Origin of the sequence: Meridianimaribacter sp. CL38 (genome assembly GCF_004328055.1) — a bacterium.
Lineage (GTDB): Bacteria > Bacteroidota > Bacteroidia > Flavobacteriales > Flavobacteriaceae > Gaetbulibacter_B > Gaetbulibacter_B jejuensis.
Map to the genome: position 1 here is coordinate 115,343 of NZ_QKWS01000006.1, position 57,671 is coordinate 173,013.

53 protein-coding genes and 2 riboswitches (2 of these 55 running past the window's edge) are annotated in these 57,671 nt (G+C 33.7%); of the genes, 45 read left to right on the forward strand and 8 right to left on the reverse strand.

What is annotated here, in order from left to right:
* Positions 1 to 1,220, reverse strand: partial view of a 3-isopropylmalate dehydratase large subunit gene (gene leuC / locus DMZ43_RS13750; RefSeq protein ID WP_131508917.1) — the 5' portion only. 181 nt of this gene lie to the left of the window's left edge; only the first 1,220 of its 1,401 coding nucleotides appear in the window; it begins with the start codon at positions 1,218 to 1,220; its stop codon lies off the left edge, out of view.
* A 34-nt stretch (positions 1,221 to 1,254) separates the two neighbouring features.
* Positions 1,255 to 2,430: a 2-isopropylmalate synthase gene (locus DMZ43_RS13755; protein WP_131508918.1), complete on the reverse strand. Its 1,176-nt coding sequence runs from the start codon at positions 2,428 to 2,430 to the stop codon at positions 1,255 to 1,257.
* Positions 2,431 to 2,575: 145 nt separating this feature from the next.
* Between DMZ43_RS13755 and DMZ43_RS13760 the strand changes: the two genes are divergently transcribed.
* The 16 genes from DMZ43_RS13760 (at position 2,576) to DMZ43_RS13835 (ending at position 23,502) form a co-directional block, all read left to right on the forward strand.
* Positions 2,576 to 4,120, forward strand: coding sequence for a hypothetical protein (locus DMZ43_RS13760; protein ID WP_131508919.1), 1,545 nt, complete (start codon positions 2,576 to 2,578; stop codon positions 4,118 to 4,120).
* Positions 4,121 to 4,218: 98 nt separating this feature from the next.
* Positions 4,219 to 4,370, forward strand: a riboswitch (SAM riboswitch).
* Positions 4,371 to 4,481: 111 nt separating this feature from the next.
* Entirely contained in the window at positions 4,482 to 7,877 is a 3,396-nt protein-coding gene (gene thrA / locus DMZ43_RS13765; protein WP_131508920.1) for a bifunctional aspartate kinase/homoserine dehydrogenase I, read from the forward strand.
* A 19-nt stretch (positions 7,878 to 7,896) separates the two neighbouring features.
* Positions 7,897 to 9,066, forward strand: a complete 1,170-nt coding sequence (locus tag DMZ43_RS13770; RefSeq protein ID WP_131508921.1) for a PLP-dependent aspartate aminotransferase family protein — start codon at positions 7,897 to 7,899, stop codon at positions 9,064 to 9,066.
* A 27-nt stretch (positions 9,067 to 9,093) separates the two neighbouring features.
* On the forward strand, positions 9,094 to 9,501 hold the full coding sequence (locus DMZ43_RS13775) for an Rrf2 family transcriptional regulator (RefSeq protein WP_131509000.1): 408 nt from the start codon (positions 9,094 to 9,096) through the stop codon (positions 9,499 to 9,501).
* Positions 9,502 to 9,651: 150 nt separating this feature from the next.
* Positions 9,652 to 10,278, forward strand: a complete 627-nt coding sequence (locus tag DMZ43_RS13780; protein WP_131508922.1) for a phosphoadenosine phosphosulfate reductase family protein — start codon at positions 9,652 to 9,654, stop codon at positions 10,276 to 10,278.
* A gap of 15 nt (positions 10,279 to 10,293) precedes the next feature.
* Positions 10,294 to 12,384, forward strand: a complete 2,091-nt coding sequence (locus tag DMZ43_RS13785; RefSeq protein WP_131508923.1) for a HEPN domain-containing protein — start codon at positions 10,294 to 10,296, stop codon at positions 12,382 to 12,384.
* A gap of 2 nt (positions 12,385 to 12,386) precedes the next feature.
* A complete protein-coding gene (cobA, locus tag DMZ43_RS13790) occupies positions 12,387 to 13,157 on the forward strand; it encodes a uroporphyrinogen-III C-methyltransferase (protein WP_131509001.1) in 771 nt (256 codons plus the stop codon).
* Positions 13,158 to 13,159: 2 nt separating this feature from the next.
* A complete protein-coding gene (locus DMZ43_RS13795) occupies positions 13,160 to 13,747 on the forward strand; it encodes a bifunctional precorrin-2 dehydrogenase/sirohydrochlorin ferrochelatase (protein WP_131508924.1) in 588 nt (195 codons plus the stop codon).
* Positions 13,748 to 13,749: 2 nt separating this feature from the next.
* Positions 13,750 to 14,799, forward strand: coding sequence for an NAD(P)/FAD-dependent oxidoreductase (locus tag DMZ43_RS13800; protein ID WP_131508925.1), 1,050 nt, complete (start codon positions 13,750 to 13,752; stop codon positions 14,797 to 14,799).
* 134 nt (positions 14,800 to 14,933) lie between these two features.
* Positions 14,934 to 15,665, forward strand: a complete 732-nt coding sequence (gene epsC / locus DMZ43_RS13805; RefSeq protein ID WP_131508926.1) for a serine O-acetyltransferase EpsC — start codon at positions 14,934 to 14,936, stop codon at positions 15,663 to 15,665.
* Complete coding sequence (gene cysM, locus DMZ43_RS13810; protein WP_187347868.1) at positions 15,662 to 16,552, forward strand: cysteine synthase CysM; 891 nt, start codon at positions 15,662 to 15,664, stop codon at positions 16,550 to 16,552. The genes epsC and cysM overlap by 4 nt, the downstream gene beginning before the upstream one ends.
* A gap of 59 nt (positions 16,553 to 16,611) precedes the next feature.
* Positions 16,612 to 16,729: riboswitch (SAM riboswitch) on the forward strand.
* A gap of 48 nt (positions 16,730 to 16,777) precedes the next feature.
* Positions 16,778 to 17,791 carry a homocysteine S-methyltransferase family protein gene (locus DMZ43_RS13815; protein ID WP_131508927.1) on the forward strand — a complete coding sequence of 338 codons (1,014 nt, stop codon included), beginning with the start codon at positions 16,778 to 16,780 and terminating at the stop codon, positions 17,789 to 17,791.
* A gap of 3 nt (positions 17,792 to 17,794) precedes the next feature.
* A complete protein-coding gene (gene metH / locus DMZ43_RS13820; protein WP_131508928.1) occupies positions 17,795 to 20,482 on the forward strand; it encodes a methionine synthase in 2,688 nt (895 codons plus the stop codon).
* Positions 20,483 to 20,677: 195 nt separating this feature from the next.
* Positions 20,678 to 21,631, forward strand: coding sequence for a methylenetetrahydrofolate reductase [NAD(P)H] (gene metF, locus DMZ43_RS13825; protein ID WP_129761081.1), 954 nt, complete (start codon positions 20,678 to 20,680; stop codon positions 21,629 to 21,631).
* A 34-nt stretch (positions 21,632 to 21,665) separates the two neighbouring features.
* Positions 21,666 to 22,757 carry an acyloxyacyl hydrolase gene (locus DMZ43_RS13830; RefSeq protein ID WP_131508929.1) on the forward strand — a complete coding sequence of 364 codons (1,092 nt, stop codon included), beginning with the start codon at positions 21,666 to 21,668 and terminating at the stop codon, positions 22,755 to 22,757.
* A gap of 1 nt (position 22,758) precedes the next feature.
* Positions 22,759 to 23,502, forward strand: a complete 744-nt coding sequence (locus DMZ43_RS13835) for a head GIN domain-containing protein (protein ID WP_131508930.1) — start codon at positions 22,759 to 22,761, stop codon at positions 23,500 to 23,502.
* Positions 23,503 to 23,547: 45 nt separating this feature from the next.
* Here the strand turns inward: DMZ43_RS13835 and gldA are convergent, their stop codons facing one another.
* Entirely contained in the window at positions 23,548 to 24,441 is an 894-nt protein-coding gene (gene gldA, locus DMZ43_RS13840; RefSeq protein ID WP_131508931.1) for a gliding motility-associated ABC transporter ATP-binding subunit GldA, read from the reverse strand.
* 282 nt (positions 24,442 to 24,723) lie between these two features.
* Here gldA and DMZ43_RS13845 point away from each other — a divergent pair, with 282 nt between their 5' ends.
* The 15 genes from DMZ43_RS13845 (at position 24,724) to rlmN (ending at position 41,069) form a co-directional block, all read left to right on the forward strand.
* Positions 24,724 to 25,551: a prephenate dehydratase gene (locus DMZ43_RS13845; protein ID WP_131508932.1), complete on the forward strand. Its 828-nt coding sequence runs from the start codon at positions 24,724 to 24,726 to the stop codon at positions 25,549 to 25,551.
* Positions 25,548 to 26,696 carry a pyridoxal phosphate-dependent aminotransferase gene (locus DMZ43_RS13850; protein WP_131508933.1) on the forward strand — a complete coding sequence of 383 codons (1,149 nt, stop codon included), beginning with the start codon at positions 25,548 to 25,550 and terminating at the stop codon, positions 26,694 to 26,696. The genes DMZ43_RS13845 and DMZ43_RS13850 overlap by 4 nt, the downstream gene beginning before the upstream one ends.
* On the forward strand, positions 26,693 to 27,544 hold the full coding sequence (locus DMZ43_RS13855; protein WP_131508934.1) for a prephenate dehydrogenase: 852 nt from the start codon (positions 26,693 to 26,695) through the stop codon (positions 27,542 to 27,544). The genes DMZ43_RS13850 and DMZ43_RS13855 overlap by 4 nt, the downstream gene beginning before the upstream one ends.
* A 13-nt stretch (positions 27,545 to 27,557) precedes the next feature.
* Entirely contained in the window at positions 27,558 to 28,640 is a 1,083-nt protein-coding gene (locus DMZ43_RS13860) for a bifunctional 3-deoxy-7-phosphoheptulonate synthase/chorismate mutase type II (protein ID WP_129761074.1), read from the forward strand.
* A gap of 129 nt (positions 28,641 to 28,769) precedes the next feature.
* Positions 28,770 to 29,402 carry a T9SS type A sorting domain-containing protein gene (locus tag DMZ43_RS13865; protein WP_131508935.1) on the forward strand — a complete coding sequence of 211 codons (633 nt, stop codon included), beginning with the start codon at positions 28,770 to 28,772 and terminating at the stop codon, positions 29,400 to 29,402.
* A gap of 144 nt (positions 29,403 to 29,546) precedes the next feature.
* Positions 29,547 to 31,208, forward strand: a complete 1,662-nt coding sequence (locus tag DMZ43_RS13870) for a hypothetical protein (RefSeq protein WP_131508936.1) — start codon at positions 29,547 to 29,549, stop codon at positions 31,206 to 31,208.
* Positions 31,209 to 31,288: 80 nt separating this feature from the next.
* Positions 31,289 to 32,239, forward strand: coding sequence for a ribosome small subunit-dependent GTPase A (rsgA, locus tag DMZ43_RS13875; protein ID WP_131508937.1), 951 nt, complete (start codon positions 31,289 to 31,291; stop codon positions 32,237 to 32,239).
* Positions 32,240 to 32,242: 3 nt separating this feature from the next.
* The gene (dtd, locus tag DMZ43_RS13880; protein WP_129761072.1) at positions 32,243 to 32,695 is read left to right on the forward strand and encodes a D-aminoacyl-tRNA deacylase; all 453 of its coding nucleotides are present in this window, start codon (positions 32,243 to 32,245) and stop codon (positions 32,693 to 32,695) included.
* Positions 32,695 to 33,219 (forward strand): metal-dependent hydrolase, encoded by a 525-nt coding sequence (locus tag DMZ43_RS13885; protein ID WP_131508938.1) that lies wholly within the window; start codon positions 32,695 to 32,697, stop codon positions 33,217 to 33,219. Before dtd ends, DMZ43_RS13885 begins: the two co-directional genes overlap by 1 nt.
* 50 nt (positions 33,220 to 33,269) lie before the next feature.
* Complete coding sequence (locus DMZ43_RS13890) at positions 33,270 to 35,189, forward strand: DUF3857 domain-containing protein (RefSeq protein WP_131508939.1); 1,920 nt, start codon at positions 33,270 to 33,272, stop codon at positions 35,187 to 35,189.
* 3 nt (positions 35,190 to 35,192) lie between these two features.
* A complete protein-coding gene (locus DMZ43_RS13895) occupies positions 35,193 to 37,214 on the forward strand; it encodes a DUF3857 domain-containing protein (RefSeq protein WP_131508940.1) in 2,022 nt (673 codons plus the stop codon).
* Between the two features lie 2 nt (positions 37,215 to 37,216).
* A complete protein-coding gene (locus tag DMZ43_RS13900) occupies positions 37,217 to 37,543 on the forward strand; it encodes a nucleotide pyrophosphohydrolase (protein WP_129761071.1) in 327 nt (108 codons plus the stop codon).
* Positions 37,544 to 37,594: 51 nt separating this feature from the next.
* Complete coding sequence (locus DMZ43_RS13905; protein ID WP_131508941.1) at positions 37,595 to 38,821, forward strand: 3-phosphoshikimate 1-carboxyvinyltransferase; 1,227 nt, start codon at positions 37,595 to 37,597, stop codon at positions 38,819 to 38,821.
* 73 nt (positions 38,822 to 38,894) lie between these two features.
* Positions 38,895 to 39,944, forward strand: coding sequence for a tRNA preQ1(34) S-adenosylmethionine ribosyltransferase-isomerase QueA (gene queA / locus DMZ43_RS13910; protein WP_129761069.1), 1,050 nt, complete (start codon positions 38,895 to 38,897; stop codon positions 39,942 to 39,944).
* Between the two features lie 84 nt (positions 39,945 to 40,028).
* Positions 40,029 to 41,069, forward strand: coding sequence for a 23S rRNA (adenine(2503)-C(2))-methyltransferase RlmN (gene rlmN / locus DMZ43_RS13915; RefSeq protein WP_131508942.1), 1,041 nt, complete (start codon positions 40,029 to 40,031; stop codon positions 41,067 to 41,069).
* A 54-nt stretch (positions 41,070 to 41,123) separates the two neighbouring features.
* On the opposite strand, the gene DMZ43_RS13920 is transcribed toward rlmN, so the two are convergent.
* On the reverse strand, positions 41,124 to 42,281 hold the full coding sequence (locus tag DMZ43_RS13920; RefSeq protein ID WP_131508943.1) for a T9SS type A sorting domain-containing protein: 1,158 nt from the start codon (positions 42,279 to 42,281) through the stop codon (positions 41,124 to 41,126).
* 157 nt (positions 42,282 to 42,438) lie between these two features.
* Here DMZ43_RS13920 and DMZ43_RS13925 point away from each other — a divergent pair, with 157 nt between their 5' ends.
* The 4 genes from DMZ43_RS13925 to DMZ43_RS13940 all read left to right on the forward strand — a co-directional run bounded on the left by DMZ43_RS13925 (position 42,439) and on the right by DMZ43_RS13940 (position 45,947).
* Positions 42,439 to 43,416, forward strand: coding sequence for a polyprenyl synthetase family protein (locus DMZ43_RS13925; RefSeq protein ID WP_129761066.1), 978 nt, complete (start codon positions 42,439 to 42,441; stop codon positions 43,414 to 43,416).
* Between the two features lie 63 nt (positions 43,417 to 43,479).
* Entirely contained in the window at positions 43,480 to 44,055 is a 576-nt protein-coding gene (locus DMZ43_RS13930) for an RNA polymerase sigma factor (protein ID WP_238155826.1), read from the forward strand.
* Positions 44,042 to 44,833 (forward strand): hypothetical protein, encoded by a 792-nt coding sequence (locus tag DMZ43_RS13935; RefSeq protein WP_131508944.1) that lies wholly within the window; start codon positions 44,042 to 44,044, stop codon positions 44,831 to 44,833. Before DMZ43_RS13930 ends, DMZ43_RS13935 begins: the two co-directional genes overlap by 14 nt.
* A 37-nt stretch (positions 44,834 to 44,870) precedes the next feature.
* Positions 44,871 to 45,947 (forward strand): hypothetical protein, encoded by a 1,077-nt coding sequence (locus tag DMZ43_RS13940; RefSeq protein ID WP_131508945.1) that lies wholly within the window; start codon positions 44,871 to 44,873, stop codon positions 45,945 to 45,947.
* Positions 45,948 to 46,138: 191 nt separating this feature from the next.
* On the opposite strand, the gene DMZ43_RS13945 is transcribed toward DMZ43_RS13940, so the two are convergent.
* Positions 46,139 to 46,894: a hypothetical protein gene (locus tag DMZ43_RS13945; RefSeq protein WP_131508946.1), complete on the reverse strand. Its 756-nt coding sequence runs from the start codon at positions 46,892 to 46,894 to the stop codon at positions 46,139 to 46,141.
* 276 nt (positions 46,895 to 47,170) lie between these two features.
* Between DMZ43_RS13945 and dnaG the strand changes: the two genes are divergently transcribed.
* Complete coding sequence (dnaG, locus tag DMZ43_RS13950) at positions 47,171 to 49,141, forward strand: DNA primase (protein ID WP_131508947.1); 1,971 nt, start codon at positions 47,171 to 47,173, stop codon at positions 49,139 to 49,141.
* On the opposite strand, the gene DMZ43_RS13955 is transcribed toward dnaG, so the two are convergent.
* Both DMZ43_RS13955 and nadE read right to left on the reverse strand, forming a co-directional pair.
* Complete coding sequence (locus DMZ43_RS13955; RefSeq protein WP_129761061.1) at positions 49,138 to 49,767, reverse strand: response regulator transcription factor; 630 nt, start codon at positions 49,765 to 49,767, stop codon at positions 49,138 to 49,140. The genes dnaG and DMZ43_RS13955 overlap by 4 nt on opposite strands.
* Positions 49,768 to 49,892: 125 nt before the next feature.
* A complete protein-coding gene (nadE, locus tag DMZ43_RS13960; RefSeq protein ID WP_131508948.1) occupies positions 49,893 to 50,681 on the reverse strand; it encodes an NAD(+) synthase in 789 nt (262 codons plus the stop codon).
* Positions 50,682 to 50,773: 92 nt separating this feature from the next.
* On the opposite strand from nadE, the gene gldB reads away from it, so the two are divergent.
* The 3 genes from gldB to DMZ43_RS13975 all read left to right on the forward strand — a co-directional run bounded on the left by gldB (position 50,774) and on the right by DMZ43_RS13975 (position 52,826).
* Entirely contained in the window at positions 50,774 to 51,733 is a 960-nt protein-coding gene (gldB, locus tag DMZ43_RS13965) for a gliding motility lipoprotein GldB (protein WP_131508949.1), read from the forward strand.
* On the forward strand, positions 51,733 to 52,068 hold the full coding sequence (gene gldC, locus DMZ43_RS13970) for a gliding motility protein GldC (protein ID WP_129761058.1): 336 nt from the start codon (positions 51,733 to 51,735) through the stop codon (positions 52,066 to 52,068). The genes gldB and gldC overlap by 1 nt, the downstream gene beginning before the upstream one ends.
* Before the next feature lie 143 nt (positions 52,069 to 52,211).
* Positions 52,212 to 52,826 (forward strand): DUF4230 domain-containing protein, encoded by a 615-nt coding sequence (locus DMZ43_RS13975; protein ID WP_131508950.1) that lies wholly within the window; start codon positions 52,212 to 52,214, stop codon positions 52,824 to 52,826.
* Here DMZ43_RS13975 and DMZ43_RS13980 read toward each other — a convergent pair.
* Entirely contained in the window at positions 52,821 to 53,126 is a 306-nt protein-coding gene (locus DMZ43_RS13980) for a rhodanese-like domain-containing protein (RefSeq protein ID WP_131508951.1), read from the reverse strand. The genes DMZ43_RS13975 and DMZ43_RS13980 overlap by 6 nt on opposite strands.
* A gap of 47 nt (positions 53,127 to 53,173) precedes the next feature.
* Between DMZ43_RS13980 and DMZ43_RS13985 the strand changes: the two genes are divergently transcribed.
* The 6 genes from DMZ43_RS13985 to paaD all read left to right on the forward strand — a co-directional run.
* On the forward strand, positions 53,174 to 53,752 hold the full coding sequence (locus DMZ43_RS13985; RefSeq protein WP_131508952.1) for a TetR/AcrR family transcriptional regulator: 579 nt from the start codon (positions 53,174 to 53,176) through the stop codon (positions 53,750 to 53,752).
* A 150-nt stretch (positions 53,753 to 53,902) separates the two neighbouring features.
* On the forward strand, positions 53,903 to 54,976 hold the full coding sequence (locus DMZ43_RS13990; protein ID WP_131508953.1) for a 2Fe-2S iron-sulfur cluster-binding protein: 1,074 nt from the start codon (positions 53,903 to 53,905) through the stop codon (positions 54,974 to 54,976).
* A gap of 71 nt (positions 54,977 to 55,047) precedes the next feature.
* A complete protein-coding gene (gene paaA / locus DMZ43_RS13995; protein ID WP_131508954.1) occupies positions 55,048 to 56,004 on the forward strand; it encodes a 1,2-phenylacetyl-CoA epoxidase subunit PaaA in 957 nt (318 codons plus the stop codon).
* A gap of 278 nt (positions 56,005 to 56,282) precedes the next feature.
* Positions 56,283 to 56,573 carry a 1,2-phenylacetyl-CoA epoxidase subunit PaaB gene (paaB, locus tag DMZ43_RS14000; protein ID WP_076620128.1) on the forward strand — a complete coding sequence of 97 codons (291 nt, stop codon included), beginning with the start codon at positions 56,283 to 56,285 and terminating at the stop codon, positions 56,571 to 56,573.
* A gap of 98 nt (positions 56,574 to 56,671) precedes the next feature.
* On the forward strand, positions 56,672 to 57,427 hold the full coding sequence (paaC, locus tag DMZ43_RS14005; protein WP_131508955.1) for a 1,2-phenylacetyl-CoA epoxidase subunit PaaC: 756 nt from the start codon (positions 56,672 to 56,674) through the stop codon (positions 57,425 to 57,427).
* A 74-nt stretch (positions 57,428 to 57,501) separates the two neighbouring features.
* Positions 57,502 to 57,671: the start of a 1,2-phenylacetyl-CoA epoxidase subunit PaaD gene (gene paaD / locus DMZ43_RS14010; protein WP_131509004.1), read on the forward strand. 331 nt of this gene lie beyond the right edge of the window; only the first 170 of its 501 coding nucleotides appear in the window; it begins with the start codon at positions 57,502 to 57,504; the stop codon falls past the right edge of the window.

Below are 57,671 nucleotides of genomic sequence, written 5' to 3' on the forward strand. Positions count from 1 at the left end.
TTCATGGCTAAACACGCACTGCAACCAGGTTGTCTTAATTCAAAACCAGCAGCTTCAAATACTGTTTTTAAGCCTTCTTCTTCTATTTGAGATTCTACTTGCTTACTTCCAGGAACTAACCAAGCAGTTACATTTGGTGCTTTTTGCTTGCCTTTTATATAGTTGGCAGCAACTCTAAAATCTTCAATTCGGGAGTTGGTGCAACTTCCTATAAATACGTAGTTAATAGGTTTGTTTAGCATAAGTTCTCCTTTTTTAAAGTCCATGTATTCTAGAGACTTTTCAAAAGAAGCATCGCTTAAATCTGGGATTTTGGCATTTATTTTTATACCCATTCCTGGGTTGGTACCATAAGTAACCATAGGTTCGATGTCTTTAGCATCAAACGTATATTCTTTATCAAAAGTAGCATCGGTATCAGTAGGAAGTGTTTTCCAGTAAGCAACAGCTTTCTCAAAGGCTTCTCCTTGAGGCGCAAATTCTTTCCCTTTTACATAGGCAAAAGTAGTTTCGTCTGGCGCAATCATGCCACCACGAGCTCCCATTTCAATACTCATATTGCATACAGTCATTCTGCCTTCCATACTCATGTTTTCAAAAACATCACCAGCATATTCACAGAAATAACCAGTACCTGCATTTGTACCAATTTTTGAAATGATGTATAAAATAACATCTTTTGGTAATACACCAGGTTTTAGGGTTCCGTTTACAGAAACACGTAAGCTTTTAGGTTTTGTTAAAAGCAAACATTGACTAGCAAAAACTTGTGCAACTTGACTTGTGCCAATACCAAATGCAATGGTTCCAAAAGCACCATGTGTTGAGGTGTGACTATCACCACAAACCATAGTCATTCCAGGTTGCGTAATACCAAGTTCCGGAGCCATAACGTGAACAATACCGTTGTATTTATGACCAAGACCGTAAAGTGTAATGTTGTTTTTATCGCAGTTTTCAGCCAATTGTTTTAATTGGTTTCTGGATAATTCGTCTCTTACTGGTAAATGTTGGTTTTGTGTTGGTGTATTGTGATCTGCAGTTGCTACAATTTGATTTGGTCTAAAAATAGGAATGTTACGTTCTTCAAGCTCATTAAATGCTTGAGGACTCGTAACTTCATGAATTAAATGTTTGTCTATATATAAAATTTGAGGGCCGTTTTCAATAGAATCGACCACATGTGCATCCCAAACTTTATCGAATAATGTTTTTCCCATAGTTGTTTTCCGCGAAAGCGGTACTCTTTTTTAATTAAGCCGAAATGATTTGTTGATACACGTTGCTTGTTTCAATAATTTGATGAATATCGCTATCATTGACTTCCTTTTTCTTATCTGCAAAAACCAAAAAGTTTTGATAAATATCATCAAGCTGTAATTTGGTTAGTTCGTAGCCAATATTTTTTGCGCGATACGCTAAAGCAGCTCGACCACTTCTAGCTGTAAGTACAATAGCAGACTCGGTAACACCAACATCTTTTGGGTCTATAATTTCGTAAGTTTCACGGTTTTTTATAACGCCATCTTGATGAATTCCAGAGCTGTGAGCAAAAGCGTTACTACCAACAATAGCTTTGTTAGGTTGAGAGTAAACTCCCATTTGTTCTTGTACTAATTGGCTAATGCCATAAAGTTCTTGTGTTACAATACTTGTGTCTAAATTTAAATAAGGGTGTTGTTTTAAAATCATGACGACTTCTTCAAGAGCTGTGTTTCCAGCACGTTCGCCAACACCATTAATAGTGCATTCTATTTGACGAGCACCATTAATAACACCTTCTATAGAATTTGCTGTGGCTAATCCTAAATCGTTATGGCAATGACAAGATAAAATAGCTTTGTCTATGCCTTTTACATGTTCTTTTAAATATTTTATTTTGGCACCATATTCACTAGGTAAGCAGTAGCCTGTAGTATCAGGAATGTTTAAAACCGTTGCTCCAGCACTAATGGCAACTTCACAAACTTTAGCAAGAAATTCGTTATCAGTTCGTCCAGCATCTTCGGCATAAAATTCTACATCTTCTACAAACGATTTAGCGTATTTTACAGCATTATAAGCACGTTCTAAAACTTTTTCGCGCGTAGAGTTGAATTTGAATTTTATATGTGAGTCTGATGTGCCTATTCCTGTATGTATTCTTGGTCTAACAGATGTTTTTAAAGCTTCGGCAGCGACCTTAATATCATTTTCAACAGCACGTGTTAGTCCACAAACGGTAGCGTTTTTTACAATTCTTCCTATGGCAGCAACAGCTTCAAAATCTCCAGGGCTAGACACAGGAAAACCTGCTTCAATAATATCAACACCCAACGTGTCTAATCGTTCGGCAATGACCAGTTTTTGACTTGTGTTTAATTTACAACCTGGTACTTGCTCACCATCGCGAAGTGTTGTATCGAAAATTTGTACTTTATCTTTAGACATTAAAAAATAAATTTTTGTATTGTCTTACGAATTTATACTTTGGATTTATGATAGCGTATAAACTCGCAACTTTGTTTACGATGTTCAAACGCATTATTTTAATTTACAACACTGTATTTCAATTAGTTAATATTTATTTTGTTTGATGACTAAAGACCAAAAAGATAATTTGTTTTCGTTGGTAAAATCCATGACCAAATCTGAAAAACGCCAATTTAAATTGTATGTTGGCAGATTGGGTGTGAATGATGATTCAAAATTTTTGAATTTGTTTAATGTTATGGATAAGTTGTCATCGTATGATGAGGTTGCTATTTTAAAAAATGCCAATATTAAAAAGCAGCAATTAGCTAATGTTAAAGCCCATTTGTACAAGCAAATTTTAATTAGTTTACGTTTGAGTCCGTCGCACCAAAACACACGTTCTCAAATAAGAGAACAGCTAGATTTTGCGTCTATTTTGTATCATAAAGGTTTGTATAAGCAGGCGTTGAAAATTTTAGATAAAGCTAAAGATGTTGCGATACAGCATGAAGAAAAAAATCTAGCTTATGAAATTGTAGAGCTAGAAAAGGTTATTGAATCGCAATACATTACACGTAGTATCAGTGGTCGTGCAGATGAACTTACAATACAAGCCAAAGAGTTGAGTCAAGCCAATGTGATTGCCAGTAAACTCTCAAATTTATCTTTGCAGTTATACGGACTTTTCCTAAAATTTGGTTACGCTAAAAATCAAGATGATGCTAAAGAAATACAAGACTATTTTAACGCCAGATTACCTAAATATGACATTTCACAGTTAGGTTTTAGAGAAAAACTATGGTTGTATAAAGCCTATTTGTGGTATAGTTTTTTAATGCAAGATTTTTTAAACTGCTATAAATTTGCTTTAAAATGGGTGTCCCTTTTTGAACAAAATCCAGAAATGATTCACCTAAATCCTGTGTTTTTTATAAAAGGAAATAACTATTTGTTGGAGTCGCTTTTTTACATAAAAAACAAAGAGAAATTTAAAGAATACCTTGATAAATTTGAAGATATTATAAATACGCCATCTTTCAATAAAGATGAAAATGTAGAAGCTTTATCATTCTTGTATTACAATGTAAATAGTGTGAATTACTATTTTGTAGATGGTAGTTTTCACGAAGGCTTGCAGTTAATTCCTAAAATTGAAAAAGCACTACCAAATTATCAAGATAGAATAGATGAACACCATACCATGATTTTCTATTACAAGTTTGCGAGTATGCATTTTGGGGCAGGAAATAATCGAGAATGTATTCATTATTTAAATAAGATAATTTCTAATAAATCGCTTTCTATGCGTGAGGATTTACAGTGTTTCTCACGTGTTTTAAACGTTGTGGCGCATTATGAAGAAGGTTTAGATTATCATTTGGAGCGTTTATTAAGAGATACTTATAAGTATCTGCTGAAAATCAATGACTTAAACGAGGTTCAAAAAGAAATGATTAGGTTTATTCGAGGGCTTCAAGACATTTTTCCGCATGATATTAAAAAAGCATTTGTTAAGTTTCATAAACAGCTTAAGCAATACGAAAATCATCCTTATGAGCGTCGTGCATTTTTGTATCTTGATATTATTTCTTGGTTAGAAAGTAAGATTGAAAACAAGCCTGTAGCACAGATTATTAAAGAGAAATATTTAGAACAATACGCCTGATTTTTTAAAGAGATTTTATAAAAAAAATCAAAATTATTTGGATATTAAAATTTTCTAACTGAATATTTGCACTCACAAAGTTCAAATTACTTATTGAAATGTTATCAAGAAAGGTGGAGGGAATAGACCCTATGAAACCTTGGCAACCCTTAAATTCCTGTGGAAACAGGAATCTTTATTTAAGAAGGTGCTAAATTCTACTTTTTGTTATTTCGAGTATAATCGAAAATTTCAATTAGATAGATAACACAAAACTAATTACAGTCCTGTAATTACGTAATTTCTTTTTAACATATTCTATTTAAGTCCTCACAAAAGAGGTGTTTTGACTTTTTGATTTTTTAAAATTTATAAATCAAACATGAGCAAACTTAAATATGTTTTATTAGACAATGTCTTGCTAGAAAGCAATGTGAGCATTACAATTAAATTGTCTTATCAAACCTTTGGAAAACCTTTAGGAGAAGCGCCCATTGTAATGGTAAATCACGCACTTACCGGAAATAGTAATGTTACTGGTAAAGATGGTTGGTGGACAGATTTAATAGGCGATAACAAAGTTATCGATACTCAAAAATATACCATTTTAGCATTCAATATTCCAGGAAATGGTTACGACGGATTTGCGGTTGAAAACTATAAAGATTTTGTAGCAAGAGATATCGCGAACATATTTCTTTTAGGCTTAAAAGCATTACAAATTGATAAACTTTTTGCGCTAATTGGTGGTTCGCTTGGTGGTGGAATTGCTTGGGAAATGGCGTTTCTGTCACCAAATCTAGCCGAATATTTAATTCCTGTGGCAACCGACTGGAAATCTACCGATTGGTTAATTGCCAACTGTCAAATTCAAGAGCAATTCTTGGTAAACTCTAACAATCCGGTTCACGATGCACGCATGCACGCTATGTTGTGTTACCGAACGCCACAATCGTTTAAAGAGCGTTTTCAACGTAGTAAAAATGATGATTTAGAAATCTTTAATGTGGAAAGTTGGTTGTTGCATCACGGAAAAAAACTGCAAGAGCGTTTTCAACTATCGGCTTACAAGCTCATGAATCAATTACTGAAAACCATTGATGTTACGCGTGGTAGAGGCGATAATGTAAATGTATTGGATATCATAAAATCTAACATTGCCATTGTTGGTGTAGATTCCGATTTGTTTTTTACCGCTGAAGAAAACCGCGAAACACAACGCCAATTGGCATTAACGCATCCTAATGTGACCTATAGTGAAATTCATTCCAGTCACGGACACGATGCATTTTTAATAGAATTTGAACAATTAGAACAGATTATAGAAGGCATTTTTAGACCTGAAACCAAAAATAAAAGAATGAAAGTATTAAAATTTGGAGGAAAATCGCTTGCTAATGGCGACGGATTAAACCGCGTGTTGTCAATTATAGAGCATAAAGTAAATGAAGGCGAGCATATTGCGGTTGTGGTTTCGGCTAGAGGAAAAGCAACTGATACTTTGGAAGCTATTTTGGAGAAAGCTGCCAAAAAACAAGACTATCAAACTGCTTTTGAAACGTTTAAAAGTTATCAAACAGAACCATTACCAAGTATTGATTTTACTGAAGAGTTTTCAGAATTGAACAACATTTTTGAAGGTGTTAAGCTTCTTGGTGATTATAGCGATAAAATTAAAGCGCAAGTACTATCCTATGGCGAATTATTATCTGTGAAATTGATTTCAGAATTATTAAAATCAAAAGGTGTTAACGCCAACCCAACAGATGCCAGAGTTTTGATAAAAACAGATGCTGATTATATAAATGCACAACCTCAAGATAAGCAATCTAAAGACAATGTTTTAGCGCATTTTAAAAGCTATAATGGTACAACTGTAAATGTTGTAACTGGGTTTATCGGCTCTAATAAAAATGGAGAAACGACCTTGTTGGGCAGAAATGGAAGCAATTATTCAGCGTCATTATTGGCAAACTATTTAGATGCCGAAGAATTACAAAACTACACGCATGTAAATGGTATTTACACAGCAAATCCAGATTTGGTAGAAGATGCGCAAAAAATCAGGGAATTATCCTTTAACGAAGCTAACGAATTAGCGAACTTCGGTACAAGCGTTTTACACGCTAAAACCATTATTCCGCTAGTTGAAAAGAATATCAACCTTCGTATTTTAAATACGTTCAATCCTGAAGATGAAGGAACGTTAATCACAGCAAAATCAAGCAACAAAGAGGTTACGTCTTTGTCAGTTCTAGAAGATGTTGCGCTTATAAATTTAGAAGGTCGTGGTTTGTTAGGTAAAGTCGGTGTTGATGCGAGGATTTTTAAAGCGTTGAGCAATTACGGAATTAGTGTGAGTATTGTGTCCCAAGGATCTTCTGAAAGAGGTATTGGTTTGGTGATAAATTCCGCGCAAGCTACACAAGCGGTTATTGCTCTAGAACGTGAGTTTGAAACCGATTTTTACTCAAAAGATGTTAATAAAATTGAAGTGGTTGATGATGTTGCGGTGATTTCTATTATTGGTATCGAGTTAAGTTCGTTTCACAAACCATTCAATGCGTTAATTAAAAATCAAATTACACCGTTGTTGTTCAATAATACCGTTACAGGACGTAATGTGAGTTTGGTGGTTAAAAAGACACAATTACATAAAGCTGTAAATGTAATTCATGGTGAAATTTTCGGAATTTCAAAAAAGATAAACATCGCCATTTTTGGTCACGGATTGGTTGGTGGCGCTTTGATTAATCAAATTTTAAAATCAAAAACAGAGATTGAAAAGCGTAAAGGCATTAACTTAAATGTGTTCGCCATTGCCAATTCTAAAAAACTATTGTTGGCAAAACATGGCGTTTCAGAAAACTGGAAAACCGAGATTACTTCAGCTGAAGAAAATTATAGTATTCAAGATGTTATTGAGTTTGCTAAAGCGCATCATTTTGAAAATCTTATTGCTGTTGATAACACAGCAAGCAAAGTATTTCATGAGAATTATAAACCGTTAGTAGAAGCAGGTTTCGATTTGGTGTCGTCTAACAAAATTGCCAATACCATTTCGCATGATTTCTATGCAGATTTACGTCAACATTTAAAAGAAAACAACAAGCAATACTTGTACGAAACTACGGTTGGCGCAGGTTTACCGTTAATAGATACTATCAAATTATTACATGAATCTGGTGAGAATATTACACGTATTCGTGGTGTGTTTTCAGGAACGTTAAGTTACTTGTTCAATAACTATTCAGTTCAGGATAAACCATTTAGCACCATTGTTCAAGAAACGATTGATAAAGGCTTTACCGAACCAGATCCACGTGAAGATTTTTCAGGAAATGATGTGGCAAGGAAACTACTAATTCTGGCTCGCGAATTGGATTTAATAAACGAGTTTGACGATGTTGCTGTTCAAAATTTAATACCTGAAGCATATCGTGATATTTCGGTTGCAGAATTTTTACAGCAATTAGATGTTCTTGATTCAGAATTTCAGAATGTAAAAGATAAACAACAACCAAATCATGTATTGCGATATGTTGGTGATTTATCTGGAGATTTACAACAAGACAAAGGAAATCTAGAAGTGAAATTGGTGTCAATTCCTGAAGATAGTGCTTTAGGGCAAGTAAAAGGAGCTGATGCTATTTTTGAAATTTTCACCGAATCGTATGGCGAACATCCTATTGTAATTCAAGGAGCTGGAGCAGGCGCAGAAGTTACTGCAAGAGGTGTTTTTGGAGATATTTTACGCCTTTCAAAACATATTAACTAAAAGAAAAAAACTAAAGATAATGAGCAAAGAAAACCATTTTGAAACCCAAGCGATACGCACACAAATGGAGCGTTCGCAGTATTTAGAGCATTCAACACCATTGCACTTAACCAGTAGTTTTGTGTTTGAAGATGCCGAAGATATGCGTGCTTCATTTGCCGAAGAAAAAGAGCGTAATATTTACAGCCGATTTACAAACCCAAACACGTCAGAGTTTGTAGATAAAATTTGCAAGTTAGAAGGAGCTGAAGCTGGTTACGCATACGCAACAGGAATGTCGGCTGTGTTTTCAACATTTGCAGCTTTGTTAAATGCAGGTGATCATGTGGTGTCTTGCCGAAGCGTTTTTGGATCAACACATAGTTTGTTTACCAAATTTTTACCAAAATGGAATATTGAAACGAGCTATTTCAAAGTAAATGAAATTGATAAGATTGAAAGCCTTATTCAGCCAAATACTAAAATTCTCTATGCTGAAACACCAACCAATCCAGCGGTTGATATTTTAGATTTAGAGTTGCTAGGAAACATCGCTAAAAAACACAATTTACTATTGGTTATAGATAACTGTTTTGCAACACCATATTTACAAAACCCTATTAAATTTGGAGCAGATTTGGTTATTCATTCAGCAACTAAATTAATAGATGGTCAAGGTCGTGTTTTAGGTGGTGTTACTGTTGGTAAAGCCGATTTGATTAGAGAAATTTATCTGTTTTCAAGAAATACAGGTCCAGCATTATCACCATTTAATGCGTGGGTATTGTCAAAAAGCTTGGAGACACTTTCTGTTCGTGTTGATAGACATTGTGAAAATGCGTTAAAAGTAGCAGAGTTTTTAGAGTCGCATGAAAATGTACAATTGGTAAAATATCCGTTTTTAAAATCGCATCCGCAATATGGCATAGCTAAAAAGCAAATGAAAAAAGGCGGTAATATTGTAGCTTTTGAAATAAAAGGAGGCATTGAAGCTGGAAGACAGTTTTTAAACAAATTGCAACTATTGTCATTATCAGCAAATTTGGGGGATACCAGAAGTATTGCGACGCATCCAGCATCAACAACACATAGTAAATTGAATGAAGCAGATAGACTTGAAGTTGGAATTTCAGATGGCTTGGTGCGTGTGTCAGTAGGGTTGGAGCATTATGAGGATATTATTGCCGATTTAAACCAAGCGTTAGGTTGATAACAGATTTTGGTTATCTTTGAATTTATGCTTTCAAAGAAAACCAAATATGGCCTAAAAGCGCTAACGTATTTAGCACGACAGGAAGGAAACAAACCTGTTCAAATCAGTGCTATTTCCGAAAGTGAAAATATCTCCAGAAAATTTCTGGAGAGTATTTTATTAACGCTTCGTAAGAATGGGTTTTTAGGATCTAAAAAAGGTAAAAATGGAGGTTATTATCTTCTTAAAGATCCCAAGGATATTAAAATGGCACCAATAATGAGAATCCTTGAAGGTCCTATTGCTATGGTGCCATGCGTGAGTTTGAATTTTTATGAAAAATGCGACGATTGTCCAGACGAAACAGCTTGTGCTGTTCATAGCTTAATGATAGAAGTCAGGGATAGTACACTGCAAATTTTCAACAATAAATCATTGGCAGATTTACTGTAAATCAATACTTTTTTAATTAACGCAAAGGATAACTTTAACGATTTTATTCAAATTTTAACCTAAATAATACCTGCTAGGTAAATATTTTTATATAGTTTTGTTTTTAATTCCTACTATTCCGATAGGAATATAGTAAAAATAAAAAAATAGATGATAGGACAAACGATAGATATAGCATATTGGAACCAAGTATTAAAAGATAAAACACCTGATGAAATCATTGATTGGGCATTGAGATTAACAAACAATAACATAGTAACAACAAGTTTTGGCGTATACTCTGAAGTTTTGTTAAGTACCATAACCAAGCATAGTAAAGACATAAAGGTAATTTGGTGCGATACGTTATACAATCAACCAAGTACTTATGAACATGCTAAAAATATTACAGAGAAGTATCATTTAAATCTTCACAAGTATCAATCGTTATTGAGTAAAGAAGAGGTTGAAAAAACCATAGGTTTTCCATCATTAGAAGATGATAATTTCGATCAGTTTTCAGAGGTTGTGAAATTGGAACCCTTCAAAAGAGCTTTAAAAGAACACAATCCTGAAGTATGGTTTACGAATATTCGTGTAAGACAAACCGAGTTAAGAAATAAGAAAGATATTTTAAGCTTAAGTAAAAACGGCATTTTAAAAGTGAGTCCATTTTACTATTGGACAGATGCTGATTTAGACGCTTACGTTGCAAAGCATAATTTAACCAAAAACGTCGATTATTTCGACCCAATAAAAGCACTTCAAAGTAGAGAGTGCGGAATTCATTTACAATAAAAAAAGCGACGCACCATGCAGAGTTTTAGAACAGAAATAGAAAATCCAGTTGTAGAGAAAGACATTATAGAATTAGCCAGAAAAATTGAGCTATTCCATAATGGAAACATTGATGAAGAAAAGTTTAGAAGCTTACGTCTTGCTCGTGGTGTTTATGGGCAAAGACAGCAAGGTGTTCAAATGATTCGTATAAAATTGCCTTACGGAAAAGTATTAAGTAAACAATTACGCCGAATTGCAGATGTTTCAGACGAATATTCTCGCGGAAGGTTGCACATTACAACTAGACAAGATATACAAATTCATTACGTAGATCTTGATAGAACACCAGAGCTTTGGGCAGAATTAGAACGTGACGATGTAACCCTTCGTGAAGCTTGTGGTAATACGGTAAGAAATGTAACAGCAAGCGAAACTGCCGGAATTGACGTAAACGAACCTTTTGATGTGTCACCTTATGCAGATGCCTTGTTTAAGTTCTTTTTGCGTAATCCAATCTGTCAAGAAATGGGACGTAAGTTTAAAGTGTCATTTTCGGCTTCAGAAGAAGATACAGGGTTGTCTTACATGCACGATTTAGGCTTTATCGCAAAAGTTGAAAACAATGTACGTGGCTTTAAAGTGATGCTTGGTGGCGGATTAGGTTCGCAACCACGACATGCCGATGTGTTTTATGAATTTTTACCTAGTGATAAAATTATTCCAGTAATGGAAGGTGTTTTGCGCATCTTTGATCGTTATGGCGAACGTAAAAGTCGTGCAAAAGCGCGTATGAAATTCTTAATAAAAGATATTGGTTTAGATGAATTTAAGCGACTTGTAGCAGAAGAACAAAAAGCAATAGAATTTGAATCTGTTCCTATTGATACAGAACATTATCCAGTTTCAAAACCAGTAAATGTTACTGCACCTGAAGTTGATATAAAAGACGAAAAAGCATTTCAAACTTGGAAAAACACCAATGTTATCAAACAAAAACAAGATGGTTATGTAGCGATAGGAATAAAGGTGTTGTTAGGTGATTTTTATACAGACAAAGCACGATTGTTAGCTAATTTAGTCGAAGATTATGCAGCAGGAGAAATACGATTAAGCTTACGCCAAAACATATTAATTCCGTTTGTTAAGGAAGATTTATTGCCATTTTTCTATCAAGAATTATCCAAATTAGGTTTTGCAGAAGCTGGTTATAACAAAGCAGTAGATATTACAGCTTGTCCAGGAACAGATACTTGTAATTTAGGAATAGCAAGTAGTACAGGAATTGCTGAAGAATTAGAGCGCGTCATTAAAACTGAATATCCACAATACTTAAATAACAAAGATCTTGTAATTAAAATTAGCGGTTGTATGAATGCTTGTGGTCAACACAATATGGCAAATATTGGATTTCAAGGTATGTCAATTCGTACACCAGATAAATTAGTGGCGCCAGCATTGCAAGTACTTTTAGGTGGTGCAAACAAAGGTAACGGTCAAGGTGTTTTTGCAGACAAAGTAGTAAAAGTACCAAGTCGTCGTGCGCCAATAGCGTTGCGTCGTTTGTTAGATGATTTTCAAATCAATGCAAACAATCTGTCGTTTGAAGATTACTACCAATACAAAGGACAAATGTATTTTTACGATATGCTTACAGACTTATCAGACGTAAGCAATTTAACACAAGATGATTTTATCGATTGGGGTAATACCGAAGTTTATGAAAAAGCAATTGGTATTGGTGAATGTGCTGGTGTAGTTATCGATTTAATTTCAACTTTATTTTTAGAAAGCGAAGAAAAACTAGAGCTAGCAAAAGAAGCTTTAGAGAACAACGTATATTCTCATGCTATTTATCACACGTATAATGCGTTTGTGAATTCAGCTAAAGCAATATTGCTAACAGAAAATAAATCTACCAATTCTCAAGCAGGAATTATTAAGCAGTTTGATGAAGATTTTGTAGCAACAAAGCGTATTCCGCTAGACGTGTCATTTTCAGAGTTAGTATTTCAAATTAAAGAAAACGCACCAAGTAAAGCATTTGCAGAGCAATATTTTAAAAGTGCTGAAGCTTTTTTAAAAACAGTAAAAACCTATCGTGAAAACGATCAAAAAGTAGCATGATGATGAAGACAATAATTCCAAAATTAACTATTGTTGGTGCAGGACCTGGAGATCCAGAATTAATAACGCTTAAGGCTATTAAAGCTATTCAGTCAGCTGATGTAATTCTCTACGATGCTTTAATAAATAAAGATTTGCTAGACTATGCATCAAAAAAAGCAGAACTGATTTTTGTTGGTAAACGCAAAGGTTGTTATGCTTATCAACAAGAACAAATTAATGAGTTAATCGTTCAGCGAGCAAAAACAAAAGGACATGTTGTAAGGCTAAAAGGAGGCGATCCTTTTGTGTTTGGTCGTGGAGCAGAGGAGATAGATTATGTGAAGCCTTTTGGTTTAGAAACTTTTGTGGTGCCAGGTATTTCGTCAGCATTGGCAGTACCTGCGTTTCAAGGTATTCCGTTAACAAAACGTGGTGCTTCAGAAAGTTTTTGGGTAATCACTGGTACAACAAAATCTCATAAAATGTCAAACGATATTGTCCTTGCGGCAAAATCTACTGCAACTGTGGTAATCCTTATGGGAATGGGCAAATTACAGCAAATTATGGATGTATTTTCTTCTGAAGGCAAATCAAATACTGCAGTAGGAATTATTCAAAACGGAACAACAAAAGATGAAAAATTTGGTGTTGGAACTGTAAATACAATTTGCGATGTAGTTAAAAAACAGCAACTGTCTAATCCAGCAATTATTGTAGTTGGTGATGTTGTAAAACAACGTGTTGCACTTAATTCAATCGCTAAACAAGTAGAAACTTTAAAAGTAGCGTAACCATGAATGAAAGAAATAATTTATACCCAATTTTTATAAAAATGCATAGCATTAATACGCTAATTATTGGTGGCGGTTATGTGGCTTTAGAAAAACTAACGTTTTTATTAAAATCTAGTCCAAACGCTAAAGTGACAATGGTAGCTAATTTTTTTAGACCAGATGTTATAACATTAGCAAAGCAGTTTGATGTTAAGTTAATCAAGATGTCTTATCACAATTCGTTTTTATTGGATCAAGATTTAGTCATTGCAGCGACTGACAAACCAGAAGTAAATAAGCAAATTTACAACGATGCAAAATCTAATCATATTTTGGTAAATGTCGCTGACACACCAGAGTTGTGTGATTTTTATTTAGGAGGTATTGTTACTAAAGGTCATGTAAAAGTAGCTATTTCTACCAACGGAAAATCGCCAACAACAGCAAAACGTTTAAGACAGTTTTTTGAAGATGTTATACCAGAAAACATAGACGATTTGGTGCAAAATTTAAACCGATTTAGAAAAACAATTAAAGGCGACTTTGAGCATAAAGTTCAAACCCTAAACAATGTGACTAAAACATTAATTTCAAACAAACAGATTTAACCATGATTAAAACCGATATATTAATAATAGGCGCAGGACCAACCGGATTATTTACCGTTTTTGAAGCAGGATTATTAAAATTAAAATGCCATTTAATAGATGCATTAGCACAACCTGGTGGACAATGTTCAGAGATTTATCCCAAAAAACCAATCTATGACATTCCTGGATTTCCTGAAATTTTAGCAGGCGATTTAACCAAAAATTTATTGGAACAAGGCAAGCAGTTTGAACCTGGTTTTACGTTAGGAGAACGTGCAGAAACCATAGAAAAGTTAGAAGACGGTTCGTTTATTGTAACAACAAATAAAGGCACAAAACATCATGCACCAGTAGTAGCAATTGCTGGTGGATTAGGAAGTTTTGAACCTAGAAAGCCTAAAATTGAAAATCTTGAATTTTACGAAGATAAAGGTGTTGAATATATGATTAAAGACCCAGAAGTGTATCGTGACAAGAAAGTAGTGATTTCTGGTGGTGGTGATTCGGCTTTAGACTGGAGTATTTTTCTTGCTGATGTTGCGTCTGAAGTGACTTTGGTTCACAGAAGAAACGAGTTTCGTGGCGCTTTAGATTCTGTAGAAAAAGTAAAAGAGTTAAAACTTTTAGGGAAGATTAATTTAATTACACCAGCTGAAGTTACAGCCATACATGGTAATCAAAATGTCGAAGGTGTAACTATCGAAAAAGAAGGTGAAAACATACTTTTAGAAGCAGATCATTTTATTCCGCTGTTTGGTCTATCACCAAAACTTGGACCTATTTCAGATTGGGGATTAGAGATTGAAAAAAATGCCATAAAAGTTGATACGTTAGATTATCAAACCAATATTCCTGGAGTTTTTGCTATAGGCGATGTTAATACCTACGAAGGTAAATTAAAGCTGATTTTATGTGGTTTCCACGAGGCAACATTAATGTGCCAATCAGCTTATAAAATTATCAATCCTGGTAAAAAATATGTTTTAAAGTATACAACCGTTAGTGGTGTTGATGGTTTTGATGGAACCAGAAAAGAAGCGCCAAAAGCAGTTGTGCAAGCAATAGATTAATGATTAGTTGCTGTATATTTAGTTGTAATTCCTCGTGGTGAAATTTTTTTACTACGAGGTTTTATTTTAATAAAATCTTAAAGCTTGTGATAAACTAAAAATGGAATAGTAATTTTAGCATTCATAAGAAAAACATGCAGATAAATTTACGAATTAAAGAGACCGTTTCAGATGTAACAAAGCAATTGTTCTATGCATTGTTTGATGATGAAGTAAGACAAAAAGAACAACTGAAACAGCTAAAGCCTATATTTAAAACAGTTGTTGAAGAAATTACAGATAAAGACTCTGAAATCATTTGGAGTACTTTTGAAAGTATGCTTCCAACGATAAAAAAGAAAATTGAGTTAGATGCCAAAGCTGCCGAAAAAAATGATCCAGCTTGTAAGAGTTTGCAAGAAATTTATCTAGCATATCCAGGCTTTCATGCCATAGCAATTTATAGGATGAGTCACGAATTATTTAAAATGGATTTACCTATTATTTCTAGAATGATGAGCGAGTGTGTTCATGGTAAAACAGGTATCGATATTCATCCTGGAGCAACCATTGGCGATTCTTTTTTTATAGATCACGGAACAGGAATTGTAATAGGAGAAACTAGTATTATCAAAAATAATGTCAAAATATTTCAAGGTGTTACTTTAGGTGGATTGTCGGTTAAAAAAAGTTTATCGCAAACCAAACGTCATCCAACCATAGAAGATAATGTAACAATTTACGCAAACGCAACTATTTTAGGAGGCGATATTGTAATAGGAAAAAATAGCGTTATTGGTGCCAATGTATGGATTACGCAATCTGTTCCGCCAAATTCATTAGTGACCTATAAGTCAGAAATTAATATAAGCACAAGACCATCATGATACAAAGTCAATCAATAACTAATTTAATAGGAAATACGCCGTTAATTGAAGTGCAAAACATCCTAAAAAAAGATGGTGTAAGACTATTTTTAAAGCTTGAAGGAAAAAATCCTGGCGGAAGCGTAAAAGATCGTGCTGCATTCAATATGATAAACGAAGCTTTAAAACGAGGTGATATTAAACCTGGCGATACTTTGGTTGAAGCAACTAGTGGTAATACAGGTATTGCATTAGCTTTTATTGCGAAATTATTAGGCGTAAATATGATTTTAGTAATGCCTGAAAATTCTACCGAAGAACGAATAAAAACCATGCGTGCTTATGGTGCCGAATTAATTTTAACGTCTTCCGAAGTTGGTATTGAAGACGCTCGCGATGAAGCCGAAAGACTACATAAAGAAAAAGGCTATTTTATGCTAAACCAGTTTGCAAATGACGATAACTGGAAAGCGCATTACAAAACTACAGGTCCAGAAATTTGGCGCGATACCAATAAACAAATCACACATTTTGTCTCTGCAATGGGTACAACGGGTACAATTATGGGCGTATCTACTTACTTAAAAGAACAAAATCCAAACATAACTATCGTTGGTGCGCAACCTAAAGATGGTGCGAAAATTCCGGGAATTAGGAAATGGCCAGAAGCTTACAGACCTAAAATATTTAATCCTCAAAAAGTAGATCAAGTTGTAGAAATAAGTGAAGAAGACGCAAAAAACACAGCTAATTTACTAGCAACTCAAGAAGGCGTTTTTGCAGGTATGAGTAGTGGTGGCTCTGTAGCATCAGCTTTAAAAATAGCGCAAACTATAGATAAAGGTGTTATTGTGGCAATCATTTGTGATATAGGTGATAGATATTTGTCTTCAGATTTATTTGAATAAATATTGCTATTCAATTTTTTATTACGTTACTTTGTCCCATAGTTCATAATTATTATTGTTTGTTATCACGAAAGGCAGAGGGAATAGACCCGTTGAAGCCTTAGCAACCCTTAATTTTCTTTAATAAGAAATTTAAGAAGGTGCTAAATTCTACCCATTTTTTGGGACAGATAACCCGAGAATTATTCTTCTCTCTTTTCATGATGACATTTTAAAAATTATAAAATGTCAGACATTTTCAAAATATTACAACACCGAATTTTAGTTTTAGATGGCGCAATGGGAACCATGTTGCAGCGCTATAATTTTACTGAAGACGATTTTCGTGGTTCAAGATTTAAAGATTTTAAACATCCATTAAAAGGAAATAACGATTTATTATCGCTAACACAACCAGAAGCTATTGCCGAAGTACATAGAAAGTATTTCGAAGCTGGTGCAGATATAGTTGAAACCAATACATTCTCTGGAACAACCATTGGTATGGCAGATTACCATATGGAAGATTTGGTGTACGAATTAAATTTTGAATCCGCTAAAATAGCCAAACAAGTTGCTGATGAATTTACAAAAGCGAATCCTGAAAAACCGCGTTTTGTAGCTGGAAGTATTGGTCCAACAAACCGTACCGCAAGTTTAAGTCCAGATGTAAACAGACCAGAATATCGTGCAGTAACCTTTGACGAATTACGCATTGCTTACAAACAACAAGTCGAAGCTTTAATTGATGGCGGAAGCGATATTTTGTTAGTCGAAACTATTTTCGACACACTAAATGCCAAAGCAGCATTATTTGCCATTCAAGAAGTTAAGGAAGAACGTAATATTGATATTCCTGTTATGGTATCAGGTACAATTACCGATGCTTCTGGAAGAACATTATCTGGGCAAACCGTAGAGGCATTTTTAATTTCAATATCACACATACCGTTGTTAAGTGTTGGTTTTAATTGCGCACTTGGTGCAGACCAATTACAACCGTATTTAAAACGCTTATCTCACGAAACCGATTTTTATACATCAGCACATCCAAACGCAGGATTGCCAAATGCTTTTGGTGAGTACGACCAAACAGCCAAACAAATGCAACAACTTATAGAAAACTACCTAAAAGATGATTTAATAAACATCATTGGTGGTTGTTGCGGTACAACACCAGAACACATAAAAGCGATTGCTGAAGTTGCTTCAAAATATAAACCTAGAACTGTCGGTTCGAGCGCAGTCGAGAACTTTTAATGTATGAAAGAGAACAAAAACCGATACCTAAAATTATCAGGTCTAGAACCATTAATCATAACGCCAGAAAGTAATTTTATAAACGTTGGCGAGCGCACTAACGTTACTGGTTCGCGTAAATTTTTACGATTAATAAAAGAAGAAAACTATGCTGAAGCATTAGATGTTGCGAGAGACCAAGTGGAAGGTGGCGCGCAAATCATTGATGTCAATATGGATGAAGGTATGCTTGACGGAAAACACGCAATGGTAACCTTCTTAAACCTTATCGCATCAGAGCCAGATATTGCACGTTTGCCCATTATGATTGATAGCTCTAAATGGGATATTATCGAAGCTGGTTTGCAAGTCGTACAAGGTAAATCGGTAGTGAATTCTATCAGTTTAAAAGAAGGCGAAGCGACTTTTATCCATCACGCAAAACTTATCAAACGTTATGGTGCAGCTGTGATTGTTATGGCATTTGATGAAGATGGTCAAGCCGATACTTATGAGCGTAGGATTGAAATCTGTAAACGCTCTTACGATATTTTGGTAAATCAAGTTCATTTTCCACCAGAAGACATCATTTTCGATCCTAATATTTTTCCTGTAGCAACCGGAATGGAAGAGCATCGTTTAAATGCTTTAGACTTTTTTAATGCTACAAAATGGATTAAAGAAAATCTACCTTATGCCAGCGTTTCTGGTGGTGTAAGTAACGTGTCGTTTTCATTTAGAGGAAACAATGTCGTGCGTGAAGCCATTAACGCAGCATTTTTATATCACGCGATTCAACACGGAATGAATATGGGAATCGTAAATCCAACAATGTTGGAAGTGTATGACGAAATTCCGAAGGATTTATTAGAACACGTTGAAGACGTACTTTTTGACAAACGAGACGATGCAACCGAACGTTTACTAGAATTTGCCGAAACCGTAAAAGGACAGAAAAAAGACGATGTAGCAAAGGTACAAGAATGGCGAAGTGAACCATTGCAAGACCGTATTACGCACGCTTTAGTAAAAGGTATTGATGCCTTTATTGTTGAAGATGTTGAAGAAGCGCGACAAGCGGTAAACAAACCTATTCAAGTTATCGAAGGTCACTTAATGACTGGTATGAATGTGGTTGGCGATTTGTTTGGAAGCGGAAAAATGTTCTTGCCTCAAGTGGTAAAATCGGCTCGTGTGATGAAAAAAGCAGTCGCTTATTTACAACCTTATATTGAAGCAGAAAAAAACGATTCGCAACGTTCTAACGGTAAAATTCTTATGGCAACCGTAAAAGGCGATGTACACGATATTGGTAAAAATATTGTGAGTGTAGTTTTGGGTTGTAATAATTACGAGATTGTGGATTTAGGCGTCATGGTTCCACCAGAAAAAATCATTGAAACTGCCAAAAAGGAAAACGTCGATGTTATTGGATTAAGCGGTTTGATTACACCATCGTTAGACGAGATGGTTTACGTTTCGCAAGAAATGGAAAAACAAGGATTTAATATTCCGTTGTTAATTGGTGGCGCAACAACATCTAGAGCGCATTCTGCGGTAAAGATTGCACCACATTATTCTAATACTGTAGTGCACGTTAACGATGCGTCTAGAGCTGTAACGGTTGTTGGAAATCTGTTGCAGAAAGACAATAATGTTTACAAAGAACAGATTCGTGAGGAATACGAAAAATTCCGTGAGCAATTTTTAAAACGTGGTAAACAAAAAGAATATGTCTCTATTGAAAAAGCACGTGAACGAAAGTTTAAAATCGATTGGAACACAACTGACATTGTAAAACCAAAACAATTAGGAATACAAGATATTCAAGATTTTGATATTACGATTTTAGAAAATTATATCGATTGGTCACCATTTTTTAGAAGTTGGGATTTACACGGAAAATATCCAGATATTTTAACCGACAATATTGTTGGTAAACAAGCAACCGAATTGTTTAAAGACGCTAAAGTCTTACTCAAGAAAGTCTTTGATGAAAAGCTATTGAAAGCAAAAGCGGTTTTTGGATTGTTTCCTGCAAATACTGTAAATGATGATGATATTGAGGTTACGGTTGAAAACCAAACACCAAACACCAAACACCAATTTCTAACACTGCGTCAGCAACTTAAAAAACGAGAAGGCGTACCAAACTTTGCATTAGCCGATTTTATCGCGCCTAAAGACACAGGAATTCAAGATTACATAGGTTGTTTTTGCGTGACTACAGGTTTTGGAACCGAACAATTAGCAAAAGAATTTGAAGCGAATCACGACGATTATAATTCCATAATGATTAAAGCATTAGCCGATAGATTAGCTGAAGCTTTCGCAGAATATTTACACAAAGAAGTACGAACAAAACATTGGAACTACGCTTCTGAAGACCATTTAACCAACGAAGATTTAATTGCCGAAAGTTATAAAGGTATTCGTCCTGCACCAGGTTATCCAGCTTGTCCGGATCATTTAGAGAAAAAGACCATTTGGGACATTTTAAACGTCGAAGAAACTATTGGTGTAAAATTAACCGAAAGTCTTGCGATGTGGCCAGCAGCAAGTGTAAGCGGTTATTACTTTGCAAATCCAGAAGCTAAATATTTTGGGTTAGGAAAAATTACCGAAGATCAATTAGAAGATTACGCTAAGAGACGTGGTATTTCAACCGAAGAAGCTCAAAAGTGGCTGAATCCAAACTTGTCAGAAAATTAACTAATAATTACAAATAAATTAATATTCGATATTAAATAAATCACTAATCTTGCAGCAACAAATTTGCTATAAAAATGACAAAATTTAAAGTAGAAATACGATTTGCTTTTCAGTTGATTTTAATCACTGGATTGTCTTTGTTGGTTGCATATTTATCGGCTTAAAATACGATAAGATTGGTGCCAAACATAGACTATGAAGGTAACCGAACATATAAAGCAAGCTAAAGGAAAAACCTTGTTTTCTTTTGAGATCATTCCTCCACAAAAAGGAAGTAACATTAAAGAGTTATACAACAATATTGACCCTTTAATGGAGTTCAAACCACCATTTATTGATGTAACAACGTCTAGGGAGCAACATGTTTATATAGAAAAAGACGGTTTGTTAGATCGAAAAATCACACGTATGCGACCAGGAACCGTTGGTATTTGTGCGTCTTTAAAATACAAATACAACGTTGATACAGTTCCGCATGTGTTATGTGGCGGTTTTAGTAGAGAAGAAACCGAATATTTACTTGTAGATTGCCACTATTTAGGGATTGATAATGTTATGGCATTACGAGGTGATGCTATGAGTCATCAAAAGTATTTTGAACCTTCAAAAGGAGGTCACCAATATGCTAGTGAATTGGTTGAGCAAATTCAAAATTTGAATAAAGGAAAATACTTGCATGATGTTATTGAAGCTAGCGATAAAGCTGACTTTTGCATAGGTGTTGCTGGTTATCCTGAAAAACACATTGAAGCACCTTCGTTACAAAGCGATTTAAAACGCTTAAAACACAAAGTAGATTGTGGAGCAGATTACGTCGTGACACAAATGTTTTTTGATAATAAAAAATATTTTGAATTTGTTGAAGCTGCGAAACAAGCAGGAATTACTGTGCCAATAATTCCAGGGATAAAGCCAATTGCGACTAAAAAGCACTTGCAATTATTACCGCAAGTATTTAAAATAGATTTACCAGAAGACTTAATTGATGCTGTTGAGGATTGTAAAGACAATAAAGCTGTGCGACAAGTAGGTGTAGAATGGGCAATTAAACAATCTAAAGAATTACAAAATGCAGGTGTACCAGTATTACATTATTACTCAATGGGTAAAAGTGATAACATAAAAGCCATTGCGGAGCGGTTGTTCTAAATATTCTGTTATTTTTGCTTCACTAAATTAAACTATGAAGCAGCTTGTTACCTATACTTTTTTGTTTTGTTGTGCTTTTATTTTTGCACAGGAAAAGCAAACAACATCTACTTTTGATGTCAATTATTTTAAAGGTAATATTGCGCTTCATAATGATGATATTCTTCATTTAATCAATGGGCATCCCGAAGGTTTTATTTTAAGTTGGAATAAAAAAACCTTTGGTCATCAAGCTTGGGAGCAACGTTACAACTATCCTGATTATGGTGTGTCATTTGCTTATCAAAATTTAAAAAATGAGGTCTTAGGAAATAATTATTCATTGTACGCGCATTATAACTTTTACTTTTTTAAAAGGAATTTAATGTTGCGAATTGGTCAAGGGTTAGCCTATACAACCAACCCTTATGATAAGGTTGATAATCATAAAAATATAGCGTTTGGTTCTCGTTTGTTGAGTAGTACTTATTTAATGCTCAACTATAAAAAAGAACGCTTGTTTGATAGGTTTGGGTTTCAAACAGGGTTAAGTCTTATTCATTATTCAAACGCTAATGTAAAAGCACCAAATACTAGTGTTAATTCCATAACCTTTAATGTTGGATTGACGTATAATTTAGAAGAAGAAACTCCTGAGTATATCTATAACCTTTCAGAAGAAAAATTCACAGAACCCATAAAGTTTAATTTTGCTTTAAGAAGTGGAATAAACGAAAGTGATGTAGTTGGTAGTGGTCAATATCCTTTTTTAGTTGTTTCTGCTTATGCTGATAAACGTTTAAGCCATAAAAGTGCAGTGCAGTTGGGAGCAGATGTGTTTTTCTCGCAATTCTTGGAAGAATTGATTTACTATAAATCTGTTGCTTTTCCTGAAGATAACGTTAGTGGAGATGAAGACTGGAAACGTGTTGGTGTTTTTGCTGGTCATGAGTTGTTTATTAATAAACTGTCTGTTGTAACACAGTTAGGGTATTATGTTTATTATCCATACGATTTTGAAGGTAGAACCTATTTTAGAGTGGGAATGAAGCGTTATTTTGGAGATAAAATATTTGGAGCACTAACTTTAAAATCTCATGGTGCAAAAGCTGAAGCTGTTGAGTTAGGTGTAGGAATACGATTGTAAGATGAAAAAAATAGTTTACATAGTAAGTTTTATAATGCTTTTTGCTTGTGATAGCGAAGATGCGAGCGACTGTTTTCAAACCACAGGATCCATTGTGCAAGAAGTTGTAGAAGTTACAACTTTTGATAAAATTTTGGTGAATAGAAATGTGCAGTTGATTTTAAAACAAGATGCTGAAACCACTATTATTATTGAAACTGGTGAAAACTTACTGTCTGATGTTGAAGTAAAAGTTGAAAACGCACAACTTATACTTTCTGATAATAACACCTGTAATTTTGTAAGAGACTACGCTGCAACAAAAGTGTATGTTACAGCACCAAATATTACTGAAATAAGAAGTTCAACTCAGTTTGAAATACAGTCTGATGGTGTTTTGAACTATAATAATTTATCGCTGTTGTCAGAAGATTTTAACGCACCAGGAACGTTTACAGTTGGCGATTTTAGAATGGAACTTAATAGCAACCAAGTTAGGGTTACATCTAACAATATCGCGTCTTTTTACCTTTCAGGAGTAACTAACAATTTATTTGTAGGTTTTTATTCTGGAGCAGGTCGTTTTGAAGGCGAACAACTTATAGCTCAAAATGTTGATGTGTATCATCGTGGAAGTAATGATATGATTGTAAATCCACAAGTAGAGTTAACAGGTAAACTTCTTGGTACAGGAAATTTGATTTCAGTAAATCAACCACCAATTGTTGAGGTGGAAACGTTGTATACAGGAGTGCTTATTTTTTGAGTAGTATTAAATTCCTTCCCTTTGGGAAGGTTAGGAAGGGCTTTTTTAACTCGTCAACTCCCTAAACAAACTTTCCAAACTCGCGTTTTTTTGGTTAAGTTGAAGGATTTTCAGCTGATTATCATGTGCAAAGTCAAACACATGAGAGCGCATATCTTCAGTAGTTGAAAACGTAATTTCGTAAATAAAATCAAAAGTGTTTTCTACTTTGGTAACCTTTGGGAGCTTCAACAAAAACGCTTCTTCAACTCTGTAATCAAATTCAACAATAACCGTTTGAACTTTTTCGTCTCTTAGGTCTTTAAGTGTTTTGTCGGCTACAATTTCACCTTTATTGATAATAATAACTCTATCGCACATTGCTTCAACTTCTTGCATAATGTGAGTAGATAGAAAAACTGTTTTTTCTTTACCTAAAGACGTGATAAGGTGACGTATGTCAATTAATTGGTTTGGGTCCAATCCTGTAGTAGGTTCATCTAAAATTAAAACCTCAGGATTATGCAACAATGCATTGGCTAAACCCACACGTTGCCTGTAACCTTTAGAAAGTTGACCTATTGTTTTATGCGCTTCGGGAGTAAGACCTGTAAGCGCTATAACTTCGTCAATTCTAGATTTTTCAACTTTATAAACACCAGCATTAAAACTTAAATACTCTTTTACATACATGTCTAAATACAAAGGGTTGTGCTCAGGCAAGTATCCAACGCGCTTTTGAACTTCTTTAGAAGCTGTGTTTACATCAAAATCACTCACTTTTGCAACACCATCAGAAGCTTCAATATACGTCGTAAGGATTTTCATCATCGTCGATTTTCCCGCTCCATTAGGACCTAAAAAACCAACAATTTCACCTTTATTGACTTTAAAAGACACTGCGTTAAGCGCTTTTTGGTTTCCGTAAGTTTTTGAAATGTGTTCAACCTCTATAGACATAAAAGAAATGTTTATTCAAAAATAGCAATTATATAATTTATGTAATACATTACTGTATAATCTTTAAAAAGTTAAATAATAACTGCAAAAAAGTTTTTTAAGTATTTTGATTTGTGAAAATATTAATTACATTAGCAACTTCATAAACACAATGAAAACAAACAATTATACATATTACAACTGGTTTTATTTCTTTTTTAGCGAAAAGATCGAGACGTTGTATGTATAATTTAAGGTAACTAAATTTAATATGAGTCTCGATGAAAATCGGGATTTTTTTTTATGATAAAGTCAGTAGCAATACAAGGTATTAAAGGGTCATTTCATCATATTGTATCTAAACAATTTTTTGATGATACTGTGGCTATCGATGAGTGCTTGTCGTTTGATATAGCAGTAAATAGCTTGCTTTCAGGAAAAAGCGATACGGTTATTATGGCTATTGAAAACTCTATAGCTGGCTCAATTATACCCAATTATGCATTAATTGATACTCATAATTTACACATTATTGGTGAGCATTATCTTGATGTGCAACACAACCTTATGGCATTACCAAACCAATCGTTAAGTGCTATTAAAGAAGTGTATTCGCATCCTATGGCGTTGTTGCAGTGTAAAGAGTTTTTTAAAGCATATCCTCATATAAAGCTTATTGAAGATAAAGATACAGCTGAGGTTGCGCAACGCATAAAAGAGCAAAATTTAAAAGGCGTTGCAGCTATTGCTAGTGGGTTGGCTGCTGAATTGTTTGAATTGGAAATTTTAGCAGAAAGTATACAAACCATAAAACATAACGAAACACGTTTTGTGATTGTAAAGATGCAAAACTCTGAGATTTCTGAAAGTGATATCAATAAGGCGTCTATCAAATTTGAATTGGACCATAAACGAGGTAGTTTGGCAACTGTGCTTAATGTAATGAGCGATTGTAAATTGAATTTAACCAAAATACAGTCGTTGCCTAAAATAAATTCACCTTGGAAATACGCCTTTTTTGTGGATGTAACTTTTGATGCATACGAAGATTTTAAAAAAGCAAAATCTATTTTACAGATTATGGCACAGGATTTAAAAATATTAGGAGAATATAAAAATGCAAAGTTATGATTTCAGTAGCTGACAGATTGCATACCGTTGAAGAGTACTATTTCTCTAGAAAGCTTAAGGAAGTTAACCTTTTGAAAGAGCATGGTAAGCCTATCATTAATTTAGGAATTGGTAGTCCAGATTTGCAACCACCATCTAGAGTGGTATCAGCTATTGTTGATAGTATGCAAGATGCTACAGCGCATAAATATCAAAGCTATCAAGGTTTGCCAGAGTTAAGGCAAACGATGGCAGATTTTTATAAAAAACACTTTAGTGTGTCGTTAAGCCCTAAAACCGAAATTTTACCATTAATGGGAAGTAAGGAAGGGATTATGCACATTTCAATGGCATTTTTAAATGAAGGCGATGGCGTGTTAATACCAAATCCTGGATATCCTACATATACTTCGGTAACTAAACTTGTAGGAGCTACACCTTTGTTTTATGATTTAAAAGAAAAGAATAATTGGTTGCCAGATTTTGTTGCACTTGAAAAAACGCACGATTTAAGTAAAGTGAAAATCATGTGGATTAATTACCCACACATGCCAACAGGAACTGTTGCGCCTAATAAGTTTTATGAAGATGTTATTGAGTTTGCAAAACGTCATAATATTCTTGTGGTTAATGATAATCCGTACAGCTTTATTTTAAACCAATTTCCAAGAAGCATTCTTAAATATAAAAATGCCAAAGACCATTGTTTGGAGCTTAACTCGTTGAGTAAAACGTTTAATATGGCTGGATGGCGAGTAGGAATGGTTATGGGAAAATCAGAGTATTTAGACAGTATCATAAAGGTGAAAAGCAACATGGATTCTGGTATGTTTTATGGTATCCAAAAAGGCGCTATTGAAGCGTTAAACTGTTCTGATATGTGGTACTTAAGCCTAAATAGTGTGTATGAAAAAAGAAGAACACTAGTTTGGGAACTAGCCGAAGCATTGAACTGTACGTATGATAAAAACGCAACAGGAATGTTTGTTTGGGCAAAATTACCAGAGTTTGTAAAGTCAGAAGAATTTATAGACACAGTTTTAAAAAACGATTCCATTTTTATTGCACCAGGAACCATTTTTGGAAGTAATGGAGAAGGATACATAAGGTTTTCTTTATGTGCAGAAACCGAAGAAATTGAAGAAGCAATTGCAAGAGTAAAATGAAAAAAATAGTTGTAATAGGAGTAGGATTAATAGGAGGTAGTTTCGCGCTAGATATAAAGCGTGTTTACAAAGATGCTGTTATTTATGGTGTTGATGAAAGTGATACGCATCTAGACGAAGCATTAGAACTTCAAGTAATTGATAAAAAAGCAGAATTAAATGAAATCTCAAATGCCGATTTGGTTATCGTTTCAATTCCTGTTGATGCTACAGTAAAGCATATTTCAAAGGTGCTGGATTTAGTGTCAGATACCACATTGGTTATTGATGTAGGTTCTACTAAAGAAGCCATTTGTGAAGTTATAGATACACATAAAAATCGTAGAAATTTTTTGGCTGCACATCCAATTGCTGGTACTGAGTTTTCAGGACCTAAGGCTGCAAAACAGCATTTATTCAATGGTAAAACTATGATTATTTGCGAAGTAGAAAAAACAGCATTTAAGCTACAGGAGAAAGCATTGCAATTGTTTTCTAATGTTGGTATGCGTATTCGTTACATGAATCCAAAAGCGCATGACAAACACATAGCTTATGTGTCGCATTTATCGCATATTAGCTCGTTTATGCTTGGAAAAACAGTCATTGAAAAAGAAAAAAATGAACGCGATATTTTTGATATGGCAGGAAGTGGTTTTGAAAGTACTGTGCGTTTAGCAAAAAGTTCACCAGATATGTGGACACCCATTTTTAAGCAGAATAAAGCTAACGTAGTTGAAACTCTAGAAGAGTATATCAACAACCTGTCAAAATTCAAACAGTTTATGGAGGCTGACGATTTTGAAGCTATTCACAGTGAAATGAAAAATACAAATCATATAAAAGATATTTTAAACGGAATTATATAAAAAAGGAAATGTTATGGAAAACAAGAAAGAATTAAGATCGTGGTTAGATAATTTCGGATTAGACCATCCGTTAGTAATTGCAGGACCATGTAGCGCAGAAACTGAAGAGCAAGTACTAAAAATTGCACACCAACTTAAAGATAGTGATGCAACAGTGCTTAGAGCAGGAATTTGGAAACCAAGAACGCGACCAGGAAACTTTGAAGGTGTTGGAGCTTTGGGTCTTAAATGGTTACAGAAAGCTAAAGAAGAAACAGGAATGTTAACCACAACTGAGGTTGCAAACGCACACCATGTTGATTTAGCATTAAAGCACGATGTTGATATTTTATGGATTGGTGCAAGAACAACTGTTAGTCCTTTTATTGTTCAGGATATTGCTGATGCTTTAAAAGGAACAGACAAAACCGTATTGATAAAAAACCCTGTAAATCCAGATTTGGCTTTATGGTTGGGAGCTGTTGAACGTTTTTACACTGCAGATGTTAAAAACTTGGGTGTAATTCACAGAGGATTTTCAACTTATGAAAAAACAAGATACAGAAACAATCCAGAGTGGCAATTGGCTGTAGATTTACAAAATCGCTTCCCTGATTTGCCATTAATTTTAGATCCTTCGCATATTGCTGGAAGAAGAGATATTATTTTCGATTTATGCCAAACAGCATTAGATCTTAATTACGACGGAATTATGGTTGAAACACATCACGACCCAGATAACGCTTGGAGTGATGCTGCACAACAGATTACACCTGAGACGCTTGTTCAGTATACAAAAGATCTTAAAATAAGAAAGGAATCTGAAGATGCTGCGGAGTTTAATAATAAGCTTAATACCTTGCGTACGCAAATAGATGTGGTAGATCATCAACTTATTGAAATGTTAGGTAAACGTATGAAGGTTGCTGATGAAATTGGAGCGCTTAAAAAATCTAAAAACGTGGCAGTACTTCAGTCTAAACGATGGAACGAAATACTAGGAAAAATGATTTTACAAGGCGAAGAAAAAAATCTTAGTGAAGAATTTATCTTAAGAGTATTTAAAGCCATTCACCAAGAATCGATTAACCATCAGGAAAAAATCATTAACGGATAATTAATAAAAAGCCTCATCAAGAGGCTTTTTTTATGCGTTTTCTCATTCAAAAGTAGTGTTTACTCATTATGGGTTTTAGATAGTTGTAATATCAATTAGGTTTGAATCATTAATCAAACTATCACTATTATGAAACCAACAGTATTCTTTTTATTTTTCAGTCTTTCTTTCTCTTTTTTTGGTCAAAACAGTATTAGCGGAACCGTTTATGATACAGAAGGAGTGTTGCCTTTTGCCAATGTTATAGTAAAGCACACCTCCAAAGGTGTTATTGCTGATGAGAACGGTAAATTTGCAATTGAAGCTAAGCCAACTGATACATTACAGTTTTCCTTTTTAGGCTATACACCTAAAGATGTGTATTTGCAAAACACTAAAGATATTAAAGTAATTTTAGATAGTTATGAATCTCTTGATGAGGTTGTAGTAACTGCATTTGATTCAAGTTGTAAAACAATCCTTACGTGCTGTGGATATTATATCAGCTATGAACACATTTGTGAAGAAGCTAAGGGTAATGAACCAAAAATTTATCCAAACCCTTCAAGTACTGGTGTTTTTAATTTTGTATCTCAAAATGACCATCAAACCGTTGAGATTTTAATTCATGATTTTTCTGGAAGGCAAATACAAAAATTGCAATGGAGTAGCTTTAACAACAAAGGGGAAATCGACTTGTCAGGATATCAATCAGGAATTTACTTGGTAAACATAAAAGCCGATGGAACATGGCTAGAAACCAAAAGGATAATTAAAGGATAAAAAAGACCTTAAAAATTGCGTTTCAGCTAATTGAAATATGTAGCAAAGCACTATTTTTTGTTCAACTTGTTAAGTTCAATAAAAAAACTATTTTTGAAACTCTGAAAGAAAAATCTTTCTACTCAACAACTAGACTTACACATTATGATTAAAAAAAGCATGCTTTTTTTGCTGTTAGCTATCATTAGTTTTTCAGTAAATGCACAAGGCAAATTAGGGCCTATTACTATTACTCATGGAAAAGAAATTGAAGCTGATAAAGAAAAAATAGTTAGGATCGCTGGTGAAACAAATGGTAAAATTTACACTTTAGCTACAAAAGGGAAAAACTTCTATATAAAAGTATTTGACTCAGCTGATATGGCTTTAATTTCTGTAAATGAAATTGAAATGGATGATTTTATTAATAAGGAGCCTGTTTTTGAAGAGATTGCGGTTTTAAATAATAAAGTATATATCATTGGAAGTGTTTACGATAAAAAAAGTAAAGTATATAATTTATTATCAGTTGAAATCTCTGAAGATGGTAAGTTGACAAAAAACAAGAAAAAATTATTTTCAACTCAAGTTACTAAAAATAGAGAAAAAGGAGCGTTTTATTTTAAACATGCACCTTTAGGAGATAAATTATTAATCATGCATGCATCATTGTTCGATAAAGAAGAAATTATGCAATATGAAATTAAGCTAATTGACCAAAACATGCATGTTGTGACGTCTCATTTGGAACAAGTAGAGTTTACCGATAGAAGAGATTTAGAGTTTACAATTTCAGATTTTGATGTGACGTTTGATGAAGATATATTTCTAGTAATTAACGAAAGTTATAGAGATAAAAAGGCAAAAAAGAATATTGAAAAATTTGAAGTTCACGCATACAAAAAGAAAAATGCTTATACTAAAGAAGTAATTAATGTAGACTTTGAAGGCAAAGAAGTTATTAATTGTGAAATGTTAATGACTGCAAATAACACTTTAAATCTTGTAGGGTTTTATTCTAGTGTTAATAAAAGAGGAAGAGCAAATTGGAAATTAAAAGGTGTTTATTCTGGTACAATTGATATGTCTTCAAATACAGTAACTAATTTAAAGTTTAATGTTTTCGATTTTGATACTAAAGTAAAACTTATAGGTGAGCGAAGAGCTAAAAAGGATAAAGACATTCCGCCATTTTATGTTACGCACAGTTTAATTGAAAAGGAAGATGGAGGCTTAATTTTTCTAGCTGAGTACAGGCAATCTATTATAGGAAGTTCTTCAGGGATTGGTATAGGAGGTTTAGGTGTTAATTTTACGCCTATTACATTTATAACAAATGAAATTATTGTAACATCTTTAAATGCTGATGGTTCAGTAGAGTGGGCTAATGTTATTGCAAAAGATCAAAAAGCAAGTTTTACGACTATGTCAGTTGGTGTGTATGGCTTTTCAGGAAATTCTAATTTTACTGTTGGTGTTGGTGTTATGATACCAGTAGCTGTATTAGGTAAAGGTCCTGAATATTTAGGAGCAATTCCTATTTATACTAATGGAGAGCTTATAGTTGTTTTTAATGATAATAAAAAAAATATGGGAATTACCGATATTGAAAAAATAAGAGCCTTAGGAAACTATAATAAAGCAATACCAACAGCCTTTGTCTTTGATAAAGATAATGGAGACATCAATAGAGTTGATCCTGAAGAATTACAAAAGGACCAGTTAATTTTAAGACCTGGAGTTTTTTATTTAAAAAACAATAAAGAATATATCATTTACTCTTCAAGAAAATCTAAAGACAAGTTAGGAAGAATGATAGTTGATTAAAATCACATTACTTAATAAAGACTGTCATTTGGCAGTCTTTCTTTATTAAAATGATACACGAATAGATTATCTTTGTATTAATGACAGGAACAGTTTACAAATCTACAGGTAGTTGGTATACCGTAAAAAACAATTTAGGCGAAGCTTATCAATGTCGTATAAAGGGCAAATTTCGTATAAAAGGGATAAAAAGTACTAACCCAATAGCTGTTGGCGATGTTGTAGATTTTGAACTGGAAACCAATAACGACGAAACTACAGGTATTATCAATAACATTCACGATAGGCAAAATTATATTGTCCGTAAATCGGTTAACCTGTCTAAACAAACACATGTTATAGCGTCAAATGTTGACCAAGTGTTTTTATTAGTAACTATTGATAATCCACCAACATTTACAAGTTTTATAGATCGGTTTTTGGTAACAGCCGAAGCTTATTCAGTAAAAACTATTTTACTCTTCAATAAAATTGATTCTTATAGCGACGACACTCTAGACGAAGTAAAATACTTAGCGCATGTGTACCGAAAAATAGGTTATGAATGTATCGGTATTTCGGCAACTACAGGAAAAAATATTGATAAGGTTAAGTCTTTGATGAAAGATAAAACAAGCATGTTTGCTGGTCATTCAGGTGTTGGTAAATCTACATTAGTTAATGCTATTGAACCTGATTTGGATTTAAAAACCAAAGAAATTTCAACACAACACATGCAAGGGCAACATACTACAACTTTTGCTGAAATGTTCGATTTAAGTTTTGGAGCTAAAATTATCGATACTCCAGGTATTAAAGGGTTTGGAGTTGTGGATATGGATAGGGAAGAAGTTGGCGATTATTTTCCTGAGTTTTTTGAGTTGAAACAAGACTGTAAGTTTAATAATTGTTTACATCTCGAAGAACCTAAATGTGCTGTAAAAGACGCACTCGAAAATGATGAGATTGCCTACTCAAGATACAGAAGTTATTTGCAGATTTTAGAAGGTGAAGACGAACATTACCGAACTGATAACTGGGATAACGAATAGTTTATGAAAGCAGTAATACAAAGAGTATCTAAAGCAAGTGTAACGATTAAAGGAGATAAAGTTGCCAATATAAATCAAGGGCTTTTAATTCTGTTAGGAATTGTTGATGAGGATACCAAAGAAGATATTGATTGGTTATCTAAAAAAATTGCTAACCTTCGCATTTTTGCAGATGAGAATGACGTTATGAATAAGTCTGTCATGGATGTTAAAGGTAATGTAATTGTTGTGAGCCAGTTTACCTTGCATGCAAGTACAAAAAAAGGAAATAGACCAAGCTATATAAAAGCAGCAAAACCTGATGTAGCTGTTCCTTTGTATGAGGAGTTTGTAAAACAAATGGAAACTGATTTAGGAACAACAGTTCAAACAGGTGAATTTGGTGCAGACATGAAAGTAGAACTGCTCAATGATGGTCCTGTTACAATTATTATAGATACTAAGAATAAAGAGTAATGGCTTCAATATTTGGACATGGTATTGCAGCATTTACAATTGCAAAAGTAGCTTCCAATAAAGCTTCAATTGGCTTGGTGGTTTTAGCAATATTGTCTTCAATTCTTCCAGATATAGATGTGTTGGCTTTTAATTTCGGAGTTCCATACGAATCGCCTTTTGGACATAGAGGTTTTACTCATTCCATTTTATTTGCAATTATTTGGGCTTTATGCATTTGCGTGTTGTTTGGTAAGCAAAGGAAAATGCTGTATTTCTTAGTGATACTCTTCAGTACATTGTCTCATGGGATTTTAGATGCATTAACAACAGGTGGAAAAGGTGTTGGTTTTTTTATTCCGTTTGATAATGAGCGTTATTTTTTTCCGTATCAAGTGATAAAAGTATCTCCAATAGGAGTGGAAAGATTTTTTTCAGAATGGGGATTACTAGTCATTTTTAGCGAACTCAAATATGTGTTTTTACCATGTGCTTTAATACTGATTTTTAAATTATTAATAAATAGGTTATTAAAAGAAGATTAATCTTTTGCGCTTTAGTAAATATTTATATTTTTGGTTTTTAACAATTTATTATGCCTACAAAAATTCTTCTTGCCATTGCCTTCTTCTCTATTTCATTTTTTTCAAATGCGCAGGACGAAAGCTTATTGGTTGTAGCAACTATTCCATCTGAACTTACAACTGAAGCAAATGCGGTTGTTAGATATAATCATAAAAAGATTGAGATTTCTTCTTTGAAAAGTTTAAGTGTAGCTCATAAAAGAATAGTTACAATTTTAAATAAAGCTGGTAACCGTAATGTTGAAGCTTATGTGAGTTATGATAAAGGAATAGATATTAAAAAAATTGAAGCTAAAGTTTATGACCAATTTGGAAATCAAATAAAAAAGTTTAAAAAATCTGATTTTGAAGATGTTTCTGCCGCAAACGATTTTTCACTTTATGAAGATAGTAGAGTTAAATATTTAAACTACACACCAACTGAATATCCATATACCATAGAGTTTTATTATGAGACTAACACAAATAATACTGCATTTATACCTAGTTGGTATCCATTAGAAGGGTATTATGTAAGTACGCAAAAAAGTGTATACGAAATTGCTTATGAAACAGGGATTGATATTAAACAAAAAGAGTATAATTTTAAGGGTTATGAAATAATAAACAATAGCCAAGACAATAATTTACTTTACGAAGTAGATAACATAAAAGCGATTAAATCAGAGATTTATAGTCCTGATTTTAAAAACATTAGTCCTCATTTAGGGGTTGCTTTAAATAAGTTTCACTATGAAGGTTTTTATGGAGAGTCTAATGATTGGACAAGCTTAGGGAAATGGATGTATGATGAATTGTTAGTAGGTAGAACTGAACTTCCTGAAACAACAAAATCTGAAATAAAAGCATTGGTTATGGGAATAGATGACCCTATTGAAAAAGCCAAAGTAGTATACAACTATGTTCAGCAAAGAACAAGATATATAAGCGTGCAAGAAGGTATTGGAGGCATACAGCCCATTGAAGCCTCAAAAGTAGATGAGGTTAAGTATGGTGACTGTAAAGGGCTAACCAATTACACCAAAGCTCTTATGGATGTAGTGGGTGTAAAAACAAATTATTCAAGAGTATATGCTTCTAGAAGTACTGTTGATATTGATAAGGAGTTTGTGACTTTTTTGGGTCAAACAAATCATGTAATATTAAATCTTCCAACACCAAATGGAGACATTTGGTTAGAATGTACAAGTCAAACCTCTCCATTTGGTTATAATGCAAATTTTACTGATGATAGAGATGTATTTGTCATTACACCAGAGGGAGGAAAAATAGTTCATACTCAGGTTTATGATGCAGAAAAAAATCTTTTAGAAACAAACTCTACCATCAATTTAAGCCCTAATGGATCTATTGATGCCAAAATTACTTCTAAAGCATTTGGTGCTAGATACGATTATCTGGCTCATACTCGTGGACTTTTAGAAAAAGATCAAAAGCTTTTTTATAAAGAAAAATGGGGATATTTAGGCGATTTGACCATAGACTCAATGAGCTATAATGATGACAGAGATAGCATTGTTTTTACTGAAACTATTCAAATGAAAGCTGAGCGTTATGCTACTAAGGTAGGGAATAGGCTCTTATTGCAACCAAATTTTTTTAATAGAGAACAATCAATTCCAAAGCGTTATTCTAAAAGAAAGCTTCCTTTTGAAATCGAAAGAGGCTACATTAACAGGGACTCATACATAATTACTATCCCAAATGGTTTTATGGCTGATGCATTAATTGATTCGGTATCTATTGAAACTAAATTTGGAAGTTATAGAATGTCAATTTCAAAACATTCAGATAGTGAGCTGTTCTACAAAAGAGAACTTAAGCTAAATAAAGGGATTTATTCACAAAGTGAGTATAATGATTATAGAGATTTTTGGATAGAAGTAACTAAAAATGATAAAGCAAAAATAGTATTAAAACCTAATTTATAAAAAATGAAAAAAACAGTTATTATTTTCTTGTTGTTTATAGGACAATTAACGTATTGTCAAAACTATAAGTTTGGGAAAGTTAGTGAAGAAGAACTTTTAGAAACTCAACACCCAGAATATCCTGAAGCAACTGCAGCTATTCTCTATAAGAAACAAAAGATAATGTTTGACTACATACAAGGTAAGGGATTTATTCAAAGCACAGAAATACAAGAGCGAATAAAGATTTATAATAAAGAAGGTTTTGATTATGCTACAAAAATGATAAGTCTTTATGATGGAGCAAGTAGTGCTTCCTCTGAAAAGTTAATAGGACTAAAAGCTTACACATACAATATTGAAGGAGGTAAAATCATAAAAGATAAACTAAAGAATAGTGATGTTTTTGATGAAGACACCAATAAGTATCGTAAAACAACCAAGTTTACAATGCCAAACCTTAAAGAAGGCTGTGTTATAGAGTTAGAATACACTATAGAATCACAATTGTTTTCTATAGATGATATTGCATTTCAACAAATGATACCAACCAAAAATTTTGAACTGTCACTAAACACACCTGAGTATTTAATTTATAAGACATTTTTAAACCCAAGAGCAACTTATATTCCGCAATTAACTGAAACAAAAAAGCGTAGAAGTGTTACTATAACAAGTAGAGAAAGATCTCAATCAAGAGGTGGTGGATTAGCTAACTATAGTTCTTCAAAAATTGATTTTAACGATAATGTGGTTGAAGCAAATCTTTCTAATATTCCTCCATTAAAAGATGAGAATTATGTGGACAATTTGGCAAATTACCAATCAAGATTATTGGTTGAGTTAGAGCGTATAGAGCTTCCAAATCAGCCTATAGAATACCTTTCTACAACATGGGAAAAGGTAACAAATACAATCTATGACGATTCAGACTTTGGAGATCAATTAAGTAAAAATAATTACTTTAAAAAAGATTTAGAGACATTAATGTCTAGTAAGCCTACGGATGATAAAATAGAAAAGGTATCCATGATTTTAGATTTTGTTAAGTCAAAAGTAAAATGGAATGAATATTATGGTTATACTGCTGAGCAAGGTGTATCAAAAGCCTATAAAGATGGAGTTGGTAATAGTGCTGACATAAATTTAATGCTAACCTCAATGCTAAGATATGCAGGTATGGATGCTAATCCGGTTTTAGTAAGTACAAAAAATAATGGAATTCCATTAGTCCCAACAAGATCAGGATTTAATTATGTTATATCTGCTGTTAATGTTGATGGCAAAATAATTTTAATAGACGCTACAAGAAAACATGGTACCATTGATATTTTACCTACAAATACTCTTAACTGGTTAGGTAGATTAATAAAAGAGGATGGGAGTTCTGATTGGATTAACCTAATACCAGAAGTAAGCTCAAGCGAAATGGTTTCTTTAAACGCCAAATTAGAAACAGACCTTTCAATAAATGGAAAAATAAGACATCAATATACGAACTATCAAGCCAACAGGTTAAGAAATAAATATGATGGATATGGTGATGAGAAAGTTATAGAAACATTAGAGAAAGATAAAGGGCTTATTGAAATTTCAGATTTAAATCTTAGCCAAATAAACGAAGTAGATAAGCCAGTTTTATTATCATATGACTTTAATATTGATGAAGCTATAGAGGATGTTGGAGGAGATTTGTATTTAAAGCCAATGCTATTCTTAGCTTCTAAAGAAAACCCATTTAAGCAAGACACAAGAATATATCCTATAGATTTTGTGTATCCAATTTCAGATAAATATATGGTGAATATGATGATTCCTGAAGGTTATGAATTAGATGTATTGCCAGAAAGTGTTAAGTATCAGTTTAATGGTTTAGACGGAGTATTTACTTACATGGCTAATAAAAATGGAAGTTATATTCAGTTTGTTATAACGTTTGAACTTAATAAAACCTTAATTTTGCCAACCGAATATAAGCAGTTTAAAGAGTTTTATCAATTAATGATTGAAAAGCAAAATGAACAAATAGTGCTTAAAAAAATATAACAATGAATATTGAAAACGCTCAAAAAATAGTTGACGATTGGATAAAAGAACATGGAGTGCGTTACTTTAACGAACTTACTAATATGGCACAACTTACTGAGGAAGTAGGTGAAGTAGCTCGTATTATTGCACGTCGTTACGGAGAACAAAGCGAAAAAGAAAGCGATAAGGATAAAGATTTAGGTGAAGAATTGGCTGATGTGGTTTTTGTTGTATTATGTTTAGCAAATCAAACAGGAATAGATTTGCAGGCAGCTTTTGATAAAAAAATGGATAAAAAAACCAAGCGAGACCACGACAGACATCACAATAATCAAAAGTTAAAATAAAAATTTATAATTGACACATCGAGAAAACTCGATGTGTTTTATCAGTTCAAAATGAACATCAAATTACTCAAATCACAAATAAAAACCGTTTCTAGTATCACAATAACAGGTTCTAAGAGTGAATCTAATAGATTGTTGCTATTACAAGCGTTATATCCTGAAATAAAAATTGAAAACCTATCCAATTCAGATGATAGTGTAGTAATGTCTAAAGCGCTGAGTTCAAATTCGAATACAGTAGTAGATATACATCATGCTGGTACAGCAATGCGTTTTCTTACAGCTTTTTTTGCCACTCAAGAAGGTAAAGAAGTGACTTTGACAGGGTCACAACGCATGAAAGAACGACCAATACAAATTCTTGTAGAAGCGTTGAATCAGTTAGGAGCTGATGTTTCTTATTTGGAGAATTCTGGTTGTCCTCCACTACTTATAAAAGGTAAAGCGCTTACTCAAAATAAAATTAGCTTAAAAGCCAATGTAAGTAGTCAATATATTTCTGCACTATTGTTAATTGCACCTAAGCTTGAGCAAGGCTTAGAGTTGACTTTAAATGGCGAAATCACTTCAATTCCTTATATAAACATGACCTTGAATTTGTTAAATCAAATTGGAGTTGAAACATCTTTCAAAAATAATGTCATTACAGTAAATCCGTTAGACTCGGTTTCAGGGGATAGAACAATAGTTGTGGAGTCCGATTGGTCTTCGGCATCGTATTTTTATAGTATTGTTGCGTTAAGTCCTGTTGGAACTCAAGTTGAATTATCTTCATATAAACAAGATTCTTTACAAGGCGATTCAGTTTTAGCTGAATTATACCAAGCATTTGGTGTTAAAACCGTTTTTAAAGAGCTTTCAATAGTTTTAGAGAAAACATCTCAGCATCAGCCTGAAATTGCTTTTGATCTTGTGAAATCACCTGATATTGCACAAACCATTGCTGTAACAGCATTAGGTTTAGGTGTAAAATGCGATTTAGAAGGATTACATACCTTAAAAATAAAGGAAACAGATAGATTAGTTGCGCTTAAAAATGAAATAGAAAAACTAGGAGGAGATATAGAAGTAACCAACGAAACGCTTCACCTAAAACCGTTTGATGGCAATTTTAAACTAGCAACTATACAAACATATAACGACCACAGAATGGCAATGGCATTTGCTCCATTAGCGTTAAGAACTGAGCTAAAAATTGAAGATGCTATGGTAGTTTCAAAGTCCTATCCAACATTTTGGGACGATTTAAAATCTATAGGTTTTCAAATAAACCAATAATAATCTTTGAATTACTTGACAAACCCTATGTTGAGATTGTATATTTGCCACTTGCAAAAAATAAAATATTGAAATGAAATTATCGCACTTTAACTTTAAACTCCCTGAAGAATTACTAGCCGACAGACCATCTGACATTAGAGATGAGGCAAGATTAATGGTACTTAATAGAAAAGAACAAACAATTGAACACAAACTATTTAAGGACGTTATCGATTATTTTGATGAAGGAGATGTGATGATCTTAAACAATACAAAAGTGTTTCCAGCACGTTTGTATGGTAATAAAGAAAAAACAGGAGCAAGAATTGAAGTGTTTTTGTTAAGAGAGCTAAACGAAGAACAACGCCTTTGGGATGTTCTTGTTGATCCTGCTCGTAAAATAAGAATTGGAAACAAATTATACTTTGGTGATGACGACACTCTAGTAGCTGAAGTTATTGATAATACAACATCTAGAGGTAGAACATTACGTTTTCTTTACGACGGTTCTTACAAAGAATTCAGAAATAAATTAACTGAGCTTGGTGAAACTCCATTACCAAAATACATTAAAAGAGATGTAGAGCCAGAAGACGAAGAGCGTTACCAAACTATTTTCGCTAAAAACGAAGGTGCTGTAGCAGCTCCAACTGCTGGTCTTCACTTTTCAAAACACTTACTTAAGCGTTTAGAAATTAAAGGTGTTGAGTTACCAGAAATTACACTTCATGTTGGTTTAGGAACATTCAACCCTGTTGAGGTAGAAGACCTTTCTAAACATAAAATGGATAGCGAGGAAATTTTTATAGGTCCTGATGCTGTGGAGACTATCAACAAAGGGATTTCAACCAAAAAACGTGTATGTGCTGTAGGTACAACATCTATGCGAGCTATTGAAAGTTCAGTATCGTCTAGTGGTACGCTTAATGAGTTTTCAGGATGGACAAACAAATTTATTTTCCCTCCTTACGATTTTAGTATTGCTAACTGTATGATTACTAATTTTCATACACCAAAATCAACATTATTAATGATGGTTTCTGCTTTTGCAGGTCATGATTTCATGAAAAAAGCTTACGAAGAAGCTGTTAAAGAAAAATACCGTTTCTACACTTATGGAGACGCCATGTTAATTCTTTAATATATTATATAAATCGATAATAATTAAAGCCTTACTAAATGTAAGGCTTTTTTATATGTAGCTTTTATTACTTTTGCAGTATCTATGGAGATTAAAAAGAAAGATATACGTGCGCTTACCAAAGAACAGCTTAGAGACTTTTTTGTAAAAGAAGGCGATAAAGCATTTCGAGGAAACCAGGTGTATGAGTGGCTTTGGAACAAAGGAGCTCATACATTTGAAGATATGACCAATATTTCCAAAGACACTAGAAATATGTTGGAGGATAACTTTGTTATCAATCATATTCAGGTGGATCAAATGCAACGTAGTAGTGATGGTACAGTTAAAAATGCTGTGCGTTTACACGACGGTTTGGTTGTGGAGTCGGTTCTTATTCCTACTAAAACAAGAACTACTGCATGTGTGTCTTCGCAAGTAGGTTGTAGTTTAGACTGTAGATTTTGTGCTACGGCTAGATTAAAGCGTATGCGAAACTTAAATCCTGATGAGATTTTTGATCAGGTCGTTGCTATTGATAATGAAAGCAGATTGTATTTTGATAGACCTTTGAGTAATATTGTATTTATGGGAATGGGAGAACCTCTCATGAATTATAATAACGTACTAAAAGCAATTGATAAAATTACCTCTCCAGAAGGTTTAGGGATGTCTCCAAAGCGAATTACAGTTTCTACTTCAGGAGTTCCTAAGATGATTAAAAAAATGGCAGATGAAGAGGTGAAGTTTAAGCTAGCCGTTTCACTTCATTCAGCAATTGATGAGGTTCGTACTTCTATTATGCCGTTTAATGCAACATTTCCATTAAAAGATTTACGTGAAGCATTAGAGTATTGGTATGCTAAAACCAAAAACAGAATCACTTATGAGTATGTGGTTTGGAATGGTATTAATGACACTAAAAAAGATGTAGATGCACTTATTGAGTTTTGCAAATTTGCGCCAAGTAAAGTCAATTTAATTGAATACAACCCAATTGACGATGGTGAGTTTCAGCAAGCAGATAATAAAGCATTGCAAATGTATATTGATATGCTCGAAGCCAATAATATTACTGTTACAGTAAGGAGATCTAGAGGTAAGGATATTGATGCAGCATGTGGGCAATTAGCAAATAAAACATAAAAAAAAGAGCGACTTAATAGTCGCTCTTTTGATTTTTCATAAGGTTTTAAAACATTACTGCTTTAAGATTTTAATAGTTTTGGTGTTTCCGTTTATAGTAACTTTAGTTAAATAAATTCCGTCTTTTAAATCAGACATATTAATTGTTTCTCTATTTAAACTTAAGTTATTGTTAATTACCTGTTGACCAAGAATATTAAAAATTTCAACATGTTCTAGTGGAGTGCTAGAAGATTCTAAAGTTAAAACGTCTGTGTCTTTGTTGTAGAAATGTGAGAAAGTATCGTTTGTAACTTCATCAATAGAAGCGGTAGGGTCAGTTTCGGTTGTGAAACTCCAAATTTCAGAAGCGGTTTCGCCACCAATATTTACAGCAATAATTTGCCAGTAATAAGTTGTGTCGAAAGAAATATTGTATATGAAATCTCCATTAGGGAAATTGTTAAATTCTTGTACAGGAGGGTTTTCTGTACCAAGAACTAGTCTGTAGCTAGTTGCTGGATCTCCAGTAGTAGGCTCTGTCCAAGAGAAATATATTTTGTTGGGATAATCAATGTCATCTTGTACAAGAGGAACATCAGTTGCTTCATCTGCAGGACTTGGTTCGATAACAGCATCAGGAGCTGAAACAGTTGGTTGTTGTACAACAACATTATCAAAACCCCACCACCAAGAGTAGTCTCCTACCCATCTAAACCTTACTTGGGCATTAGATACGCCAGCTAATTCTGTACTAACATCAATAATTTCACTTCCATAAAGGTATCCATCTGTTGCGGCGGCAGCATCATCATATGTTGCAACTGTTATCCAGCTAGATCCATTGTAAACTTCAACATAACCATAACCACTATATCCAGATAGGTAAAAGTGATTGTAGCTTAATTTGATAGTTGTTAATGTCGAACAGTCAAATGTAGGGCTTTCTAATGCTGCTTCTTCTGGGCCACCACCATAAGCATCGCTATTAAAAATGGCATAAGAGCCAGAAAAGCCAGCAGGATCATAGAGGTAGCTGTTTGGAGTTGTAAAACCAGCAGGAGTTTGACCTGTGTTTTCAAAGGTCCATACGTTTCCTCCTCCGTTTATATCATTATTAACCCAACCAGTAGGTACTGTAAGTCCGCCCTCAAAATCTTCAGATATTAATACCTGTCCAAAAATTATAGAGGAAGTGAAAAATAAAGTAAGTAATAAAGTAATTTTTTTCATAAGCTAGTATTTATATGATTAATAGAATTTTTAAAGCTACCAAATAATGAATAGTTATCCTACTCTTTTATGTTAAGAAAAACTAAAAAACACCTAAAATAGCATATCACAAGCTTTTTTAGTACGTTTGTTGTTCTCAATTTTAGTAGCTTTTTAATTGAAAATTACAGAACAAATAAAACAACCTATCGCTTATGAAATGGATCTTTTCGAAGAAAAGTTCCGTTTGTCAATGTCTTCTAAGGTTGCATTACTCAACAGAATTACACACTACATTGTTAATAGAAAAGGGAAGCAAATGCGACCTATGTTTGTGTTTCTGGTAGCTAAAATGATTAAAAATGGCGAAGTTAGTGAGCGAACTTACAGAGGTGCTTCGGTAATTGAATTGATTCATACTGCTACTTTAGTGCATGACGATGTTGTTGATGATAGTAATAGACGTAGAGGATTCTTTTCTATAAATGCACTTTGGAAAAATAAAATTGCAGTACTTATAGGTGATTTTTTATTGTCTAAAGGATTGTTGCTATCAATTGATAATAATGATTTTGATTTACTTAAAATTATTTCAGTAGCTGTTCGAGAAATGAGCGAAGGTGAGTTGCTTCAAATTGAAAAAGCGAGACAACTTGATATTACTGAAGACGTCTATTACGAGATTATCCGTCAAAAAACAGCAACACTTATTGCGGCTTGTTGCAGTTTAGGTGCAGCTTCGGTAAAACCAAATTCACCCGAAGTAGAAACCATGCGAAAATTTGGTGAGCTTATTGGGATGGCATTTCAAATTAAAGATGACTTGTTCGATTATGGAGATGAAGCTATCGGTAAGCCAACAGGAATCGATATTAAAGAGCAAAAAATGACTTTGCCACTCATTTATGTGCTCAACAACAGTTCAGATAAGGAAAGAAAATGGTTAATAAACTCCATCAAAAATCATAATAAAAACACAAAGCGTGTTAAAGAGGTTATAGCTTTTGTTAAAGCTAATGGAGGATTGGAGTATGCAATTGATAAAATGAAACAGTTTCAAACAGAAGCACTTCAAATTCTTGATACATATCCAAAATCTGAATTTAAAGATTCACTAGAACTTATGGTGAATTACGTGATTGACAGAAAAAAATAATTTTTTTTCATACTTCAGGCAACCATTTTAAAAAAACTTTCGTCTTTATAAATAGAAGACCTTATGAAAGCTATTTTGAAAGTTATTCAATTGCATAATAATAACACTGAGCTTATCAGTAAAGCTGCGAAAAACAATCGCGAAGCGCAACATGTGTTGTACGAAATACATGCGCCTAAAATGTTGAGTGTTTGTAGGTATTATATAAAAGATGTTCAAAAAGCGGAAGAGGTAATGCTAAATGGGTTTTTTAAAGCATTTACAAATTTAAAGAGCTTTAAAAATCTGGGAAGTTTTGAAGGTTGGCTGAGAAAAATAATGGTACGAGAAGCAATATCATTTTTAAGACAGCAAAAGCAAATTGAGTTTTCGGTAGAAGAGGTAACAATGCCTCACGATTATGCAAATAATATCAATACCGAAATTGAAATGGCTGAACTACAAAAGTTGATTGATGAATTGCCAGAAGGTTATAAAATGGTTTTTGTAATGTATGCTATAGAAGGTTATAAGCACCACGAAATTGCAGAACTATTAAATATATCAGAAGGAACATCAAAATCGCAACTCTTCAAAGCAAGACAAATGCTTCAAGAAAACATTAAAAAATTAAACACATCTAGTTATGGCACCAATTAAGTTTGAGGAAAATCTTAAGGAGAAGATTGAGGAGCGTACCATACAGCCATCTGAGGCAAGTTGGGATGTTTTGGCAAAACGTTTAGATAATCAAGATAAAAGAAAACCCAAAACGGTATATTTTTGGGTTGGTATTGCAGCAAGCATTGTAGGTGTTGCTTTAGTAACGACATTGTTTTTTAATAATTCAGAATTTGAAAACAGCACACCAGCAATTGTAGATACTGAAACTAAAGAAGAACAATTAAAAGAAGAAGTTTTAAATCCTGTTGAAAACCAAAAAGAAGAAAATACTGTTGCTGTAGAACAAGTTGAAGACATAAAAACTTCAACTGAAAAAACAATTTCTACCCCAAAAAGTGGAGCAGTAGTGCAAAAGTCAACAAGAATTGTAAGTCCTAATACAACGGTTACAATTAAAGAAGCTGTGGCTGCAACCACTACTAAAGAGCAAGAAAAAGTTAAGCACTTAGAGACTCCTTTAAACTCATTAGAGTTTGAAAAGGCTAAAATAAATGATGTAGTTGATGAAATAAAAAAGCTTAACCTCGAAGATGTTACAGTTAGTAATGCCGAAATTGATTCGCTTTTAAAACAAGCAGAACGAGAAATACTTAAAAACAGATTATACAACGAAACCACAAGAACGGTAAGTGCTGATGCTTTGCTTCAAGACGTTGAAGATGAGCTAGAGCAATCGTTTAGAGCAAAAGTATTTGATGCTCTTAAAAATAGTTTCGACACAGTAAAAACTGCAGTTGCTGAACGAAATCATTAACACTTAAAAAGAAACATTAATCACAAAACGAACAGTTATGAACACTATTACAAAATGCGTAGTGCTAGTAATCTTATGCCTAGTTGTAGGTAAAATGAACGCACAAGACACAATTCAAAAGTCTAAAAATCAGTTTAAAATTGAGAGCCTTGATGAGTTAAAGAAAAAAATTGAAGAAGAAGAACGCGAGTATCTTAAAAAAGAAGTTGAGGCTATAAATCTTCGATTGGAAAATGGCGAAATCACTCAAGAAAAAGCCGATGCGCTTAAAAAAGAAGTAGCCAAAAAGCGTGCGCTTAATATTGAAAATCGTATTGCAATTATAGATAACAAAATAGAGTTGCTAAAGCGTAACGAAATAGGTTATGATAATTTGGACGATGATAAAGGAGATTATTTCGGATTCAGTTTTGGAGGCGATGGCGAAAGTTTTGCAGGTTTTAGAATAAAGAACAGAAAAAAGTTCCGAAAATACGACAAACGCACAACTAGTGACCTTGTGTTTGCAGCAGGTTTTAACAACGCTATTGGTGACGGACAAAAAATAGGTGATGAATACGGTTTTATGAACTCAGGATTTGTAGAGTTAGGTTGGGCTTGGAAAACCAGAGTATTTAAAAACTCAAATGCCTTACGTTTAAAGTACGGATTCTCTTTTCAGTGGAACAAACTATCGCCTAAAGATGATAGGTACTTTGTGCAAGATGGTAACGTAACTACATTAGAGGAATTTCCGTATGAGTTAAAAGAGTCTGAATTTAGAGTAACCAATTTGGTAGTGCCAGTGTATTTTGAGTTTGGTCCATCTAAAAAAATCGAAAAAGACGATTATTTCCGTTATTCAACACACAACAAATTTAAAATTGGTGTTGGAGCTTATGCAGGATTTAACATTGGTACGCAGCAAAAACTAAGATACAAGCAAGATGGAGATAGAGTAAAAGAAAAAATAAAGCGTAACTACAATACTTCCGATTTTGTATATGGTCTTGGCGCTTATGTTGGTTATGGCAGTATGGGATTATATATGAAATACGATTTAAACCCTTTATTTAAAGACCAAGCGTTTGACCAACACAATTTATCAATGGGTTTACGCTTTGATTTAGATTAAAACAATTATTTAAGTTAGTAAAAAGCCTCCTTAACTGGAGGCTTTTTTAATATATGATAATGCTGAAGATTTGGTTTCGTTTAACGGTTGGGCTATGGTTTCGTTGCGGGAAATCCGCGAGGATTTTCCGCCGTAAACCGAAGATAGCAAATTTGCGAGGACTTTCCGAGAGGAAAGTCAGAAGCAATGAACTATAGCCGGTGTTGTACGCTGTGATTTTTTTCAATACTATCTATTACTATTATTTTCCTTTCAAAGTATATTTTATGACCAATTATACTGTCAATTTTATGTCCATTTTCGTCTTTTTCAAATGGTCCGAAAGAATACTGTTGGTAATAACCTCTTAAGTTTTTTTCTCCTACAGAGTCAAAATATAAACCAATGAAAATAAGTTTAGAAAAGTCAGTTCCTTCTCCAGCCCATTTTTGATTTATACTATCAATAGTTAAGTCATTAAATTTAGCAAGTTTGACCTCTTTCTCATTTGAGAAATCATAATTATAATTTGCGCTGTCTTTTGCAATAAACGCTCTTATGTTTGATGGTTGGTCTCTAATTACTGATGAACGTATTTCTACGAAACCTTTAATTGGTTCGTTTAATTTTACTGTATCTCTGTTGAAGAAAATTATATCATAAATGGTATTTCTAAAAGGAATTGTATCATTTATAAATTCAGCTTGTTTGTAAATAGAATCTTGATGTCTCCAAGCTATTGTGTCTCCTTCTTTATTGAGATTCCAAGCTCGATTAGCTCTTGACTTTCCGTTTATTGTAAACCACTCTCGGATTTCTCGTAAGTCAGAATCTCGGTCATACAATTTCCAATTTCCGAATTTTTGGTTTTCCTTGTATTGTTTTCCTTTTTTAAATATAATTCCATTATCGTAGAAATAGTAAACACTATCAAAGTCCGCTAAATGAACTGTTTTTTTGAAAATCACTTTTGGATTATTCGGATAATAATCAATTGTTTCGTTCCGCTTTGATTCAGTCGAATTTTGTTTACAAGCTATAATTGTAAAGGTTAGAATGAATATGATAAGTAGGTTTTTCATCATTGCGTACAAAATAAAGATATGAATTGTTTTAATAATTTATATCGACTGTTAAACGAAGTTCGTTTTTTTATTTTATAAAGTCAAGTTTTTACTCTCAGCTTAAATTTTTTAGACAAGGAGTTTTATAGTACATTTACAGTCTGCAAATTTTTTTCAACGTTGATATCAAAATCTACCATAGAACATGTCTTTGAAACCGCTCGTGTAGAGGAGGTTATTGGTGATTTTGTTACCTTAAAAAAATCAGGCACTAACTTTAAAGGGTTGAGTCCTTTTAGTGACGAGCGTACACCTAGCTTTATGGTGTCTCCTGTAAAACAAATCTGGAAAGATTTTAGTAGTGGTAAAGGAGGTAATGTGGTAACGTTCTTGATGGAGCACGAGCATTTCACTTATCCTGAGGCTATAAAATACTTAGCAAAAAAGTATAATATTGACGTTGAAGAAACTGAACAAACCAATGAGCAAAAAGAAGAAGCTAACGAGCGCGAAAGCATGTATTTGGTTAGCGAGTTTGCAAATGACTATTTTCAAAAAGTCATGTTTAAAACAGACCAAGGTCAAGCCATTGGATTAAGCTATTTTAAAGAACGTGGATTTACCAACGAAACCATTAAAAAGTTTCAATTAGGATACTCACCAGATGAGTGGCAAGCCTTTACTGATGAAGCTGTAAAAAAAGGTTATCAAATGGAATTCCTAGAAAAAACAGGACTTACCATTGTAAAGGACAATAAAACTTTTGACCGTTTTAAAGGTCGTGTGATGTTTCCTATACATAGTATGAGTGGTCGTGTTTTAGGGTTTGGAGGTAGAATACTCACTAACGATAAAAAAGCTGCAAAATACCTAAACTCGCCAGAGAGTACCATATATCATAAGAGTAAAGTGTTGTATGGTTTGTATCATGCAAAACAAAGTATTGCTAAAGAAGATAATTGCTTTTTGGTTGAAGGTTACACTGATGTTATTCAATTTCACCAAACAGGAATAAAAAATGTAGTGGCTTCTTCTGGTACTGCGTTAACACCAGAGCAAATAAGGCTTATAAACCGATTAACCAAAAACATAACTGTGCTTTTTGATGGTGATGCAGCAGGTATAAGAGCATCGCTTCGTGGTATCGATTTAATCCTTGAACAAGGAATGAATGTAAGGGTTTGCACATTTCCTAATGGTGAAGATCCTGATAGTTTTGCAAAGCAAAATACTTATGAAGAGCTCAACACGTTTTTAAATGAAAACGCTAAAGACTTCATTCAGTTTAAAGCCTCAATTTTAGTTGAAGAAGCTAAAAATGATCCAATAAAAAAAGCTGAAACCATTAGAGATATTGTAAATAGTATTTCTAAAATTCCTGATAGTATTAAGCGAGAAGTTTATGTTCAGGAGTGTTCTAGAATTATGGATATTAGCGAAAATGTACTGTTTAGTACTTTGGCGCAAATAAGTAAAAAAGAACACCAGCAAGCCAATAAAGATTTTAAAAAGGAGCAAAAAGCTTTTGAAGTTGTAAGACAAGAACAACCCAAACAAAAAATAGATATCCAATATGAGCTAGAACGTAAGATTATTGAAATTCTACTTTTGTATGGTAATGAAACCGAAGATTTTGAAGATTTGGTATTAAAGGAAGATGAAAATACCAATGAGTTAAAGCTAGAACCTGTAATTAATACTAGTAAAGTATTTGAGAAAATTTACCTCGATTTGCAGGAAGACGAAATGCAGTTTACTAACCCAAACTTTAAAAGTCTGTACTATACTTTAATTGATAATTTACATCAAAACCAAGACTTTTCAACACGCGATTTTGTGAGTAAACTTAGTCAGGATATGGCTAGTGAAGTCACAACTATTTTAATGAACGACGAGCGTTACAATCTTCATGATTGGGAAAGAAACCATATTGTACCTAAAGACAAAAATGAAACTATTGCGCAATTGGTCAGTCAAACCATTTTGAGTTTACGTTGTTATTTAATTGATAAAAAAGTAGCTGAATATAAAAACGATACACTGCGAGAAGATGTCAATGTAAAAGGTGTGCTAGAAGATGTTAGGGATTATTTAGGGCTTAAAATGTTATTGTCTAGAAAACTTGGGAAAGTAGTAGGAGGTAAAATTTAAGTAAGCTCCAAATGTTTCGCTTGATGAATTAAATCTACAAGGTTGGTAACTTTCAATTTTTTAAAAAGACGTGCTTTATAGGTGCTAACCGTTTTTTCATTAATGTCCAATTCCATTGCAATTTCCTTATTCTTTTTACCTGAAGATAATAACTTTAAAACTTCAACTTCTCTTGTAGATAAACGCTTGTAGAGTCTGCTTGTGGTTTTTTTAGCTTCATCAAATGTAAGATGTTTAGCCATATTGTTGCTTAAGTAAATATCACCTTGATGCACTTTAAGAATAGCTTCTTTAAGAGTGTCAGTATCTACTGTTTTAGATACATAAGCCGATGCGCCTGCTTTAAGTACGCTTATAGCATAAATTTCTTCAGGATGATGACTGTACATTATTACCTTAAGGTTTTGATGCTCTTTTTTTATGGCGCGTAACGCAGTTATACCATTAAGCTCAGGAAGGTCAATTTCTGAGATAATAACGTCAACAGGATAGCGTCTTACAAATTCAAAAATCTCGATTCCACTTCCAACACCACCAATAACATCAATCTCATGACTGTGCTCAAAAAGTAATTTTAAGCCAGTTCTAATAATAGGATGATTGTCTACAACTAATACCTTTATCATAATGAGTTGAATTATAAATTCGTGTTAGAACTTAAGATGGTTAAGCTCTATAAGGGGAGATTTATGATATAAAAATAAGGAAAAAATTAACAACTTTAACATTTTAAAAGTTAAATCATTAAAAATTATTTTAAATTTTTAGGAATTTCGCAAACAGGAATCGGTGTCATTTTATGCATATTCGAAGAGTTAAATCTCATAAATATTTCAAATACTTTTTGCTCACGACCTTCAAAATCAGCAATTGTTTTTCCTTCGTCTTTCATTTGCATTGCCCACTCTAGTTCTGGATAAGAAGCTCCTATTTGATCTTCATCACTTCTAGCATCACCAAAAAGTCCGTCGCTAGGAGCTGCATTCATTATAGATTCAGGTACTTGTAATAATTCACCTAGTTTATAAACTTCCGATTTCATTAAATCAGCAATTGGGCTTAAATCAACACCTCCATCACCATACTTAGTGTAAAAGCCAACACCAAAATCTTCAACTTTATTTCCAGTTCCTGCAACCAAAAGTCCTAAAAGTCCAGCATGGTAATATAAAGTAGTCATTCTTAAACGAGCTCTGGTGTTTGCTAATGCCATGTCAACTGTAGCTTGTTTGCCTTCAAGAGAAACTTCGGTCTTAAACTCTTCAAATACAGGAGTAAGGTCTACTCTGGTGTCTTTTATATTAGAAAAACGTTGTTTTAGTTGTGCAATATGTTCTTGTGCACGAGTTACATGGCTTTGCGCTTGGTGAATAGGCATTTCTATACACAAAACATCTAATCCTGTTTTTGCGCATAGCGTAGAAGTTACAGCAGAATCAATTCCGCCAGAAACACCTACAACAAATCCATTTACTTTTGCGTTTGTTGCATAATCCTTTAACCAATTTACAATGTGAGTAACAACTTTTTCTGTTTGCATTTTGTATACGATTTAATTCTAAGAATAGTACCTTTGCAAACAAAAATAAACTAATCGCATTAGTAATAAAAATAAACAAGGTTTAAGTTTTTATGAAGAAATTGATTTTACTTTTTGTGGGTTTTGCTTTTGTGTTTTCATGTGCAGATGAAAGCAAAGTTGAAAAAGAAATTGCTGCTATAGATATTGATGTTGTTGTGGAGCGATTTGATAAAGCGTTTGCTAGTTCAAAACCCGAAGACTTACCTAAGTTAAAAGCGGCTTTCCCGTTTATGTTTTCAAAAACCGAAAACGATTCAGTCTTAACACAAAGAATGTCTGATACTTTACAACAGCAATTGTTTGTTGAGATTGATAAAGTGTTCAATAATTTTGCGCCTCAGGAACACGAAATCAAAAAGCTATTTCAGCATTTAAAGTATTACGACAAAACATTTTCAGCGCCAAGAGTGGTAACTTTTTCTGATTATGTAAGGTATAGAGACAAAGTGTATGTAACTGATACAATCGCTCTGGTGGCTCTTGATACTTATTTGGGAGCTGACCACGAATTTTATGGTGGAATTCCAAAATACATTTCAGAAAACATGAAGCCTTCTCAAATCACACCAGATTTGGCTGCTGCTTATGCTGACAGGTATATTTATCAATCACAACGAAAAACTCTGTTAGACGAAATGATTTATTTTGGTAAGGCATTGTATTTTATGGATAAGATAATTCCGTTTAAAACTGATGCTGAAAAAATTGGTTACACCCAAGAGCAACTGGAGTGGGCAATTTCTAATGAAGACCAAATTTGGAGGTATTTTATTTCTAAGGAATTATTGTATAATACCGATTCTAGCTTGCCTGCAAGATTTACTGCGCCAGCGCCTTTTACTAAGTTTTATCTAGAACTAGATACTGAGTCTCCTGGTAAATTAGGGCAATTTATAGGTTGGCAAATTGTAAAATCATATATGGAGAATAATGAAGATGACTTCATGGATATGCTGCAAAAAGATGCAGTTGAAATTTTTAATAATGCAAAATATAAACCGAACAGATAATGAGTGAAAATAAAAAATCAACTATAGAGTTAAATGTTGAATTAGACGAAAATCACATTCCTGAAACGCTACGATGGACTGCTAAGGATGGAGGTGTTGAAAACGAAGAGGCAAAAGCAATGTTGCTATCGGTTTGGGATAGTAAAGCTCAAGAAACACTAAGAATTGATTTGTGGACAAAAGACATGCCTGTTGATGAGATGAAAGTCTTTTTTCATCAAACCTTAGTTGCTATGAGTGATACTTTTAACAGAGCAACTCAAGATGAAAAAATGACAGCAACAATGAAAGATTTTTGTGATTATTTTGCTGAAAAATTAGAACTTAAAAAGTAAATTTAATACTACTTTAATCTTTTTATAACTTAAGAAAATAAGTTAATAGTTATGTTTGTAATGCTATTAATCTATTAAGGTATTTAAAGCATTGGTTAGGCTTCAATGTCGAAGCAACCAGTGCTTTTTTGTATTTTAGAGGTATGAGAAAAATTTTATTTGGAGTCATAATCACGCTTATTGTTCTTTTTACCTTTAAGTATTGTGGTGATAAAAAAGAAGAGCAAATAATCCTAAAGGAAAATTCAGCTTTAATACAAGAGCAGTTAAAAAACGTCAGTAAACTGGTGGTGACCGAAGGTCATTTTAGCGAAGTCTTCTCATATGAAAATTCCAAGCGTATGTTTGGAGATTTAATTGAGGTTGAAAAAAAAGCTTTGGTAGTTGTAAATGCTGATGTAACTATAGCTTATGATTTGTCAAAAATTGAATATAATATTGACGAAGCCACAAAAACAGTTCAAATATTAACTATCCCAAAAGAAGAAATAAAAATCAACCCAGATTTCGAATACTACGATATACAAGCTGATTACCTTAATCCATTTGAAGCAAAAGACTATAACGAAATTAAAAAAACGGTTAAGCAGCAATTAATGAAGAAAATTGAAGCTTCCGATTTAAAATCTAATGCACAAAACAGATTGCTAAGCGAACTCTCAAAATTTTACATTCTAACTAACTCTTTAGGTTGGACTTTAGAGTACAATCAAACACCAATTGAAAGTTTAGAAGTCTTCAATAATCTTAAATTATAGCTTGCTTTTCAAAGAAACCCAACCACCTCCATTTGTAGCGTCAATGTTATTGAGGTTTAAAAATTTGGCTGCCTTAGCAGAACGAACTCCACTTTCGCAACAAACAACAAGAGGTTTGTTTAATGCTTTTAATTCGTCAACATGATTTTTTAAGTCGTCTAAGGGTATGTGTCTGGAGCCTTCAATATGACCATTGTCCCATTCACGTTGCGTTCTCACGTCTAGTATTTCGGCACCATTCTTCATGTAAAAGTCAACTTGTCTTTTTTTTGCGCCAAAAATAAAATCCAAAAATCCCATAGTTTTTCTTTTTGTATAAATTTACGGTTAAATATTAACTTTTGAAATTGAAAAACGAAACTCGTAAAGACGAAATCATAAAAACTGCAGCTAAACTATTTAAAGAAAAAGGATATAGTGCTGTCACTATGCGCGATTTAGCAACTGAAATGGGAATGAAAGCTGCAAGTCTTTACAATCATATAAATTCTAAGCAACAAATTTTAAAAGAGATAATAATTTCCTTGGCAGAAGAATTTACTACAGGATTGAAGGAAATCCAAAAATCTAATAAGTCAAATATCGAAAAGCTTAGAGATATTGTTAAACTGCATGTGAATATTACGTCCCATAATACCTACGGAATGGCTTCTCTTAATAACGATTGGATGCATCTTGAAGAAAAGTTAGAGTATTACTTGCAATTGCGTTCTAATTATGAAGATGAATTCAGAAATATTATCCAACAAGGCATCAAAAAGGAAGAGATAATTAATGAAAATATCGAAGTCATGCTCTTTTCAATTTTATCAACCTTACGCTCTTTATATCTCTGGATTCCTAAAAAAGAAGACTTAAACCCAGAAGAGCTCTCGCAACAATTAAGCGAAGTGTTAATTAACGGTATTAACAAAAAAATAGATTAATTTTTTGTAAATTTGTCAAGTAAACTAACAAGTGTTAGTTTTGAAATCAGGACTCGAAATCGTTTTCGGGTAATTGTGTAAAACATTCCTTAATTAGATAAAATAAATTCTTCCCTTTTGGGGAAGATGTCCGAAGGACAGAAGGGGCTTATGGCAGATTTTCATAAATTAAGAATAAAAGATATTTACAAGGAAACAAAAGATACATCAGTTGTAACTTTTGATATTCCTGAAGCGTTGCAAGACGAATTTAAATTCTCGCAAGGGCAACATTTAACGCTTAAAGCATTAATTAATGGTGAAGATGTACGTCGTTCATATTCGCTATGTTCTAGTCCATTTGATAACGAATGGAAAGTGGCAGTCAAAGAAATTCCAGGAGGAAAATTCTCAACCTTTGTCAATAGCACTTTAAAAGCAGGAGACGAGCTAGATGTTATGGCTCCTAGTGGAACATTCGGAGTAGATTGTAATGCAGACAATGCTAAAAACTATCTGTTTTTTGCAGCAGGAAGTGGTATCACACCAATTCTTTCGATGATTAAAGCGCATTTGGCAGCAGAACCAAACGCAACGTGTAAGTTGTTTTATGTCAATAGAACAGCAAAATCTATTATCTTTAAGGAAGCCTTAGAGCAATTAAGAAATGCTTATTTCGGTCGTTTGGAAATCTATTATTTCCTAACCAAAGAAAAGCGAGATATTGAGTTGTTCAATGGTCGTTTTGATGATGAAAAAATGAAAGTTCTCACCAAAACATTCATTGATATTCCAGATACAAGCGAAGTGTTTTTATGTGGACCAGAAGATATGGTCAATTACGTGAGTAATTATCTGGCTGAAGCCGGTTTGCCAAAAGATTTAATTCATTTCGAATTATTTATAAAAGGCCTAACCGAAGAAGATAAAAAACGTGTTGAGCGTTTATCAGAACAAAAAATTGATGGTGTCGAAGTTGTTATTATCGATGGCGGAAAAGAATTCCGTTTTACAATGCAGCAAGACGATGATAATATTTTAGATGGCGCACTAACTGCCGGAGCAGATTTGCCTTTTGCATGCAAAGGAGGCGTTTGCAGTACCTGTAAGTGTCAAGTAATGGAAGGCGAAGTTGAAATGAAAATCAACTACGCACTAGAAGAAGATGAAGTCGCACAAAACTATGTGTTAAGTTGTCAAGCCGTTCCAACTACTAAAAAAGTGGTGGTCGATTTCGACGTGTAAATAGAATTTGTCATTCCGCACTTGATGCGGAATCCACTAAACATTAAAAACTATTCACTAAATACTAAATTATGAGTGAAGAACAAATAAAAAACCTGGAAGAGCAATTTGAAGCGCGTATCGCACGCGACGAAAAAATTGAACCTAAAGACTGGATGCCAGAAAAATATCGTCAAACGCATATTAGGCAAATTAGTCAGCACGCACATTCCGAAATTGTAGGAATGTTACCAGAAGGTAACTGGATTACTCGTGCACCATCCTTACGTCGTAAAGTAGCCTTATTGGCAAAAGTACAAGACGAAGCTGGTCACGGATTATACCTATACAGTGCTTGCGAAACATTAGGCATCTCGCGAGACGAACTATATGAACAATTGCATTCTGGTAAAGCAAAATATTCTTCCATTTTTAATTACCCAACAGTAACTTGGGCAGATATGGGAGCTATCGGTTGGTTGGTAGATGGTGCAGCCATTATCAATCAAGTGCCACTTTGCAGCACGTCTTTTGGACCTTATGCAAGAGCAATGGTGCGCGTGTGTAAGGAAGAAAGTTTTCACCAGCGTCAAGGTTACGAAATTATGCTAAAGCTTTGTAATGGAACACCAGAACAAAAAGAAATGGCACAAGATGCACTTAACCGTTGGTGGTGGCCAAGTTTAATGATGTTAGGTCCAACTGATGATATGTCTGTTCATACCGAACAATCAATGAAATGGAAACTGAAGCGAAAAACCAATGACGAGTTGCGTCAGCAGTTTATTGATCAAACCGTGCCACAAGCTGATATTTTAGGATTAACAATTCCAGACCCAGATTTAAAATGGAACGAAGAGCGTCAGAGTTATGATTTCGGAGAAATTGATTGGGATGAATTCTGGCAAGTCGTAAAAGGTCACGGACCAATGAACAAAGCAAGAATGAAAGCAAGAGTTGGCGCATGGGAACGTGGTGAATGGGTTAGAGACGCAGCAATGGCTCACGCAGAAAAGAAAGCAACCTCTTTGAAAAAAGAGGTCTCTTAATCAATAAAAATGTACGTGTTTATTGGTTTTTAGAATACGTTGGCAAAATGTCAGCACGTTGAAATGCAGAATAAGAAAATGAAATCGTTAAAAATTTCTGAAGCCTTGGAAGAAATTTAGATTTCATTTTAAGGTTTTCAATCTGTAGAGCAAGATTGAAAAATTCCTCATTTTAACTTGAATTTTTGGTTCGTTTTGTTTCAAGACAAAATGAACGTAAGAAGAAATAAAATAGAAGTATAAATAATAAGATACCTGCTTTCGCAGGCATACAAATTATGTCAAACAAAAAAAACTGGCCACTTTGGGAGGTTTTCGTAAGAAGTAAAAATGGATTAGAACATCGTCATTTCGGAAGTCTTCACGCAGCAGACGCAGAAATGGCTTTAGAAAATGCAAGAGACGTTTACACAAGACGTAACGAAGGCGTAAGCATTTGGGTTGTAGAAAGTAAGCATATTACAGCATCAAATCCAGAGCATAATGGCGAATTATTTGAACCAGCACAAGACAAGGTGTATCGTCATCCAACATTTTATGATTTACCAGACGACGTAAAACATATGTAACAAAGCAAGGCTTTGTCATCCTGAACTCGTTTCAGGATCTCTTTATTTATGTTAAATGTCACCTTGAGCGCAGTCGAAAGGTCTCAATTTGATTAAAAATGAAAAATAAAAACCTATACAACTACATCCTAGGAATCGCAGACAACAGCCTCATTCTCGGTCAGAGATTAGGAGAGCTTTGCGGTCACGGACCAAGTTTAGAAACCGATATCGCGTGCACTAATATGTCACTGGATTTATTAGGACAAGTGCGTAGTTATTATCAATATGCAGCAAAAATTGCTGGAGACGGCAGAACTGAAGATGATATCGCGATGCTTCGTAAAGAACGCGAATACTTCAATGTTTTATTGGTAGAGCAGCCAAATACCGATTTTGGGTACACAATGGCAAGACAATTCTTATTCGATGTATATCATTTTTTAATGCTAACCGAATTAGAAAAAAGTACTGATTTAAACTTATCAGCTATTGCAAAAAAATCCATCAAAGAAGTGAGTTACCATAAGCGTTTCTCATCCGATTGGATTAAGCGATTAGGAGACGGAACGGAAGAAAGTCATAGTCGTATTCAAACCGCAATAAATGATTTATGGACGTATACCGATGAATTATTCCATCAAACCGAAGCTGATAAAGCTATGGTTGCTGAAGGCGTTGGAGTAGATGTCACTAAATTAAAAGATGCTTATTACGAAGAAGTAAATGCAGTTTTAGAAGAAGCAACGTTAAGCGTTCCAGAAAGCAAATATTTTCAAAAAGGAGGAAAGCAAGGCATTCATACCGAACATATGGGTTACTTGCTAGCCGATTTACAATATATGCAACGTACCTATCCAAATATGGAATGGTAACCAATTCCTGCGAAAGCAGGAATCTCTTAAATTAACACTAGATGTCACCTCGAGCGCAGTCGAGAGGTCTCAATATGGTAACAGAATATCAAAATATAGACCAAAAACTGGTAAAGATTCTAGAGTCTATTTCAGACCCAGAAATCCCAGTATTATCCATAATGGATATGGGAGTGGTACGTTCTGCTATTATCGAAAATGACGTTGTAAAAATCGAAATCACACCAACTTACAGTGGCTGTCC

Coding starts and splice junctions, on each gene's coding strand:
- DMZ43_RS13755 (WP_131508918.1), bottom strand. CDS start 2,430: ATGTCTAAAGATAAAGTACAAATTTTCGATACAACACTTCGCGATGGT.
- DMZ43_RS13760 (WP_131508919.1), top strand. CDS start 2,576: ATGACTAAAGACCAAAAAGATAATTTGTTTTCGTTGGTAAAATCCATG.
- thrA (WP_131508920.1), top strand. CDS start 4,482: ATGAGCAAACTTAAATATGTTTTATTAGACAATGTCTTGCTAGAAAGC.
- DMZ43_RS13770 (WP_131508921.1), top strand. CDS start 7,897: ATGAGCAAAGAAAACCATTTTGAAACCCAAGCGATACGCACACAAATG.
- DMZ43_RS13775 (WP_131509000.1), top strand. CDS start 9,094: ATGCTTTCAAAGAAAACCAAATATGGCCTAAAAGCGCTAACGTATTTA.
- DMZ43_RS13780 (WP_131508922.1), top strand. CDS start 9,652: ATGATAGGACAAACGATAGATATAGCATATTGGAACCAAGTATTAAAA.
- DMZ43_RS13785 (WP_131508923.1), top strand. CDS start 10,294: ATGCAGAGTTTTAGAACAGAAATAGAAAATCCAGTTGTAGAGAAAGAC.
- cobA (WP_131509001.1), top strand. CDS start 12,387: ATGAAGACAATAATTCCAAAATTAACTATTGTTGGTGCAGGACCTGGA.
- DMZ43_RS13795 (WP_131508924.1), top strand. CDS start 13,160: ATGAATGAAAGAAATAATTTATACCCAATTTTTATAAAAATGCATAGC.
- DMZ43_RS13800 (WP_131508925.1), top strand. CDS start 13,750: ATGATTAAAACCGATATATTAATAATAGGCGCAGGACCAACCGGATTA.
- epsC (WP_131508926.1), top strand. CDS start 14,934: ATGCAGATAAATTTACGAATTAAAGAGACCGTTTCAGATGTAACAAAG.
- cysM (WP_187347868.1), top strand. CDS start 15,662: ATGATACAAAGTCAATCAATAACTAATTTAATAGGAAATACGCCGTTA.
- DMZ43_RS13815 (WP_131508927.1), top strand. CDS start 16,778: ATGTCAGACATTTTCAAAATATTACAACACCGAATTTTAGTTTTAGAT.
- metH (WP_131508928.1), top strand. CDS start 17,795: ATGAAAGAGAACAAAAACCGATACCTAAAATTATCAGGTCTAGAACCA.
- metF (WP_129761081.1), top strand. CDS start 20,678: ATGAAGGTAACCGAACATATAAAGCAAGCTAAAGGAAAAACCTTGTTT.
- DMZ43_RS13830 (WP_131508929.1), top strand. CDS start 21,666: ATGAAGCAGCTTGTTACCTATACTTTTTTGTTTTGTTGTGCTTTTATT.
- DMZ43_RS13835 (WP_131508930.1), top strand. CDS start 22,759: ATGAAAAAAATAGTTTACATAGTAAGTTTTATAATGCTTTTTGCTTGT.
- gldA (WP_131508931.1), bottom strand. CDS start 24,441: ATGTCTATAGAGGTTGAACACATTTCAAAAACTTACGGAAACCAAAAA.
- DMZ43_RS13845 (WP_131508932.1), top strand. CDS start 24,724: ATGATAAAGTCAGTAGCAATACAAGGTATTAAAGGGTCATTTCATCAT.
- DMZ43_RS13850 (WP_131508933.1), top strand. CDS start 25,548: ATGATTTCAGTAGCTGACAGATTGCATACCGTTGAAGAGTACTATTTC.
- DMZ43_RS13855 (WP_131508934.1), top strand. CDS start 26,693: ATGAAAAAAATAGTTGTAATAGGAGTAGGATTAATAGGAGGTAGTTTC.
- DMZ43_RS13860 (WP_129761074.1), top strand. CDS start 27,558: ATGGAAAACAAGAAAGAATTAAGATCGTGGTTAGATAATTTCGGATTA.
- DMZ43_RS13865 (WP_131508935.1), top strand. CDS start 28,770: ATGAAACCAACAGTATTCTTTTTATTTTTCAGTCTTTCTTTCTCTTTT.
- DMZ43_RS13870 (WP_131508936.1), top strand. CDS start 29,547: ATGATTAAAAAAAGCATGCTTTTTTTGCTGTTAGCTATCATTAGTTTT.
- rsgA (WP_131508937.1), top strand. CDS start 31,289: ATGACAGGAACAGTTTACAAATCTACAGGTAGTTGGTATACCGTAAAA.
- dtd (WP_129761072.1), top strand. CDS start 32,243: ATGAAAGCAGTAATACAAAGAGTATCTAAAGCAAGTGTAACGATTAAA.
- DMZ43_RS13885 (WP_131508938.1), top strand. CDS start 32,695: ATGGCTTCAATATTTGGACATGGTATTGCAGCATTTACAATTGCAAAA.
- DMZ43_RS13890 (WP_131508939.1), top strand. CDS start 33,270: ATGCCTACAAAAATTCTTCTTGCCATTGCCTTCTTCTCTATTTCATTT.
- DMZ43_RS13895 (WP_131508940.1), top strand. CDS start 35,193: ATGAAAAAAACAGTTATTATTTTCTTGTTGTTTATAGGACAATTAACG.
- DMZ43_RS13900 (WP_129761071.1), top strand. CDS start 37,217: ATGAATATTGAAAACGCTCAAAAAATAGTTGACGATTGGATAAAAGAA.
- DMZ43_RS13905 (WP_131508941.1), top strand. CDS start 37,595: ATGAACATCAAATTACTCAAATCACAAATAAAAACCGTTTCTAGTATC.
- queA (WP_129761069.1), top strand. CDS start 38,895: ATGAAATTATCGCACTTTAACTTTAAACTCCCTGAAGAATTACTAGCC.
- rlmN (WP_131508942.1), top strand. CDS start 40,029: ATGGAGATTAAAAAGAAAGATATACGTGCGCTTACCAAAGAACAGCTT.
- DMZ43_RS13920 (WP_131508943.1), bottom strand. CDS start 42,281: ATGAAAAAAATTACTTTATTACTTACTTTATTTTTCACTTCCTCTATA.
- DMZ43_RS13930 (WP_238155826.1), top strand. CDS start 43,480: ATGAAAGCTATTTTGAAAGTTATTCAATTGCATAATAATAACACTGAG.
- DMZ43_RS13935 (WP_131508944.1), top strand. CDS start 44,042: ATGGCACCAATTAAGTTTGAGGAAAATCTTAAGGAGAAGATTGAGGAG.
- DMZ43_RS13940 (WP_131508945.1), top strand. CDS start 44,871: ATGAACACTATTACAAAATGCGTAGTGCTAGTAATCTTATGCCTAGTT.
- DMZ43_RS13955 (WP_129761061.1), bottom strand. CDS start 49,767: ATGATAAAGGTATTAGTTGTAGACAATCATCCTATTATTAGAACTGGC.
- nadE (WP_131508948.1), bottom strand. CDS start 50,681: ATGCAAACAGAAAAAGTTGTTACTCACATTGTAAATTGGTTAAAGGAT.
- gldB (WP_131508949.1), top strand. CDS start 50,774: ATGAAGAAATTGATTTTACTTTTTGTGGGTTTTGCTTTTGTGTTTTCA.
- gldC (WP_129761058.1), top strand. CDS start 51,733: ATGAGTGAAAATAAAAAATCAACTATAGAGTTAAATGTTGAATTAGAC.
- DMZ43_RS13975 (WP_131508950.1), top strand. CDS start 52,212: ATGAGAAAAATTTTATTTGGAGTCATAATCACGCTTATTGTTCTTTTT.
- DMZ43_RS13980 (WP_131508951.1), bottom strand. CDS start 53,126: ATGGGATTTTTGGATTTTATTTTTGGCGCAAAAAAAAGACAAGTTGAC.
- DMZ43_RS13990 (WP_131508953.1), top strand. CDS start 53,903: ATGGCAGATTTTCATAAATTAAGAATAAAAGATATTTACAAGGAAACA.
- paaA (WP_131508954.1), top strand. CDS start 55,048: ATGAGTGAAGAACAAATAAAAAACCTGGAAGAGCAATTTGAAGCGCGT.
- paaB (WP_076620128.1), top strand. CDS start 56,283: ATGTCAAACAAAAAAAACTGGCCACTTTGGGAGGTTTTCGTAAGAAGT.
- paaC (WP_131508955.1), top strand. CDS start 56,672: ATGAAAAATAAAAACCTATACAACTACATCCTAGGAATCGCAGACAAC.